The 48,235-nt window shown below is 66.9% G+C and carries 53 protein-coding genes; 26 read left to right on the forward strand and 27 right to left on the reverse strand.

Annotation, left to right across the window (positions count from 1 at the left end; translation table 11 throughout):
• Positions 1 to 177: 177 nt before the first annotated feature.
• The gene (locus ACE3SL_RS03335; protein WP_374524337.1) at positions 178 to 708 is read right to left on the reverse strand and encodes a dihydrofolate reductase family protein; all 531 of its coding nucleotides are present in this window, start codon (positions 706 to 708) and stop codon (positions 178 to 180) included.
• A 21-nt stretch (positions 709 to 729) separates the two neighbouring features.
• Positions 730 to 1,140, reverse strand: a complete 411-nt coding sequence (locus ACE3SL_RS03340) for a YkvA family protein (protein WP_374524338.1) — start codon at positions 1,138 to 1,140, stop codon at positions 730 to 732.
• A gap of 156 nt (positions 1,141 to 1,296) precedes the next feature.
• On the opposite strand from ACE3SL_RS03340, the gene ACE3SL_RS03345 reads away from it, so the two are divergent.
• Positions 1,297 to 2,286, forward strand: coding sequence for a dipeptide epimerase (locus tag ACE3SL_RS03345; protein ID WP_374524339.1), 990 nt, complete (start codon positions 1,297 to 1,299; stop codon positions 2,284 to 2,286).
• Positions 2,287 to 2,400: 114 nt separating this feature from the next.
• The gene (locus tag ACE3SL_RS03350) at positions 2,401 to 2,886 is read left to right on the forward strand and encodes a MarR family winged helix-turn-helix transcriptional regulator (protein WP_374524340.1); all 486 of its coding nucleotides are present in this window, start codon (positions 2,401 to 2,403) and stop codon (positions 2,884 to 2,886) included.
• A gap of 6 nt (positions 2,887 to 2,892) precedes the next feature.
• Here ACE3SL_RS03350 and ACE3SL_RS03355 read toward each other — a convergent pair whose 3' ends face one another.
• A complete protein-coding gene (locus tag ACE3SL_RS03355; RefSeq protein WP_374524341.1) occupies positions 2,893 to 3,288 on the reverse strand; it encodes a VOC family protein in 396 nt (131 codons plus the stop codon).
• A 90-nt stretch (positions 3,289 to 3,378) separates the two neighbouring features.
• Here ACE3SL_RS03355 and soxR point away from each other — a divergent pair, with 90 nt between their 5' ends.
• Together soxR and ACE3SL_RS03365 are read left to right on the forward strand one after the other, a co-directional pair.
• Positions 3,379 to 3,849, forward strand: a complete 471-nt coding sequence (gene soxR / locus ACE3SL_RS03360; RefSeq protein WP_374524342.1) for a redox-sensitive transcriptional activator SoxR — start codon at positions 3,379 to 3,381, stop codon at positions 3,847 to 3,849.
• Positions 3,850 to 3,905: 56 nt separating this feature from the next.
• Complete coding sequence (locus ACE3SL_RS03365) at positions 3,906 to 4,388, forward strand: hypothetical protein (RefSeq protein ID WP_374524343.1); 483 nt, start codon at positions 3,906 to 3,908, stop codon at positions 4,386 to 4,388.
• Positions 4,389 to 4,398: 10 nt separating this feature from the next.
• Here the strand turns inward: ACE3SL_RS03365 and ACE3SL_RS03370 are convergent, their stop codons facing one another.
• The 7 genes from ACE3SL_RS03370 to ACE3SL_RS03400 form a co-directional block, all read right to left on the reverse strand.
• Positions 4,399 to 4,689 carry a putative quinol monooxygenase gene (locus ACE3SL_RS03370; protein ID WP_374524344.1) on the reverse strand — a complete coding sequence of 97 codons (291 nt, stop codon included), beginning with the start codon at positions 4,687 to 4,689 and terminating at the stop codon, positions 4,399 to 4,401.
• Positions 4,690 to 4,747: 58 nt separating this feature from the next.
• Positions 4,748 to 5,929: an acetyl-CoA C-acyltransferase gene (locus tag ACE3SL_RS03375; protein WP_374524345.1), complete on the reverse strand. Its 1,182-nt coding sequence runs from the start codon at positions 5,927 to 5,929 to the stop codon at positions 4,748 to 4,750.
• Positions 5,930 to 5,993: 64 nt separating this feature from the next.
• Positions 5,994 to 6,452, reverse strand: a complete 459-nt coding sequence (locus tag ACE3SL_RS03380) for a MaoC family dehydratase (protein ID WP_374524346.1) — start codon at positions 6,450 to 6,452, stop codon at positions 5,994 to 5,996.
• Between the two features lie 92 nt (positions 6,453 to 6,544).
• Positions 6,545 to 7,672, reverse strand: coding sequence for a mechanosensitive ion channel family protein (locus ACE3SL_RS03385; protein ID WP_374524389.1), 1,128 nt, complete (start codon positions 7,670 to 7,672; stop codon positions 6,545 to 6,547).
• Positions 7,673 to 7,767: 95 nt separating this feature from the next.
• On the reverse strand, positions 7,768 to 8,778 hold the full coding sequence (locus ACE3SL_RS03390; RefSeq protein ID WP_374524347.1) for a DNA topoisomerase IB: 1,011 nt from the start codon (positions 8,776 to 8,778) through the stop codon (positions 7,768 to 7,770).
• Positions 8,779 to 8,813: 35 nt separating this feature from the next.
• Complete coding sequence (locus tag ACE3SL_RS03395) at positions 8,814 to 10,199, reverse strand: putative O-glycosylation ligase, exosortase A system-associated (protein WP_374524348.1); 1,386 nt, start codon at positions 10,197 to 10,199, stop codon at positions 8,814 to 8,816.
• A complete protein-coding gene (locus ACE3SL_RS03400; RefSeq protein WP_374524349.1) occupies positions 10,192 to 10,359 on the reverse strand; it encodes a hypothetical protein in 168 nt (55 codons plus the stop codon). Before ACE3SL_RS03400 ends, ACE3SL_RS03395 begins: the two co-directional genes overlap by 8 nt.
• A 67-nt stretch (positions 10,360 to 10,426) precedes the next feature.
• On the opposite strand from ACE3SL_RS03400, the gene ACE3SL_RS03405 reads away from it, so the two are divergent.
• Both ACE3SL_RS03405 and ACE3SL_RS03410 read left to right on the forward strand, forming a co-directional pair.
• The gene (locus tag ACE3SL_RS03405; protein WP_374524350.1) at positions 10,427 to 11,647 is read left to right on the forward strand and encodes a TIGR04063 family PEP-CTERM/XrtA system glycosyltransferase; all 1,221 of its coding nucleotides are present in this window, start codon (positions 10,427 to 10,429) and stop codon (positions 11,645 to 11,647) included.
• Between the two features lie 15 nt (positions 11,648 to 11,662).
• Positions 11,663 to 12,466, forward strand: a complete 804-nt coding sequence (locus tag ACE3SL_RS03410) for a hypothetical protein (RefSeq protein WP_374524351.1) — start codon at positions 11,663 to 11,665, stop codon at positions 12,464 to 12,466.
• Here ACE3SL_RS03410 and ACE3SL_RS03415 read toward each other — a convergent pair.
• Positions 12,463 to 12,774, reverse strand: a complete 312-nt coding sequence (locus ACE3SL_RS03415) for a hypothetical protein (protein ID WP_374524352.1) — start codon at positions 12,772 to 12,774, stop codon at positions 12,463 to 12,465. The two genes, ACE3SL_RS03410 and ACE3SL_RS03415, sit on opposite strands and share 4 nt — an antisense overlap.
• On the reverse strand, positions 12,771 to 13,016 hold the full coding sequence (locus ACE3SL_RS03420; protein ID WP_374524353.1) for a hypothetical protein: 246 nt from the start codon (positions 13,014 to 13,016) through the stop codon (positions 12,771 to 12,773). Before ACE3SL_RS03420 ends, ACE3SL_RS03415 begins: the two co-directional genes overlap by 4 nt.
• Positions 13,017 to 13,153: 137 nt before the next feature.
• Between ACE3SL_RS03420 and ACE3SL_RS03425 the strand changes: the two genes are divergently transcribed.
• Positions 13,154 to 13,822, forward strand: coding sequence for a S24 family peptidase (locus tag ACE3SL_RS03425; RefSeq protein WP_374524354.1), 669 nt, complete (start codon positions 13,154 to 13,156; stop codon positions 13,820 to 13,822).
• A gap of 102 nt (positions 13,823 to 13,924) precedes the next feature.
• On the opposite strand, the gene ACE3SL_RS03430 is transcribed toward ACE3SL_RS03425, so the two are convergent.
• Positions 13,925 to 14,230 (reverse strand): hypothetical protein, encoded by a 306-nt coding sequence (locus ACE3SL_RS03430; protein WP_374524355.1) that lies wholly within the window; start codon positions 14,228 to 14,230, stop codon positions 13,925 to 13,927.
• A 202-nt stretch (positions 14,231 to 14,432) separates the two neighbouring features.
• Between ACE3SL_RS03430 and aqpZ the strand changes: the two genes are divergently transcribed.
• The gene (gene aqpZ, locus ACE3SL_RS03435) at positions 14,433 to 15,155 is read left to right on the forward strand and encodes an aquaporin Z (protein ID WP_374524356.1); all 723 of its coding nucleotides are present in this window, start codon (positions 14,433 to 14,435) and stop codon (positions 15,153 to 15,155) included.
• 57 nt (positions 15,156 to 15,212) lie between these two features.
• Here aqpZ and ACE3SL_RS03440 read toward each other — a convergent pair whose 3' ends face one another.
• The 5 genes from ACE3SL_RS03440 to ACE3SL_RS03460 form a co-directional block, all read right to left on the reverse strand.
• Positions 15,213 to 15,713, reverse strand: coding sequence for an OmpA family protein (locus ACE3SL_RS03440; protein WP_374524357.1), 501 nt, complete (start codon positions 15,711 to 15,713; stop codon positions 15,213 to 15,215).
• 19 nt (positions 15,714 to 15,732) lie between these two features.
• Positions 15,733 to 16,947 carry a diguanylate cyclase domain-containing protein gene (locus tag ACE3SL_RS03445; RefSeq protein ID WP_374524358.1) on the reverse strand — a complete coding sequence of 405 codons (1,215 nt, stop codon included), beginning with the start codon at positions 16,945 to 16,947 and terminating at the stop codon, positions 15,733 to 15,735.
• Positions 16,944 to 17,477, reverse strand: coding sequence for a YfiR family protein (locus tag ACE3SL_RS03450; RefSeq protein WP_374524359.1), 534 nt, complete (start codon positions 17,475 to 17,477; stop codon positions 16,944 to 16,946). The genes ACE3SL_RS03445 and ACE3SL_RS03450 overlap by 4 nt, the downstream gene beginning before the upstream one ends.
• A gap of 148 nt (positions 17,478 to 17,625) precedes the next feature.
• Positions 17,626 to 18,162, reverse strand: coding sequence for a peptide-methionine (S)-S-oxide reductase MsrA (gene msrA / locus ACE3SL_RS03455; RefSeq protein WP_374524360.1), 537 nt, complete (start codon positions 18,160 to 18,162; stop codon positions 17,626 to 17,628).
• A gap of 57 nt (positions 18,163 to 18,219) precedes the next feature.
• A complete protein-coding gene (locus ACE3SL_RS03460; protein ID WP_374524361.1) occupies positions 18,220 to 19,209 on the reverse strand; it encodes a M48 family metalloprotease in 990 nt (329 codons plus the stop codon).
• A 119-nt stretch (positions 19,210 to 19,328) separates the two neighbouring features.
• Between ACE3SL_RS03460 and ACE3SL_RS03465 the strand changes: the two genes are divergently transcribed.
• The 5 genes from ACE3SL_RS03465 (at position 19,329) to ACE3SL_RS03485 (ending at position 26,020) form a co-directional block, all read left to right on the forward strand.
• Entirely contained in the window at positions 19,329 to 20,351 is a 1,023-nt protein-coding gene (locus tag ACE3SL_RS03465; RefSeq protein WP_374524362.1) for a COX15/CtaA family protein, read from the forward strand.
• A complete protein-coding gene (locus ACE3SL_RS03470; RefSeq protein WP_374524363.1) occupies positions 20,348 to 21,133 on the forward strand; it encodes a hypothetical protein in 786 nt (261 codons plus the stop codon). The genes ACE3SL_RS03465 and ACE3SL_RS03470 overlap by 4 nt, the downstream gene beginning before the upstream one ends.
• Positions 21,134 to 21,306: 173 nt before the next feature.
• Positions 21,307 to 21,786, forward strand: a complete 480-nt coding sequence (gene rplM / locus ACE3SL_RS03475; protein ID WP_374524364.1) for a 50S ribosomal protein L13 — start codon at positions 21,307 to 21,309, stop codon at positions 21,784 to 21,786.
• Positions 21,786 to 22,283 carry a 30S ribosomal protein S9 gene (gene rpsI / locus ACE3SL_RS03480; protein WP_374524365.1) on the forward strand — a complete coding sequence of 166 codons (498 nt, stop codon included), beginning with the start codon at positions 21,786 to 21,788 and terminating at the stop codon, positions 22,281 to 22,283. The genes rplM and rpsI overlap by 1 nt, the downstream gene beginning before the upstream one ends.
• 290 nt (positions 22,284 to 22,573) lie before the next feature.
• A complete protein-coding gene (locus ACE3SL_RS03485; protein WP_374524366.1) occupies positions 22,574 to 26,020 on the forward strand; it encodes an autotransporter domain-containing protein in 3,447 nt (1,148 codons plus the stop codon).
• A 55-nt stretch (positions 26,021 to 26,075) separates the two neighbouring features.
• Here the strand turns inward: ACE3SL_RS03485 and ACE3SL_RS03490 are convergent, their stop codons facing one another.
• From ACE3SL_RS03490 to ACE3SL_RS03505, 4 genes are read right to left on the reverse strand one after another with little or no spacing between them, the layout of a single operon-like run.
• Positions 26,076 to 27,092 (reverse strand): phosphotransferase family protein, encoded by a 1,017-nt coding sequence (locus ACE3SL_RS03490; RefSeq protein ID WP_374524367.1) that lies wholly within the window; start codon positions 27,090 to 27,092, stop codon positions 26,076 to 26,078.
• Between the two features lie 23 nt (positions 27,093 to 27,115).
• Entirely contained in the window at positions 27,116 to 28,210 is a 1,095-nt protein-coding gene (locus tag ACE3SL_RS03495; protein WP_374524368.1) for a hypothetical protein, read from the reverse strand.
• A gap of 46 nt (positions 28,211 to 28,256) precedes the next feature.
• Entirely contained in the window at positions 28,257 to 29,105 is an 849-nt protein-coding gene (locus tag ACE3SL_RS03500) for a metallophosphoesterase (RefSeq protein ID WP_374524369.1), read from the reverse strand.
• Positions 29,102 to 29,932: a diacylglycerol kinase family protein gene (locus ACE3SL_RS03505; protein ID WP_374524370.1), complete on the reverse strand. Its 831-nt coding sequence runs from the start codon at positions 29,930 to 29,932 to the stop codon at positions 29,102 to 29,104. The genes ACE3SL_RS03500 and ACE3SL_RS03505 overlap by 4 nt, the downstream gene beginning before the upstream one ends.
• 245 nt (positions 29,933 to 30,177) lie before the next feature.
• Here ACE3SL_RS03505 and ACE3SL_RS03510 point away from each other — a divergent pair, with 245 nt between their 5' ends.
• Positions 30,178 to 31,104 (forward strand): alpha/beta hydrolase, encoded by a 927-nt coding sequence (locus tag ACE3SL_RS03510; RefSeq protein ID WP_374524371.1) that lies wholly within the window; start codon positions 30,178 to 30,180, stop codon positions 31,102 to 31,104.
• Positions 31,101 to 31,904: an NTP transferase domain-containing protein gene (locus tag ACE3SL_RS03515; RefSeq protein ID WP_374524372.1), complete on the forward strand. Its 804-nt coding sequence runs from the start codon at positions 31,101 to 31,103 to the stop codon at positions 31,902 to 31,904. The genes ACE3SL_RS03510 and ACE3SL_RS03515 overlap by 4 nt, the downstream gene beginning before the upstream one ends.
• Here ACE3SL_RS03515 and ACE3SL_RS03520 read toward each other — a convergent pair.
• The 3 genes from ACE3SL_RS03520 to ACE3SL_RS03530 form a co-directional block, all read right to left on the reverse strand.
• Positions 31,883 to 32,602 (reverse strand): nucleoside triphosphate hydrolase, encoded by a 720-nt coding sequence (locus ACE3SL_RS03520; protein ID WP_374524373.1) that lies wholly within the window; start codon positions 32,600 to 32,602, stop codon positions 31,883 to 31,885. The genes ACE3SL_RS03515 and ACE3SL_RS03520 overlap by 22 nt on opposite strands.
• A gap of 4 nt (positions 32,603 to 32,606) precedes the next feature.
• On the reverse strand, positions 32,607 to 33,347 hold the full coding sequence (locus ACE3SL_RS03525; RefSeq protein ID WP_374524374.1) for an isoprenylcysteine carboxylmethyltransferase family protein: 741 nt from the start codon (positions 33,345 to 33,347) through the stop codon (positions 32,607 to 32,609).
• 209 nt (positions 33,348 to 33,556) lie between these two features.
• Positions 33,557 to 35,086 (reverse strand): lipopolysaccharide biosynthesis protein, encoded by a 1,530-nt coding sequence (locus ACE3SL_RS03530; RefSeq protein WP_374524375.1) that lies wholly within the window; start codon positions 35,084 to 35,086, stop codon positions 33,557 to 33,559.
• A gap of 257 nt (positions 35,087 to 35,343) precedes the next feature.
• On the opposite strand from ACE3SL_RS03530, the gene ACE3SL_RS03535 reads away from it, so the two are divergent.
• From ACE3SL_RS03535 to zapE, 4 genes are read left to right on the forward strand one after another with little or no spacing between them, the layout of a single operon-like run.
• The gene (locus ACE3SL_RS03535; RefSeq protein ID WP_374524376.1) at positions 35,344 to 36,126 is read left to right on the forward strand and encodes a succinate dehydrogenase iron-sulfur subunit; all 783 of its coding nucleotides are present in this window, start codon (positions 35,344 to 35,346) and stop codon (positions 36,124 to 36,126) included.
• Positions 36,126 to 37,106 (forward strand): MBL fold metallo-hydrolase, encoded by a 981-nt coding sequence (locus ACE3SL_RS03540; protein WP_374524377.1) that lies wholly within the window; start codon positions 36,126 to 36,128, stop codon positions 37,104 to 37,106. The genes ACE3SL_RS03535 and ACE3SL_RS03540 overlap by 1 nt, the downstream gene beginning before the upstream one ends.
• The gene (locus ACE3SL_RS03545; RefSeq protein WP_374524378.1) at positions 37,103 to 37,594 is read left to right on the forward strand and encodes a PaaI family thioesterase; all 492 of its coding nucleotides are present in this window, start codon (positions 37,103 to 37,105) and stop codon (positions 37,592 to 37,594) included. The genes ACE3SL_RS03540 and ACE3SL_RS03545 overlap by 4 nt, the downstream gene beginning before the upstream one ends.
• Positions 37,591 to 38,712, forward strand: a complete 1,122-nt coding sequence (gene zapE / locus ACE3SL_RS03550; RefSeq protein ID WP_374524379.1) for a cell division protein ZapE — start codon at positions 37,591 to 37,593, stop codon at positions 38,710 to 38,712. The genes ACE3SL_RS03545 and zapE overlap by 4 nt, the downstream gene beginning before the upstream one ends.
• Here zapE and ACE3SL_RS03555 read toward each other — a convergent pair.
• Both ACE3SL_RS03555 and ACE3SL_RS03560 read right to left on the reverse strand, forming a co-directional pair.
• Positions 38,683 to 39,726 carry a hypothetical protein gene (locus ACE3SL_RS03555; RefSeq protein WP_374524380.1) on the reverse strand — a complete coding sequence of 348 codons (1,044 nt, stop codon included), beginning with the start codon at positions 39,724 to 39,726 and terminating at the stop codon, positions 38,683 to 38,685. The genes zapE and ACE3SL_RS03555 overlap by 30 nt on opposite strands.
• A 59-nt stretch (positions 39,727 to 39,785) precedes the next feature.
• Complete coding sequence (locus ACE3SL_RS03560; RefSeq protein WP_374524381.1) at positions 39,786 to 40,328, reverse strand: phosphatase PAP2 family protein; 543 nt, start codon at positions 40,326 to 40,328, stop codon at positions 39,786 to 39,788.
• Between the two features lie 317 nt (positions 40,329 to 40,645).
• Here ACE3SL_RS03560 and mdh point away from each other — a divergent pair, with 317 nt between their 5' ends.
• The 7 genes from mdh to ACE3SL_RS03595 form a co-directional block, all read left to right on the forward strand.
• Positions 40,646 to 41,608 (forward strand): malate dehydrogenase, encoded by a 963-nt coding sequence (mdh, locus tag ACE3SL_RS03565; protein WP_374524382.1) that lies wholly within the window; start codon positions 40,646 to 40,648, stop codon positions 41,606 to 41,608.
• Between the two features lie 60 nt (positions 41,609 to 41,668).
• A complete protein-coding gene (sucD, locus tag ACE3SL_RS03570; RefSeq protein WP_374524383.1) occupies positions 41,669 to 42,559 on the forward strand; it encodes a succinate--CoA ligase subunit alpha in 891 nt (296 codons plus the stop codon).
• A gap of 105 nt (positions 42,560 to 42,664) precedes the next feature.
• Positions 42,665 to 42,955 carry a GIY-YIG nuclease family protein gene (locus ACE3SL_RS03575; RefSeq protein ID WP_374524384.1) on the forward strand — a complete coding sequence of 97 codons (291 nt, stop codon included), beginning with the start codon at positions 42,665 to 42,667 and terminating at the stop codon, positions 42,953 to 42,955.
• 122 nt (positions 42,956 to 43,077) lie between these two features.
• A complete protein-coding gene (locus ACE3SL_RS03580) occupies positions 43,078 to 45,900 on the forward strand; it encodes a 2-oxoglutarate dehydrogenase E1 component (RefSeq protein ID WP_374524385.1) in 2,823 nt (940 codons plus the stop codon).
• Between the two features lie 95 nt (positions 45,901 to 45,995).
• On the forward strand, positions 45,996 to 47,222 hold the full coding sequence (gene odhB / locus ACE3SL_RS03585) for a 2-oxoglutarate dehydrogenase complex dihydrolipoyllysine-residue succinyltransferase (RefSeq protein WP_374524386.1): 1,227 nt from the start codon (positions 45,996 to 45,998) through the stop codon (positions 47,220 to 47,222).
• A gap of 42 nt (positions 47,223 to 47,264) precedes the next feature.
• A complete protein-coding gene (locus ACE3SL_RS03590; protein ID WP_374524387.1) occupies positions 47,265 to 47,579 on the forward strand; it encodes a hypothetical protein in 315 nt (104 codons plus the stop codon).
• A gap of 43 nt (positions 47,580 to 47,622) precedes the next feature.
• The coding region (locus ACE3SL_RS03595) for an FAD-dependent oxidoreductase (RefSeq protein WP_374524388.1) at positions 47,623 to 48,235 on the forward strand (613 nt) is incomplete at its 3' end.

The raw sequence follows: 48,235 nt of genomic DNA on the forward strand, positions 1-48,235 counted from the left end.
GCCGCACACTCTCCCTTCGTCATTCCCGCGAAAGCGGGAACCCAGGGATGGGTAAGCGGACGGACGCTCTGGGTCCCCGCTTTCGCGGGGATGACGAAGTAAAGAAAGGGCAGCGTCCGCTCCCCACCCCAATGCCGACACAGGGCCTTGGGGAGGTCTTCGCTGCGGGGACGGCTGTCAGGCAGGAACGTAGGTCAGACGGATCACCGCTTCGCTCACCATATCGGTCGCGACCAGCCGGAGCGGCGGGCGCGGGCCGGCGAAGAAGGGGGTGCCGCGGCCGAGTACGGCGGGATGCAGATAGAGGCGATATTCGTCGATGAGGTCGGCGTCGGTCAGGCTTTGCGCCAGATCGGGTCCCGACACCGCGATCTCCCCGTCGAGCCGTGCCTTCAGATCCCGTACCAGCGCCACGACGTCGCCCTCGACGAGGGTGGCGTTGGGGCCGACCGTGGCCAGCGTGCGTGAGGCGACCCATTTGGGTTGGCGCCGCCACGCCGCCGCGAAGGCTTGGTGATCCGCGCCCCATTCGGGATGATCCTCGTCCCAGTAGCGCATGATCTGGTACATGCGGCGGCCGTAGACGCTGCCGGCGAGTCCCTCGACATGCCCGGTCCAGTGACGAAAAAGCAGGGGCTCGGTCGCCATTTTGTCATGGTCGACATAGCCGTCGAGCGACTGGTTCATTCCGAAGACAAGCTTTGCCATGTTCGCTCCTCCTTGCGCGTGTCAATGCCAGGGCGACGTCCGCACCGACCAGTAGACGATATAAAGCAAAGCCGCCCAGATCAGCAGGATGAAGACCATGCCGGCGCGGCTCGACGGGCGCTCGCTCGCGGCTTCGGCGGCGGCGTGGAGTTCGGCCCAGAGCGGAACGGGGATCAGGCGGCGCACGAGAAGCAGGCCGAGCGGGACGATGACGAGGTCGTCGAGCCAGCCGAAGACCGGGATGAAATCGGGGATCAGATCGATCGGCGAGAGCGCATAGGCCGCAACGGCAATGGCAAGCAGGCGCGCGGGCCATGGTACGCGGGGATCGCGCGCGGCGAGCCAGGCGGCGTGCGCCTCGACCGCGAGGCGGTGGCCGAGATCGCCGATGCGTTCGGAAAGGGATTTGGCGGAAAGGGGTTTGTCGCTCATCGCAGCACCATAGAAAATTTCTCCGTCATTGCGAGCGAAGCGAAGCAATCTCCAGCGGCCGTCCTTGCCATATCGGTAATTGGAGATTGCTTCGTCGCCTTCGGCTCCTCGCAATGACGATATTGTGTGGCTGCGGTCTTGGCCTATGGTCGGACGATGGCTATCCAACTGAAAAGCGCGCGCGTCGAGCGCTGGCCGGTCGCGGGCGAGTTCGTGATCAGCCGCGGCGCGAAGACCCATGTCGATGTCGTCGTCGCCGAGGTCGAAGGGGACGGCGCCTCGGGGCGCGGCGAGGGGACGCCGGTCTATTATCTCGGCGAGGATGCTGCTGGATGCCGCGACCAGATATTGCACGCGGCGCCGCATGTCGCCGACCTCGACGCTGCGGCGGCGCGCGCGGCGATCCAGGAGATCATGGGGCCGGGCGCGGCGCGCAATGCGCTCGACTGCGCGCTCTGGGATCTGGAGGCACGGCAGCGCGGGCTCAGGCTCTGGCAGCTCGCGGGCTGCGACGGCGCGCCGACCGCGCGCACGACCGCCTTCACCATCTCGCTCGGCACGCCGGGCGCGATGGCCGAGGCGGCGGCGACCGCCGAGGCCGACGGCTATCATCTGCTCAAGCTGAAACTGACCGGCGAGGGCGACCGGCTGCGCGTCGCGGGGGTTCGCAAGGGCGCGCCGAACGCGCGGCTGATCGTCGATGCCAACGAAAGCTGGGGCCAGATCGATATCTTGAGCGAGGCCGAGGCGCTATCCGACATGGGCGTCGAGATGATCGAGCAGCCGGTGCCGGTCGGCGCCGACGCGCTGCTCGACCCGATCTATGCGCCGGTGCCTTTCGTCGCCGATGAAAGCTGTCACACCGCCGCCGATGTCGCGCGCATCGGCCCCTTCTATGACGGGGTGAACATCAAGCTCGACAAGGCGGGCGGGCTGACCGAGGCGCTGCGGCTCGCCGACGCCGCCGATGCCGCGGGGCTGTCGATCATGGTCGGCTGCATGCTCTGCACCAGCCTTGCGATCGCTCCCGCCTTCGTTCTCGCGCAGCGCGCGCGCTGGGTCGATCTCGACGGGCCGGCGCTGCTCGCGCGCGACCGCGAGGGCGGGTTCGAGTTTCGCGAAGGGCGGATCGCGCCGTCCTTATAGTCATATATTCTTACGTCACCCCGGACCGAGTCCGGGGTGACGGGGAAATGATAGTCTGCAATTCGTATAGTAAAATATATTGACTATCATAGTTATAGACTATAAGGGTGAATCATGGCCGATACCGACACCCCCCGTCACCACGACATCGTCATGCCCGCGCTGCTGCGCCATGCCCGCACCACCTATGGCGGGGCGATGCGGCGCGCGCTCGATCGCGCGGGGTTCGACGATATTCCGGCGAATGGCCTCTACGTCATTGGCGGTCTCGCGCTCGGGGCCGGCGATGTGCCGCTGAGCGCGCTGATCCAGGATCTCCGCATTTCCAAGCAGGCGGCCGGCCAGCTCGTCGATACGCTGGTGATGCGCGGCTATCTGGAGCGACAGGTCGATCCCGAAGACCGGCGCCGGCTGGTGCTCCGCCTGACCGAGCGCGGCGCGCACGCCGCGGCGGTGCAGGGCAAGGCGCGCGAGGCGGTCGATGCGAAGCTCGCGGCGCGCGCCAGCGCCGACGATATCGCCGCGGCGCGGCGCGTGCTGTCGGCACTGATCGACATCGCGGTCGAGGCGCGCGAACGGGCGGCGGCGGAGGCGTCCTGAGGTGCTTCAGCGCCGGCGCGGTTCGGAATAGCTGACGACCTCATATTCGATGCCGTCGGGATCGAAGAAGTAGAAGCGCCGGCCGGGTTCGTAATCGCCGTGGTTGAAGGGCGTGAGGCCGACCGCCTTGACCCGCATCTCGATGGTGTCGAGGTCGCCGACCTGCACCCCGACATGGTTGAGCGGCTCGCCCTTCGGGTAGCGGGCGCCGGCATGTTCGCCGTCGGGGCCGGCATAAAGCGCGATATAGGCGGCGTCGCTGCCGAGATGGATCGTGCGCCCGCCATCGCGCGCCGGGCCGCGCCAGCGCTCGTGCCAGCCGAAAATCGCCGACAGGATGCCCGCGGTGCGATCGGGGTCGCTGACGGTGAGGTTTACATGTTCGATGAAGGGATGCGTCACGAAAGAACTCCTGATTCGGATTGACGCGAGATCTATAAAAGCTCAAGTCAGGTTTAGATCAAGAGGAAGCTCAAAGGCAGGAGCAGGGCCATGCACCGCACCGACCTGATCGCTATCGGCGAACTCGCGGCGCGCACGGGCGTCGCGGTGTCGGCGATCCGATTCTATGAAGCGAAGGGGCTGATCGAGGCGCTGCGCACCGGGGGCGGGCAGCGGCGCTTTTTACGCGCCGACATCCGCCGCGTGTCGTTCGTCCTCATCGCGCAGCAGATGGGGCTCAGTCTTGAGGAGATCGCGGGCGAACTTGCGCGGCTTCCGGCGGGGCGCACGCCCAACGCCGCCGACTGGGCGCGGATCAGCACCGGGCTGCGCGCGCGGATCGATGCGCGGATCGCCGCGCTCGAACGCACGCGCGAACTGCTGGGCAATTGCATCGGCTGCGGCTGCCTCAGCCTCAAGAAATGCGCGCTCTACAACCGCGAGGACAAGGCGGCGCAGCGCGGCGCGGGGCCGCGCTATCTGCTCGGCGACCGCGCGGTGGAGATCGCCGAGGTCGATTGACGCGCGCGCCGCGCCGGATAAAAATGCTGCGATATGAAATGCTTTGGAGAGGTTCGATGAAAACGCTCTTTCCGGTCCTGTTGCTCGCCGGCGCGATGTCGGCAAGCCCCGCGCTGGCCGGGGAGGCGGCCGTTTCGCCGCTGATCGGCACCTGGGCGGTCGATGTCGAAAAGCTGCCGATCCCGCCCGAGGCGCGGCCGAAGAGCGTCACGATCACCTATAGCGACGCGGGCTCCGGGCAATGGCGGACGCTGGTCGACGTGACGCTGCCCGACGGGAAGATGGTCCGCGCGAAGTCGCTCTGGGCCCCCGACGGCAAGCCCGTCCATGTCGAGGGCAATCTGGAGGCCGACACCGTCGCGACGCGGATGCCCGAGCCGAATGTGATGATCACCGCCCTCGCGCTCGGTGGCGTGCCGGGATCGATGCGCACCTATACGGTGTCGCCCGACGGCAAGACGATGACCGAAACGGTCGTCTTTTTCACCAGGGACGGCACGCCCGGGATGCGGACGAACCTGTTCAACCGGGTGAAATAGGCGCGAGCGGTCAGACCGCGGCGAGGCGTTCGATGTCGGGGGCGCCGGCGAGCCAGGGGCCGAAGCGGGTGCCGATCTCGCGGAAATGGCTCGATGCGCGATGCGCCTCGACCGCCGCCGCGTCGTCATAGCATTCGAGCACCTTGTAGGTGCCGGCCTCGTCGGTGCGGAACAGGCGATAATAGCTGTTGCCCGGCTCGTCGGCATTCACCGCCGCGGCGAGGTCCGCGAAGGCCGCTTCGAAATCACCTTCCTTGCCCGGCTGCACGCGGATCGTTGCGATCACTCCGATGGCGCTCATGGTCTTCCCTCTCGTTCAAAAAAGAACGGGCCGGCGATGAGGCCGGCCCGATCGATCATCAGAAGACCTCGAACAGGCCCGCCGCGCCCTGGCCGCCGCCGATGCACATGGTGACGACGGCATATTTGACGCCGCGGCGCTTGCCTTCGAGCAGCGCGTGGCCGACGCAGCGCGCGCCGGTCATGCCGAAGGGGTGGCCGATCGAGATCGAGCCGCCGTTGACGTTGAGCAGTTCGTTCGGAATGCCGAGCTTGTCGCGGCAATAGAGGACCTGCACCGCGAACGCCTCGTTGAGTTCCCAGAGGCCGATGTCGTCCATCTTGAGCTCGAAGCGTTCGAGCAGCTTCGGAATCGCGAAGACCGGGCCGATGCCCATCTCGTCGGGCTCGGTGCCCGCGACCGCCATGCCGACATAGCGGCCGAGCGGGGTCAGGCCGCGCTTCTCGGCAAGCTTGGCCTCCATCACGACGCACGCCGACGAACCGTCCGAAAGCTGGCTGGCGTTGCCCGCGGTGATCGTGTGGCCTTCGCCCATCACCGGCTTGAGGCTCGCGAGTCCTTCGAGCGTCGTGTCGGGGCGGTTGCACTCGTCCTTGTCGGCGACGACCTCCTTGTAGGAGACTTCCTTCGTTTCCTTGTCGACGATCGCCATCGTCGCCTTGCACGGGACGATCTCGTCGGCGAACTTGCCCGCGGCCTGCGCGGCGGCGGTGCGCTGCTGCGACTGGAGCGAATATTCGTCCTGCGCTTCGCGGCTGATGTTGTAGCGCTTCGCGACGACCTCTGCCGTGCCGATCATCGGCATGTAGATGTCCTTGTGCATCGCCAGCAATTCCTGGTCGGCCTCGAAGAAGGTCTTGCCGCTGCCGCTTACCTTCGAGATGCTCTCGACGCCGCCCGCGACGACGATGTCCTGGCGGTCGACGATGATCTGCTTCGCGGCGGTCGCGATCGTCATCAGGCCCGACGAACATTGACGGTCGATCGACATGCCGGGGACGGTGACGGGCAGGCCGGCGCGCAGGCCGATCAGCCGCGCGACGTTCATCGTCTGCGACCCCTGCTGCATCGCGGCGCCGAAGATGACGTCGTCGATCTCGCCGCCCGAAACCCCGGCGCGTTCGACCGCGGCGGCGACCGACCAGGCGCCGAGCGTCGGCGAGGTGGTGTTGTTGAACGAGCCGCGCGCCGCCTTGGTCAGCGGGGTGCGGGCGGTGGAAACGATGACGGCGTCACGCATGAGTAAGGGTCCTTCTGCTTGGTTCCGGTTATCTTTTCGGGGGAGGTCGGCCGGATATTTCCGTTCAGACGAAGAATTGCGTGATCCACTCGGCGATCAGCGCGGGCTTTTCCTCGCCCTCGATCTCGATGCTGATCTCGTTGGTCTGTTGCCACTGGCCGGGGCGTTTCTCGTCGAGTTCGAGCAGCTTCACATGGCTGCGCACGCGCTTGCCCGAGCGGACGGGGGACAGGAAGCGGACCTTGTTGCCGCCATAGTTGACGCCCATCTTGATCCCGCCGATTTTCGGCCCGTCGAGGCTCGCGCCGAGCATAGGGATCAGCGACAGCGTCAGGAAGCCGTGCGCGATCGTGCCGCCGAACGGCGTCAGCTTCGCCTTTACCTCGTCGATGTGGATGAACTGGTGATCGCCCGTCGCATCGGCGAACTTGTTGATCATCTCCTGATCGACGAGCACCCAGTCGGACGTGCCGAGATGTTCACCGACCTTGCCCTGCAATTCCTGCGGCGTGATCGTGGTCATATTGATCCCCTCAATCTTTGGTTCGGGGGCGTTCTAGGCCTCTCTTGCCGCGTTGCACAAGAGCCAAGGGCTTTGACTATGGCGCCGTAACGTCAGTCGGGCTTGGCGGGCTTCGCGGCACTCGTCCGCGGCTTCGGGGACTCGGGATAGGGCATGATCATCGTGCCGTCGGGCGCGGCGGTAAAGGTGGTTTGCGTCGGGTAGGCGAAATCGTAACCGGCGGCCGACAAGGCCTCGAAGAGGCGGATCGCGACGTCGGTGCGCGCGGCGGCGACCACGTCATACTGGTCGCTGAAGACATCGAAGAGCAGTTCGAAGTCGAGGCTGGACGGACCGAAGCCGGTAAAGCTCGACCGGATGAACTCATGGCCAGCCGCCTTCACCTGCTCCTCGAGCAGTTCGGGAAGCGCGCGGAGCATGGCGGGCGTCGTCTGATAAATGACGCCGATCGCGAAGGTCACGCGCCGGCGATGGAGGTGCGCGAAATTGGTGATCTCCTTGCTCAGCAAATTGGTGTTCGAGATGACCAGCAATTCGCCATTCACCGAACGCAGCCGCGTGCTCTTGAGTCCGATGCGCTCGACCGTCGCGGTGCTGGTGTCGTATTTGATCGTCTCGCCGACGCGGAAGGGGCGGTCGAAGATGATCGAGAGCGAGGCAAAGAGGTCGGAGAAGATGCCCTGCGCGGCGAGGCCGATCGCGATGCCGCCGATGCCGAGACCGGCGATCAGCCCGGTGACATTGACCCCCATATTGTCGAGGATGACGATGCCCGCGATCGCGAACAGCGCGACGCTGATCAGCAGCCGGATGATTCCCATCGCGTTGCTCAGCGTCTCGTTGTTCCCTTCGGCGGCACGGCGCTGAATCAGCCCGAGCACGATTTCGCGCGCCCAGATCGCCACCTGCAGGACGACCGATATGGTGAAGACGAACTGGACGAGCTGCAGGATCACCGCGGGCGGTTGTGCATAGCCCGCGACGAGGCGGATCGCGACGATCGCGAGGACGAAGGATTTGGTCTTGTGGAGGACGCGCCCGGCGATGTGGGTGAAGGTCATCTCGCCTTCGGCCGACATCGCATGCTTGAGCGCGAAGCGGCGCGCCATCGAGAGCAGGAAATAGATGATCAGGCCCGCGCCGATCGCGATGCCGATCTGCAGCCAATGGCTGTTCACCCAGGCGACACTCGCGTCCCAATAATGCTGTAGGTCGGCCATCGGGTCGGCTGCGGCCGCCTTTGCGGGCGCGGGCTTGGCGGCGGCGGTCGGGGTCGCGGCGAGAAGCGAAAGGGTCATGCAATCCTCTTGGCGGATCAGGCGGAACGAAGCAACGCCGCGGCATCGGGCGCGCGCTCGATCCAGGCCAGAAAACCGCGCTCGGTGCGCGAAAGATAGCGCGTCGCGCGCGGCAGGGGACCCGCTTCGGCCGCGAAATCATTGCGCCGCTGAGCCGCGGCGATCATTGCGGGGTGAATATAGGCCTTGCGCGCGACCGCGGGCGTGTTGCCGAGCCGGTCCGCGACATGCGCGAGCATCGCCTTCAGCGTCGGCGGTTCGGGCGCAGCGTGGAGGAAGGCGAAGGCTTCGACGCTCGCCGACCAGGTGCGGAAGTGCTTCGCGCTGAAGTCGCCGCCCATCGCTTCGCGGATATAGGCGTTGACGTCGCTCGAACCGACCGCGCAGAGGCCGTCCTCATCCTCATATTGAAAAAGATGCTGCCCCGGCAGATCCTGCAGGCGGCGGACGAGCGTTGCGAGATTGCGGTCGCTGATCGTCACCTCGCGCTTCGTGCCGCCCTTGGCGCGATAGGCGAGGCGCAGCGTCTTGCCCGAAGGCGTGGCGTGGCGCTGGCGCAGCGTCGTCGCGCCGAAGCTCTTGTTCGCCGCGGTATATTCCTCGTTTCCGACGCGGAGCGCGGCGAGATCGAGCAGGCGCACGACCGCGGCGACGATGCGGTCCCGACACAGGGTTCGCCGCGCGAGATCGCCTTGAAGACGAGCGCGGAGCAGCGGCAGGGTGCGACCGAACGCGGCGCAGCGGTCATATTTGTCAGCCTCGCGCGCCAGGCGAAATTCGGGGTGATAGCGATATTGCTTGCGTCCGCGCGCATCATAGCCGGTGGCGAGGATATGGCCGTTGGGGGCCGGGCAGAACCACGCATCCTCATAGGCGGGCGGCAGCGCGATCGCGTTCAGGCGATCGATTTCCTCGCGGTCGCGAATGATCTTTCCCTTGGCATCGCGATATCGCCAACCCACGCCGGCGCGCTCGCGGCCGATGCCCGGCAGGCTGTCGTCGACATGGATGAGGCGCGCGGCGGGCATGCCGCAATAGCGCGCCGGGGCGCAGGATGGTTCCCCTATCCCTGTCCGGCGGGAAGGGCGTGGCGCGCCGGCACCTGCGCCGGGCGCGCGATGAGCGGGCGCCATCCCGCCTCCTGCTCGCGCCGCCGGACATAGGTCGACAGGCCCATTTCGAGCGCAAGCATCATGTAGATGAAAGGCTGGAAGGCGATGCCGACGAACAGCGACCCGATCATATAGGTGACATGACCGTGCTGGAGTGCGGTCGCGAGCGGCGCAATCCATTGCTCCTCGGCGCGGCGGGTCTTCAGATAGCGGCGGCGCAGCCGTTCGAGCTGGACGATGCTGACCGCGTTGAGCAGCAGCCAGAGCGCGAGCCCCGGATAGCCCTGTTCGCCGAGCATTTCGAAATAGCTCGAATGATAGGCGCGCGACTGTTCTTCATAGACCGTCGGCGCCGATTCCTGCGGCTGGTTGGGGTCATAGGCGCTCGCCGCCCGTTCGACGCGGACATGGTTCTGGATATAGGCCTCGAATCCGCCGCCGAACGGGTGTTCCTTGGCATAGTCCCAGGTCCACGCCCACACCGCAACGCGCGTCGAGGCCGACTGGTCGGCCTTGTGGTCGCGGATCGTTTCCATGCGCGCGGTGAAGCTTTGCGGCAGGAACGGAACGACCGCGACCGTCAGCAGGACCGCGCCGGCGATATAGAGGAAGCGGTGCCTGACCGCGCGCAGCGACAGGATGGCGAGGATGACGAGGCAGACGAGCCCGGTGCGCGCCTGCGTTCCGACCGGGAGCAGCGCGCAGGCGAAGACGAGCGCGAAGCAGAAGAGCGAGACGCGCCAGTCGGGCGGGAAGATCGTCCCGTGTTTCCGATACCAGAGGATCAGCGGGATGATCGAAATGCCGACCGCCGACATGATCGACCCTTCGTAGAGCCCGTAATTTTCGTTGAGGAGCAGTTGGAGCTGGCCATAGCCGCCGCCGCCGCCCGCGGTCTTGATCCCGCCCGCGATCGCGATCGCGCCCGCCGAAAGCAGCATGATCAGGATCAGCGCCTCGATCCGGAGCTTGGTGCGGAGCGTCAGCGGCAGGAAGATCGCCCAGACGAGCGCCTTCCACACCCAGCTCCATTTCTCCTGCGCCTCGATCGGGAAATCGGCGTTGATCGTCGTCGCCCAGCAATAGAAGAGCAGCGCGATCAGCAGGAACTGCCGCCCCGACCAGCGCGTATCGCGCTTGTCGTCGGCGAGCAGCCAGCCGCCGATTGCGAGCCCGAAGACGATCAGCGAGATCGGGATCGAGTTGATGAGGAAATAGCTGAGCCGCTGCGGCGCGACGATGTCGATGTAGCAAAAGCACAGCACGAACAGGAACGGCTTGCGGAAGCCGAGCCCGATGAACGCGAACAGAAAGGCGACGAAGGCGATGTCACGCATCGGCCGGGGCGTCCTTTGCGGCCGCGGCTTCGGCATCGCGGCGCTGCTGCCAGAGCTGGCGCGGGCTCACCTCATGATCGAGATCGTCGCGATGAAGCAGGCGCCAGAGCGCGATCGCCATCAAGACATGCGTCAGGGCAATGGAAAAATTGTCGATCATATAGGGCCTTGTCTAGGCTATCTGGGTTGACGCCGCGTTAAGCCTTGTCTGTCAGAGACCATAGACGATGACCCGTATTCTGCACGTCCTCGATCACAGCCTGCCCGCCCACAGCGGCTACACCTTTCGCACCCGCGCGCTGATGAAGGCGCAGATTGCGAAGGGGTGGGAGGTTGCGGGAGTCACCGGGGTGCGGCATCCGGTTCCCGGGCCCGAGGTCGAAACGGTCGACGGGCTGACCTTCTATCGCACGCCCGCCATTACCCCCGTGCGCTCGCCGATCCGCGAATGGCGCGAGATCGCGGCGCTCGCGGCGCGGACCGAGGCGTTGGCGAAGGAGTGGAAACCCGACCTGCTCCATGCGCATTCGCCGGTGCTCGACGGGCTTGCGGCGCTCCGCGCGGGCAAACGGCTCGGCGTGCCGGTGATATACGAAATCCGGGCTTTTTGGGAGGATGCGGCGGTCGGCAACGGCACCGGGCGCGAAGGGAGTGCGCGCTATTGGCTGACCAAAAAGCTCGAAACCCATGCAGTCAAAGCGGCCGATGCGGTCGCGGTGATCTGCGAGGGGCTGCGCGGCGACCTGGTGGCGCGCGGGATCGACCCCGCCAAGATCGTGGTGTCGCCGAACGGCGTCGATCTTGAGCTGTTCGGTCATCCGCCGCCGCGCGAGGATGCGCTTGCCGCCGACCTCGGCATCGGTGCGGGCGATGCGGTGATAGGCTTCATCGGCAGCTTCTACGATTATGAAGGCATCGACGACCTGATCGCCGCGATGCCGGTGCTTGCCGCGGCCGAACCCGGCGCGCGGCTGCTGCTCGTCGGCGGCGGGCCGATGGAGGCGGCGCTGCGCGCGCAGGCCGCCGCATCGCCGGTCGCGGAGCGTATCCATTTCGTCGGCCGGGTGCCGCACGAGCAGGTCGAGCGTTATTATTCGCTGATCGACATCCTCGCCTATCCGCGCAAGAAGATGCGGCTCACCGATCTCGTCACGCCGCTGAAGCCGCTGGAGGCGATGGCGCAGGGCAAGCTGGTCGCGGCGTCGGACGTCGGCGGGCACCGCGAGCTGATCGAGGATGGCGTGACCGGAACCTTGTTCGCGCCCGATGATCCGGCGGCGATCGCCGCGGCGCTGGCGGGGTTGCTCGGGCAGCGCGGCCTGTGGGACGAACGGCGGCGGATCGCGCGTATCTTTGTCGAGACGCATCGTAACTGGTCGTCAAACATTTTGCGTTACGAACCCGTTTACCAACGCCTGCTGCGCGCCCATGCGGCGCAGGCGGCCTGACGAGATCTGGACGATATGGACGATTATAGCGAAGCGCCGAAGACCAGCCGAACGGGCGCCGTGCTGCGCGCGCTGAGCCCTGCGCTGCCGGCGGTGATCGGCGCCGCGGCGCTGACCTTCCTGTTCGCCGCGGTGATGCCGATGGCGTGGGTCGCGGGGATCAGCTGGAACCTCTATCTCGACCGGCTTGCCGACTTTTTCATGCCGCCGGTGGGCAATGCCGCGCGGCTGTCGCTGGCGCTCGGCATGGCGGCGATCGCCGCGCTGATCGCGGGCTTCGTCGCGCTACTGATCGCCGAGCCCGAGCAATCGGGGCTTGCCTCGCTCGGGCGCCGTCTGAAGCCGCGGAGGGCGGTCGAGCCGGATGATGATGCGCCGGTGCGCCGCCGCCGCGCCGATGTACATCCCGACGATCCGCCGCGTCCGCCGATCCGCGCCGGGCGCGACCTGCCCGCGCAGGGTCTGGGGCCGGTGAAGGCTCCCGTCGAACCCGCCGTTCCCGATCCGGCCGACTGGCCCGCGGATGACGAGTTGATCCTCGCCGACCTCGCGCCGGTCGAAACCGAAGAGCCCGGTGCCGAGCCCTGGCTGCAGCCGGTCGACCGTGCCGGTCCCGCGATGCCCGACCCCGCCGACAATTCGCTCGGCGCGATGGTCGCGCGCCTCGAGGCGGGGCTCGCGCGCCGCCGCCCCGTGGCGACCTCGGCGATTCCGGTGCCCGACGCGGCGCCCGAAGCCGAAGGCGAGGAAGCGATCGACTTCGCGCTCGAGGCCGCGCTCAGCACGCTCCAGCGGATGAACCGCTCGACCGCCGGCTAATCCTCGACGGTCAAAATTTCGATCGTGAACGCCGGGCCTTCGCCCGGTTCCACCGCGACGTCGGCGACGATATGGCCGGGCAGCCGCCACTCGGCGGTCGCCAGCCGTTCGCGCAGCGAATCCAGCGGTGCGCTTCTGCCCACGCAGGCGAACAGGTGCCGCGCCCCGACGAAATTGGCGCTGGCCCACGGACGCAATGTCGATTGTCCGAGCGCGGCATCCTCGCCGAGTTCGGCGGCCAGCAGCCGGGTCAGGCGGCGATGCGGACAGCCGGGGTGTGCCGGGGCCGCCGGAGACCAGCGCATCATGCCCGGCCTCCTGCGCTGACGCGGCGATCGCCGCGTGGCACGACGATCCCCGCATATCGGTCGGCACGCCATTTGTTCATGAAATGTTCTACGCGGCAGGTCATCCGGCGCCCCGGCTCGCGCCCGCCGCGCAAGTCGCTTACCAGCCGCGGATCGCGCGCCGCAGCGCGGCCGAAGACGCTCGGCGGCATCTGCGATTCCTTCAGGAAAGCCTCGATCCGTTGCAGCAGGCTGCGCTCCATATTGTCCTCCCAGTCTTGCAGTTGCCGGGCGACTCGCCCGATAGGATTTTTCCTATTTGAGAGGCAATTTCCTACTTGTCTAGGAAAAATCCTATCGCTATGGATGAAAGTGGAAGGACCAGCCACCCGGTGACCCGATGACCGAATTCGACCTAGACCCGCGCGCCGCGCTCGACCGCCTGCTCACCGAGCGGGGGATCGACTATGCGCAGCTTTCGGCGCGCATCGGGCGCAATCCCGCTTACATCCAGCAATATATCAAGCGCGGGACGCCGCGGCGGCTGGCCGAGGAGGACCGCGCGCGCATCGCCGCCTATCTCGGCGTGTCCGAAGCGCTGCTCGGCGGACCCGAACGCCGCGTTGCGGTGCCAGCACGCCTGCGCGGCGGGGATATGGTGCTGGTGCCGAAGCTCGCGATCGGCGCCTCGGCGGGCGCGGGGGCCAGCGTCGATGGCGAGCCGGTCGAGGGGCAGGTGGCCTTCGATCCCAAATGGCTGCGCGACCTCGGCGCCGATCCGCGCGCGCTCAGCATCATTCGGGTCGAGGGCGATTCGATGGCGCCGACGCTGAACGACGGCGACGATATATTGGTCGATGGCGGCGATGCCGCGGCGCGGCTGCGCGACGGCATCTATGTGCTCAGGATGGATGATGTGCTGATGGTGAAGCGCATCGCGCGCTCGCCGGGGCCGGGCCGGGTTTCGGTGATCAGCGACAATCCGCATTACCGAAGCTGGGACGATCTGCCGGTGACGGCGGTGCGGCTGGTCGGCCGCGTCGTGTGGACGGGACGGCGGGTGCGCTGATCGGCTTCGCCTAACGGTGAAAGCGGCACCGGCCCGCTTCCCCACCCGGCCTCCCATTTCAGAATAGGCTGTTGGGAGGCCGGGTTGGGGGAGCGGGCCGATTTACATCGGCTGCGCCATCACCGCTTCGATTTCGTGCTCGAGCACTTCGGCGCGCTGGCATTGGGCCTGGTCGCCGCCGTTGCATTTCTCGGTCGCCTTGTCGCGCTGGCGCGAGAGCTTGCCGAGCTTTTCCTCGCGTGCGCGCATCGCGCGGCCGCGGTTACGGTCGGCCTCGTCCTGGCTCGTCGTCGACCAGTCGGCGACCTGCCCGACCGCTTTCACGGGAGCCGTGACGACCGACTTCACCGTGCTCACGCAGCCGGAGAGCAAGGGAATGGCCAGCGCCGCAACGATCAGGACCCGCATATCTATCTCCTCGCCGGATGTCTCTTCGCATAGGCCCGCTTGCGTGAACAGGATATTGCGACGGAAAGAGGCGGCGGCCGCCTGAAGCCATGCGAATCCCGTCACGGGACATATGGTTTACAAGGACTTGCCGGTCGATTCGACTGTGCTAGGTTCCGCCTCGCGCCGGCGGCGCCATGGCCGCCTGCGGGAGGAGGGTCCCATGACGAATATCCAAAAGGGTCTGGCCGAATTCATCGGCACGTTCTGGCTTGTCTTCGGCGGCTGCGGCAGCGCCGTCATCGCCGCCGCTTTTCCCGACGTCGGCATCGGCCTGCTCGGGGTCGCGCTTGCGTTCGGCCTTACCGTCGTCACGATGGCCTATGCCATCGGCCATATTTCGGGCTGCCATCTCAATCCGGCGGTGACCGTCGGCCTGTGGGCCGGCGGCCGTTTCGAGGCGCGTGATATCCCGCTCTATGTCGTCGCCCAGGTCATCGGCGCGATCGTCGCGGCCTTTCTGCTCTATTATATCGCGCAGGGCAGTCCGACCTACGACATCGCCAAGGGGCTGGCCGCCAACGGCTTCGATGCGGGGTCGCCCGGCCATTACGACATCTGGTCCGCGCTGATCATCGAGGTTGTGCTGACGGCTGTTTTCCTCTGGATCATCATGGGCTCGACCGACGGACGCGCGCCCGCGGGTTTCGCGCCGATTGCGATCGGCCTCGGGCTGACGCTGATCCACCTGATCTCGATCCCCGTGACCAACACCTCGGTCAATCCGGCGCGCAGCACCGGCCCGGCACTCGTGGTCGGCGGGCTTGCGCTGCAGCAGCTCTGGCTCTTCTGGGTCGCGCCGATCGCCGGCGGGCTCGTCGGCGGCTGGCTCTACAAGACGATCGGGGCGGACAATTTCCCCAAGCCCAATATCGAGGGCGAATAGGCAAGGGGACCGGCGGAGCGCGGCTCCGCCGGTCCTCTCCCCGGCGATCGGCCGCGATCAGGCCGGCGGCGATACGATCAATACGACGCGGCGATTGTCCTGCCGTCCTTCGGGGGTATCGTTAGGCGAGAGCGGGATCGTTTCGCCGCGGCCGACGATCTGGTCGGCGGCAAAGCGCATGCCGTTCGCCTGCAGCGACGCCGCGACGGCTTGCGCGCGCGCTTCCGACAAGGTCTGGTTATAAGCGCTCGATCCCGTCGAATCGGTATGGCCTTCGACCCGCGCCGTCATGATATCGACCGCGACCAGATGGCGCGCGAGCGTCCCCAGCCGTTCGACCTGTTCGGGTTTCAGACTGCTTTCGTTCGTGTCGAAGAGCAATCGATCATGGATGGTGAGCGCCCAGTCGTCGCCCGTTTCGACGAAGCCCTCGGCCTGGAGGACGGCGACCTGTTCGGGGCTAAAGCCTTTCGGCGGCGGCACGGTCTGGCAGGCCGCGAGGAGTGCGGTCATCAGCATGAGCGCCAGGTGGCGGATCGTCAGGAGGGACTGGGGCACTATTCTTCTCCGCTTGATTCTATTTCGAACGATTGTTCAGCTTGTCGGCGTACATGGCGGCATCGGCGGCGGTCAGCAGCGCGCGCGCGTCGACACCGTCGTCGGGATAGACGGCGGTGCCGACGCTGAGGCCCAGCCGATATTCCGCGCCGCCAGGCAGCGCGATCGGCTGCGCCGCGCTCGCCCGGATGCGATCGGCAAGGCCGTCGGGGCGAATGCTCTCGTCGAGCGGATCGATAAGGACGATGAATTCGTCGCCGCCGATCCGCGCCGCGAAATCGCCTTTGCGCAGCGTGTCCTTGATGCGCTCCGACAACTCGACGAGCACGGCGTCGCCCGCGGCATGGCCGTGATTGTCGTTCGCCGCCTTGAAATTGTCGGCGTCGATGAACAGCAGCGCGAAGCGCTGGCCCTTCGTCTCCGCTATCAGGATGCGCTGCCGCAATTGCTCGTCGAAGGCGGCGCGGTTGGGCAGCGCGGTCAGCATGTCGTGCGACGCGCGGTGCGCGAGCGCCGCCTTTTCGCTTTCCATCGTTCCCTGCCAGCCCTGCAGTTCGTCGAGCAGCGCGTTGATGTCGCCGCCCAGCCGGTCGAGTTCGGCGATCCCGAGCGGCTGCACCCGCTTGTCGAACCGGCGGTGCAGGCGGACGTCGTGCGCGACGGTCGCGATCTCGCCGAGCGGCTTGACCAGCTCATATTCGAAGCGGCGGGCGAGCAGGATCGTTCCGAACGCGGTGATCAGCAGGCAGCCGAGGCCCGCGAGCGCGCCGATGCGGACATAGTCGATCAGCGTCGAGCTGTCGCCCCACACCTCGATCCGCCCGATCACCGATCCGTTGCGTTCGACGGTCGCAGCGGACGGACGCGGAAAGAACAGATGGGTCAGAAGCGGCGCCGGATCGCCCAACGGCGACGCCCATTGATAAAGCGGCCGGCCGCGATCGTCGAGCAGCCGCAGCCGCGCGATGCCCGGAATGTGCATCAGCGGCTCAAGCCCCTCCTGCGCCGCCTGCGGGTCGTTGAACACCAGCGCGGGTTCGGCGCCATAGGCGCCGAGCTTGGCCGCCAGCTCGATATTGCGGTCGGCATAGCTGCGCAGCGTGGTGATTCCGGCGAGCAGAATGGTTATCCCCGACAGCGCGACGGCGAAAAGCGTGATGCCGAAGTGAAAGCGCGACAAGAGCTTCTGCAGCGTCGTGCGGGCACCGGGGCGCTCGGGCGGGCGGCCGCTCATCGCGCCTCTCCGTCGTCGCTGCCGATCTTGAGCACGCGCGGATCGGTGCGCAGCGTGCTGCGGCCGATCGCGTCGAGATTGACCGAAAAGCTGACCTTGGTCGCCCGCCCGCTCAGGCAGAACATCGCCCCCAGGCCGCAGCTCGGATCGTCGTCGGTCACCGTCAGTACCGGGCGGCCGCGCACCCATCCGATCAGGCGCTGGCGATCGGCGACCGGCATATGACCGAGGAAGATGATGTCGCAGTCGCCGCCCATGGCGCCTGCGACCGAGGTGCGGCGCACCGCTATCATGCGCCCGCCCGGCGCCGCCGGTGCGATGCGGTCGGTCAATCGCGGCGCCCCGACGAGGCAGGTCGTGCGCGGCGCGGGGGACGGCCAGCGGGTGTAACTGATGATTCCGCCGAGGATGCGGTTGACGCCCTGGGCGATTCCGCCGGGACTGTCTTCGACGATCGTCTGGCTCGCGGCCTGGATCGCCATCTGGGGCGTCGTGAGCGACGATCCGATCAGGAAAAGCGAAACGAGCACCGTGCAGCGACCCCCAACTGCGCCGGCGGTCATCTTGCCCCTACGCGGCGGCGTCCGCTAGTCTAAAGCGCCGCAAAGTCAAGGAAAAGTGACGTCATGCGGCCATATTGCAACAGTCGGCCGACGCCTTGGGCGCTTCTTCGGAGGGTCAACCGGTGCGCAGCCGGTCGGCGAACCCCTTTCGCAATTTCGCGAGCTTGGGCGGAATTACCGCCATGCAATAGGGATTGCGCTGGCCCTCACCGTCCCAATAGGCCTGATGATAATCCTCGGCGGGATACCAGGTCGAGGCGGGTTCGATCGTCGTCACGATCGGCGCCGGCCAATCGGCACCGGCGCGCCCGATCCCGGCGCGCGCGGCCGCCGTCTGCGCCTCGCCTTCGGGGAAGATCGCGCTGCGATATTGGGTGCCGATGTCGTTCCCCTGGCGGTTGAGCTGCGTCGGATCGTGCGTCGCGAAGAAGACGTCGAGCAGATCGTCATAGGAAAGGACTGCGGGGTCATAGGTGATGCGGATCGCCTCGGCATGGCCGGTATCGCCGCCGCATACCTGCTTGTAAGTCGGATTGACGGTGGTGCCGCCGATATAGCCGCTTTCGACGCCGTCGACTCCCTCGAGCGACTGGAACACGGCTTCGGTGCACCAGAAGCAGCCTCCGGCCAGGATTGCGGTCTCACGGGTCATGGCATCGTCCTCGTTCGGCAAGGGAAAGGATGCCGGGTAAATAGGGTCGCGCGGGACCTATTCCAAGGGCGGCGGATCGGTGATCAACGGCGGCTGGAGGGGTTCGCCGGCGGCTCGCGCAGCATCGATCGCGCGTACTTCGGCCTCGATCGAGGCGACCCGCGCGCGCCAGCGCGGATGGGTGCCCGCCTGGAACAATATCGGTCCTTCACGTTCGCCGAACCTGGTCCAGAAGCGGATCGCGGCATGCGGGTCGTACCCCGCGCCCGCGAGCAGCCAGGGAGAAAGCCGGTCGGCCTCGACCTCGGTCTGGCGGAACAGCCGGGCGCTACGGCCGAACTGCTTGCCCAGCCCGCGATCGACTCCCGCGGCATCGAGGCGGACGCGGTGGCGCAGGATATTGTGCGCCAGCTCGTGCGCGACTGCGGCGGCGAGTTCGTCGTCGCTGGTGGCGAACTGGACGAGGCCGCCGCTCACCACGACGAGCCGGCCATCGGCGGCGCCCTCGGGCCGGTCGCGCGCATCGACACGGAAGTCGGTCGCGCAGCCCGGAACCGGGGTGACGGCGGTGACGTGACCCGCCGCGCCCGAAATTTGCGCGACGGCGCCGGGCGGCAGGGCGGCGAACAGCGTCTCGGCGGCGGCGATGCGCGCGAAGGGGTCGCTGCCTTCGCCGGGGGGAAGAGGCGTGCCGCCCAGCGCCAGCACCGGCTCGCCGACCTTGAGCCCGGCCAGGTCCGCTGGCGAATGCGGCGCGATGGCGGCGATATAGGGGGCGTCGGTGTCGCCGGCATGATAGGCCGCGAGCGCTTCGGCCCGCCGCCCGGCAGCGTAGAGCCGGGGGTCGCCCCAGATCCAGCCGAACTGCGGCTGCAGCGCCGGGCACCAGGCCGCGTTGGCGGTGGTGAGGCGAAAGCCGATCGCGGCAATCCGGCTCTCGAGCGCCGCGAGTTCGGGGTAGGGCGAGGCGGCCGGCGCCGCGGCCGTTGCGGGCGCCGCTGACAGAAGGCCAAGCAGGGCGGAGGCGAGAAGGAGGAGAGGCCGCATCGCCGCCGCATAACAATCGCCGCCTGTCGCGGCGATGAATTTTCGGTTGGTGAATTTTCGGGCGGCCCGGCTTTGCGCCCCTCTTGCCTATCGCCGGGCAAGCGCCGATAGGGCGGCCCATGTCGCACCCCAACCCCCGACCCGCCTTGCTGTCCCGCTGGCTGTGGATCGTCGCGCTGCTCGTGATCGCGGTCGTCGCGGTCGGCGGCATCACCCGCCTCACCGAATCGGGACTGTCGATCACCGAATGGAAGCCGGTCTCGGGCGTGCTGCCGCCGCTCAGCGACGCGGCGTGGCAGGCCGAGTTCGCGAAATATCAGCAGATCCCCGAATATAAGGAGATCAATGCCGGCATGTCGCTCGCCGCGTTCAAGGGCATTTTCTTCTGGGAATGGCTGCACCGCATTCTCGGGCGGCTCGTCGGCATGGCGCTGCTTGTCCCGCTCGCCTTCTTCGCGTGGCGGCGCAGGATTCCCGCGGGCTATGGCTGGCGCCTGCTCGGCCTCGCGGCGCTGGTCGGGCTGCAGGGCGCGATCGGATGGTGGATGGTCGCCTCGGGGCTCGTCGATCGCACCGACGTCAGCCATTTCCGGCTCGCGACGCATCTGCTGACCGCGCTGTTCCTGCTCGCCGCGCTCGTCTGGACGGCGCGCGATTTTGCACTGATGGCGCGCGATCCTGCCGCGCCTAAAGCGCGGCTCACTGCGGCGGCGATCGCGGCGATCGCGGTTCTGTTCGTCCAGCTGCTGCTCGGCGCGTGGGTCGCGGGGCTCAACGCGGGCTATGTCGCCAGCACCTGGCCGTCGATGAACGACCATTTCGTGCCCGAGGGAATCGACTGGTCGCGCGGCGCCTGGTTCGCCTTCACCAACGATCCCTTTCTCATCCATTTCATGCACCGCTGGTGGTCGTGGGCCGCGGCGCTGACGATGCTGCTGATCGCGCGCGCGCTGGCGCGGCGCGGCGCGCGGACCGAAGCGGGACTGCTCGTCGCCGTCGTCGCGGCGCAGATGACGCTCGGCATCCTGACGGTGGTCACGGATGTGTCGATGTGGATCGCGGTGCTGCATCAGGTGACGGGAGCGATCCTCGTCGCGACCGCGGCCGCCGCGCTCCACCGGCTGGGCCGGCCCGCTGCATGATCGGCGCAGCGCTGCTGCTGCTCGCGCTCGAGCCGCCTCCCGCACCACCGCCGCCCGCCTCGCTCGCCGTCGCGCCCTTGCGCTTCGCGCCGCCGGTCGGCGAGCCGATGACCTATCGCGTCACCAGCCGCCGGCGGGCGCGCGATGGCTCGATGGCGAGCTATACGCTCGTCTACGCCCTGCAATGGGAGCGCGCCGGGCGCGGCGTCCAGCTCGCGGCGACGCTGCGCCGGATCGAATCCGATGCCCGGCCCGAACTGGTGCAGGCGCTTACGGGGCTCCTGCGCCCGCTGATCGGCCAGACGATCAGCTATCTGGTCGCGGCCGATGGCGGTCGCGTCGACATGATCGATCCCGATGCGCAGTGGGCGCGCGTCCTCGGCAAGGTCCAGTCCATGGGAGCCGGCGCCGGGCAGGGCGAAGCCAAACAGGTGGCAGGACTGCTCGCCAGCCTGCCGCCCGCCGAGCGCGACAAGCTGGCGACCGCCGATATCCGGGCGCTGGTGGCGCCTGCGAATCCCGCGCTTGCCGATGGCGCATCGGACCTGAAAGTCGAGCAGGCCGGCAACCGGCGCACAATCACCAGGATCGAACGCCCGGCCGCCGCGGGCGGACCGGACGCACGCCCGCCGATCGAGATCGCGACCTCATGGACGATCGATACCGCGACGGGTCTCATCCTCGGCGAGCGTCGCGCGACATGGGTGGCGGGCGAAAACGGGAGCGAACGGCGGCTGGTGGAGGAACGGATACGCGACCTCGCTGCCGGCGATCCGAGGTGATGGTATCATGATACCCGTCAGCAAAGCCGCTTCCTGATTGACTTTCGCGGCGATTGTCGCCATTGGCCCGCTCCGAAGCGCCGCTTCGTCTGTTCGGGACAGGCGGCGCGCCTGTTTCGGGGCGCTCGCGCTCCGATCCATATCTGAAGTCCCTGTCTGTCAAGGAGCGTGCCATGAAGGCGCTGACCAAGACGACCGCCTCGGCGAACGCCGGCACGGTCGAAAAGAAATGGGTGCTGATCGACGCCGAGGGTCTCGTTGTGGGCCGCGTCGCGTCGATCATCGCCAACATCCTGCGCGGCAAGCACAAGCCGAGCTTCACTCCGCACGTCGATTGCGGCGACAATGTCATCGTCATCAACGCGGAAAAGGTGGCGTTCACCGGCAAGAAGCTGGCTGACAAGGTTTACTACAAGCACACCGGCTATGCCGGCGGCATCAAGGAAGTGACCGCGCAGAAGGTGCTCGAAGGCCGCTTCCCCGAGCGCGTGCTCGAAAAGGCCGTCGAACGCATGATTCCGCGTGGCCCCCTCGGCCGCCAGCAGATGCGCAACCTGCGCATCTTCGCCGGCAGCGAACATCCGCATGAAGGGCAGAGCCCCGAAGTGATCGACGTCGCGTCGATGAACCGCAAGAACAAGGTGGGTGCATAATGGCTGACGAACAGACCATGACCGATCTCAAGGATCTCGCCGGCGCCGTCGACGCCACCGTCGCGCCCGCCGCTCCGGCGGCGCCGCTGCGCGAAAAGATCGTCGATAAGCAGGGCCGCGCTTATGCGACCGGCCGCCGCAAGGATGCCGTCGCCCGCGTGTGGGTCAAGCCCGGCACGGGCAAGATCACCGTCAACGGCCGCGACCAGGAAGTCTATTTCGCGCGTCCGACCCTGCGCCTCGTCATCAACCAGCCCTTCGGCCTGACCGACCGCGTCGGCCAATATGACGTGATCGCCACCGTCAAGGGCGGCGGCCTGTCGGGCCAGGCGGGTGCCGTGCTGCACGGCATCGCGCAGGCGCTGACCCGCTTCGAGCCCGCGCTGCGCAGCCCGGTCAAGGCGGCCGGCTTCCTGACCCGCGACAGCCGCGCGGTCGAGCGTAAGAAGTACGGCAAGGCGAAAGCCCGCCGCAGCTTCCAGTTCTCGAAGCGCTAACAGTTTTTCCGCCGACGGGTGGAGAAGAGAAGGGCGGTCCGGAAACGGGCCGCCCTTTTTCGTGTGTTTCGGGCCAACGACTCGGCTCGTCGCAAAAACCCGATCCGGACGGGCCGAATATTGTGTAAATTTTTCGTGCGGTTAAGCTGACCTCCTGTCGCCGAGTCCACGACCCGGACGAGGCGCCGTCAAAACTACGGGGGTAGTATATGAATCCTTTTGCTTTTTCGCGGCGCGTGCGCCGCGGAGGCCTGCTGGCGTCGGTATGCGCCGCGGGTCTGGTGCAGACCATGCCGGCTCTGGCCCAGGATGTGCAGCCATTGTGGCTCACGCGCGGCGACGTCATCGCCAGCCTTGAGCCGGAAGCGCAGAGCGGCGGCAGCGTCGCGACCGTAACCGATCCGGCGGCTCAGCGCCCCCCGTCCGGAACAGGTCCGATAAGCGTCAAGGTCGGTCCCGATCCCGAGATCGTCATCGCCAATCCGGGGACCACTATGTCGGCGCGTGACCCGGCCAATATCACTGGCATCGGGCAGATGATCGTCGACAATGTCGATGTCAACGGAACGGTCGGTCTTTGCACCGCGACGCTCATCAACCCGCGCACCGTGATTTTTGCCGCACATTGCGTGAACGAACATGCAGCCACCGATTACGGCGCCGCCCAAGGCGGCAAGGCGATCGGTTTCGGTTTCGAGACGAACACCCGTGCCAACGCACCGGGCGAAACCGACGAACTGATAGACTGGTTGTTTGGTGGCGCCGACGGTAGCGGTCCGCACCAGACCAATATCGCCCAGGCCTTCTACAACTCGAACTGGGTCAATTATAATCCGCTCTCGCTCGAACCCGAAGCGCAGGGTTTCCTCTATGGCGACGTCGCGATGGCTTCGCTCGATACACCCGCTGCGGACATTCCGACCTGGGCCCTGCTTTTCTCGCCGCTGCCGGACCCTGGCACGATCGGAGCGGCCGGCACCGGATATAACGTCGGCATCTACGGTTACGGTGGTATCGGCACCGGTGAGGATGGCCAGATCGACGGGTCGGACTTCCGCCGCCGCGCGGCGGAGAATGTCATCGGGGCACTGACTGATCTCGAGACGTTCGAAAGCTTCGTTTACGGTGGGGCGCCGAACGGCCTGACCCAGAATCTCTATTTCATGGATTTCGACGATCCGCGCCGCGGCCTGTCGGGGGCGAGCATCTTCGACGTCAACTGGTTCCGCGACAACGCGCGGGAAAAGGACGGGACGCCGACCGAAGGCATTACGGCGCCCGGCGATTCGGGCGGCCCGCTGGTCCTTCAGAATTTCTCGCGGCAGGTCGTCGTCGGCGTGCTCTCCGGCGGTTACTCGCGCTTCTTCAATGGCCAGCTTCCATACGGCTATGGCGCGGTCAGCTTCTATCAGCCGCTTTATCTCTATTGGAACTGGATCGCCGCGAACAATCCCTATCATTATGTCTCGGCCAAGGCGGGCAATGGCTCGTGGACGGACCCCAATCATTGGGTAACGACTCTCGATCCGTCGTATATGGTCCTGTCGGGCGGACAGCCCGTGAACGGCATTCCCACCCAGACGGGTGAACAGAGCACGGGCACCGATGGCGACTTCGGCCAGATCTGTTTCCAGAGCGGAGGGATCAGCGATTGCTATGACACCGCGACGGGGGACGAGACGGTCGAAGCGAAACCGATCGGTACTGCCGGTGCCGACAAGGCCGCGGCCGACGGAACCGCCGCTACGGCCGTCACCCGCGGTGACGTGGTTCGCGGGGTAGGGGCGGAGGCGCAGGCCGATGCCACGCCGCTGCCGACCGCGACGCTCGCCAACGGGCTGCCCGGCGCGAGCGACTTCGTGCCCGACAATGTCGAGCCGGACGGAACGGGTGCGCCGCCGCGCTATTTCGACGTGACGCTCGCCGCGAACGGTCTCACGACCCTGTCGGGCGCGGATGTTACGATCGACCGCCTGACTGTCGCCACGGCGGGGGCCGGACTTCAGGTCGCTTCGGGCGCATCGTTGAGTTCGCTGATCAACGTCAACCAGCTCGCGGGCATGGTCATGGTCAACGGCACGCTATCGTCGGTCGGTGACTATAGCCTGATGGGCGGCGCACTGATGGGCAGCGGCCGGGTCAATGCACCCTTCCTGACCAGCGTCCTCGGCCAGATCGCGCCGGGAACCTCGACGACGATCGGCACGCTGACGATTGGCGGCAATCTCGTCCTTTCGTCCGGCACCGGGCTGTTCATCAACCTCGGGCCGAACGGTACGTCGGACAAGCTGGCGGTGGTCGCCAACGGGACATCGACCGGCACCGCCAACCTCGGCGGGGCCGTCAATTTCTCGCCGGCGGCGGGGTATGTGATCAAGGCGGGTGACAGCTACACCTTCCTGACCGCGGCAGGCGGCATCACCGGCACCTTCGCGAACCCGGCCTCGGTGTCGGCGATCCTGACGCCGAAGCTGACCTACACCACCAACGCCGTGTCGGTGCAGATTCAGGCGGGCCTCTATCGCAATGTCGTCAACACGGGCTCGCCGGTGCAAAACGCCTATGCACAGCTGCTCGATCAGTCGCGCGGCAATGCGGGGCTGGCGGGCATCTATGGCGCGCTCGATCTGCAGGACGCAGCGTCGATCCAGTCGACGCTCGACAGCTGGGCGCCGCGCACCGAAACGCTGCGCGGCTCGCTCGCGACGGTGGCGGCCGACAATATGTCGCGCTTCTACCGCGACCGTCTCGCCAGCCTCGATGCCGGGGACATGGGCGGCAAGCTCGCGATGATCGGGCGGCCGGTTCAGCTCGCCGCGCTCACCATGAACGCGATGGGCATGGACCAGACGCGCACCGATGCCGGTGGCGAGGTGACGGTGCAGGAAGGCCGTCTGCCCGAGAATGTCAGCGGTTTCCTCGCGGGTGGCTATATCGACGGCGACAGCCGGCCGATGGCGTCGGCGGTGCCCTTTGGCGGCCGCGACCAGTTCGACGGCTTCTACATCGCGGGCGGTCTCGAAACCGCGCTCGACGACAATGCGGTGATCGGCCTGTCGCTGAGCTACACCGACATCGACGGCGATACCGCGGCGGGTGGACAGACCGTCGATGGCAAGCTGATCCAGGGTACGCTCTATGGCAAGGCCGAGCTTGGCGGCGGCGTCAAGCTGTCGACGCAGGTCAGCGCGGGCGCCTTCGATTCGAAGTCGACGCGCGTCGCCGGCCTGGTCGGAACGCCGTATACGCTGACCGGCAAGGACAGCTCGCTCGTGGTCACGGGCGAGGTGACGCTCGGCAAGGACTTCGACCTCGGTGCGGTCGAGTTCGGTCCGCGTGCCGGTTTGCGCGCCAGCCACATCGGCTTCTCCGACATCAAGGAGAATGGCGGCGGCCCCGCGCTGCGGCTCGACCGCGATGCGTTCAACAGCGCGCAGGGCCGGCTCGGGCTCGAACTGTCGGGCAAGCCTGGTGCGCGCTTCAAGCCGCATTTGCGTGCCGATTATGTCCATGAATTCATGGACGCGCCCGCCTCGTTCGGTGCGACCTTCGTGGGCGGCCCCGGACCGAATGCGATCTTCGGCTTGACCGGCACCGACAAGGACTGGTTCGAGGTCGGCGGCGGGCTGACCGTCTCGACCGGCAATGTCGATCTGTCGGTCGGCGCCGAGACGACAATCGCGCGCAAGGACGTGTCGTATCAGAGCTATCGCGGCACGGTGACCTTCCACTTCTGATCGGAAGCGCGCGAATAGAAAGGGCGGTCCGGCGACGGGCCGCCCTTTTTTCTGCCTAAAGCAGATCGAGGCTCCCGAGTGCGAGCGCTTGCCGAGCGGGGCGTTCGGCCATCACCGCGAACATCTCGTCGCCGCGTTCGGTTCGCTCGACGCTCATCGAGGCGAAGACCGCCATGAAATAACCGCTGAGCGCGCCGACGCGATAATCGGTCCAGAGTGCCGCGGCGTCGGGATCGATGCCGCGCGCGCGGAGTGCGGCGAGCCAATGATCGAAGGCCGGACGGTCGGCGGCGGCGCGCTCGCCGGGGTCGGCGATGCTGGTGCCGACCAGATAGGCAAGGTCGCTTGCGCCGCTGCCGCGGCCCAGCGTTTGCCAGTCGACGAGCCAGCAGCGCGTGCCGTCGGGCGTGAAAAGGATATTGTCGATGCGCAGGTCGCCGTGGACGATCGTCCGCGCCGCGGCCTGACGGGCGAGATAGGCATCGAGCCGTTCGACGATTCCCGCGCCGAGATCGAGCACCTCGGGTTCGAGCCGCTTTGCATAGCGCTCGCGAAACCCGGCGTAGAGCTGCGGAAACAGCGCGCGGATGACCTCGCCATTGTCGCGCGCGAGCCAGGGGAGCGTGTCGGGCCGGGGATCTTCCCAGAGCAGCGCATGCAGCGCCGCCGCAGCGTCGATGCATGGCGCAAGGCCTTCGAGACCGAGGCCCGCGAGCTGATCGCCCTGCCGCGCCGGTGCGAGGTCGGAGAGGAGCAGGATGAAATCGACGTCGTCGTCGGCGATCTCGGCATGGTAACAGACGGGCGCGGCGACGCCGCTCCCCGCCGCCAGCTCGCGATACCAGCTGACTTCCTTGACATAGGTGCCCACGACCTTCGCGATATGGCGGCTCGCTTCGTCGTGGCTCGGGCATTTGGCGATGACGGTGGCGGGCGCGTCAACGCCGTCGGCCCAGTCGAGCGTCAGGCGGAAGCTGTCGCACATCTGTCCCGTGCCGACCGCGCTTGCGGTGAAGCCGCGTAACGCCGCCGCATCCTGTCCCAGTCTTTCGGCCAGCCACGCGGGCGACATGGCGTGAGGCGAGGTCGGAAAGCTCAAGATACGGGGTCCATCAGGCCGGTGAGGCCGGTGGGCGCGTGCGGCCCGACGAACAATTGTTCGAGCACGCCGGTGCCGCGATGGATGCTGCCCCCGTCGGCCAGTTCGGCGGTGACGAGCGCCTGGATGTGCATGGCGAGCGGATTGCCCCAGCCGCGCTCGGCCTCGGCCAGGCTGTCGTGCGCGACCGCGACCTCCGCGCCATGGTCGAGCCCGTGGCCCCAGAGGGGATGCGTATAGCCGAGCCCGCTCATCGCGAAGACCGGGCCGGCCGGGGTCAGCGTCAGCGAGCGGCCGCTGCCGAGGTCGGCGGTCATTCTCGCGACCCGTCGCGATCCCGGCTGCCAGTCGGTGCCGAAGGTCGCGGCGTCGAAATGCTGCTCGCCGCCGCCATCGCCGACGATCACCGCGCGGCGGTTCCACGGGTGTCCCGCACCGTCGTCGTTGCTGTGGAAGAAGAGCGAGCGGTCACCGAAATTGCACGGCGTCCAGAGCCAGAAGAATTGGGTGAAATTGCCCTCCGGCGGCGGTTGCGATTCGCTCGCCCCGACCGGGCGGACGCCCCAGCTGCGGTCGCGGGTGCCGGTCCAGTCGCTCGCGACGTCGATCCGCTGCCCATCGACCGCCAGCCAGCCCGACCAGCGGCCGTTCTGGGTCATCCGCGTATAGTCCATGAACAGGCGCGTGCCGTTGCGGCGGATGAAGCGCGGCTCCTCGATCGGGAAATGGCGGCCGGTGAAGGTGAGTTCGGCGGTGAGCGGGCCGTCGTTCGGCGCGATGCGCAGCGTCACGACCTCCAGCGGCGCGTCGATACCGATCGCGATCGGGCCGACCGAGAGGTCGAGCCGCTCGCCGCCCGAGCGGCGGCTGGCGCGGAGATTATGCTGCACGCCGTCGACGATGACGCAGAAGCTCGCATCGACGATGCCGAGCTGCGGATAGAAGCCCATCGCCGCGGCGAAGAAGACCGCGCCGTCCGGGCTGTAGCCGTTGAAGAAATAGCGGTCGTAGAAATTGCGGTCGGTGCCCGCGAACGCGACCGGCTCGCTGGTCTGGTGCAGCGGAAAATCATCGCCTTTTGTCAGCATCATCTCTCATCCCGTTTTTTCTTGCAACCTAACGAGAAGAAGGGCTGCGTCAATGCACCGGCGGATCGACCGGCGGCACCGCGCCGACGGGGGCGACCGGCTCGCCGGGTTCGCGTGGCGGCAGCGCGTCGGGCGGCACGGCGTCGATCTGCATGTCCGCCGTCGGCACATGCGCGAGATTGCGGACGCGCACCGCGATCCGCTGGCCGTCGAGGATCAGTTCGTTGAAGCTCGGCGGGGTCGAGCGAATGCGCTTCGACAGCGTGCCCGCGCCGATCATCCGGATCGGGCCACCGGCGGTCTCCTTCACCAGGTCGAAGGCGTCGTGGACGTGGCCGGTCAGCACCGCGGCAACCCCGCGCGCGGCGAGCGCCGCCAGCGCCGCTTCGCCGCCGCGGGTCAGCGCGCGGCCTTTCGTTCCCGCCTCGACGAGCGGGTGGTGCGCGGTGACGAGCGCCGCCGTGCCCACCGGCAGCGCATCGATCGCCGCGAGCGTCTTGTCGAGCGCGGCCTTCGTCACCCAGCCCTTCGACCAGTCGAGCCGCCACTGGGCGCGCGCGGTCGTCTTGAGCGGGACGACCGCGACCCCCGCCAGATCGAGCTCGCGTTCGACCAGCCGCTCGATCCCGCGGATGCGTTCGTAGGGCCAGAAGAAACGCGCGAGCGGGTTGAAATAGGGCAGGTCGTGATTGCCGACTTCGACCGTCACCGGTACGTCGAGCGCGCCGATCCAGTCGCACGCGGCGGCGAATTCATGGCTCCGCGCGCGCATCGTCAGGTCGCCGGTGATCAGCACCGCCGCCGGACATTCGCGCTGCACGCAATCGGTGAACCAGGTGAGCGCGGCGGGGTCTTCGAGGCCGAAATGCAGGTCGCTGATATGGAAAAGCCGGATCATGCGGTCGCGACGAAATCGACCCCGCTCATCCCCAGCGCGAAGCGCGCGGGCGACGGCGTCTCGGCCAGTTCGCCGTCATATTCGAGGCTGATCGGTGCGTCGCTTTTGAGGACAATCGTCTCGCTGGTTGCGATCGCCTCGCTCGGCCCGTCGCGAAAATCGCCGCCGAGCCAGGCAAGGCCGTGGCGCAGCACGTCGATGCTGCCCTCGGTCAAAATGCCGTCGGCGCGGACGCCCGCTGCGGTCGGGGTCAGAATGACGGCGGGATAGGCCGTGTCATGGCCTGCGACGCGAACCCCCGGCGCGTTCAGCATCTGCTCGAGCGCCTCGGGCGCGGCGCGGCTCGCCTCGATGATACCGTCCTGCCGCATCGTTTCGCGCACCTCGGCCCAGCGCGTCGCGGGGCCTGCAACGACGGTGATGAAGGCCTCGCCGCCGTCCGACCGCACGGTCGGGATCGGGCGCCGCCGTGCCTTGCCGCCGAGCGCGTCGATCAGGATGTCGGGCGCCGGGCGGTCGCCGTGGAGCGCTTTCGACAGCAGGTTCAGCGTGCCGCCGGGCAGGGGCAGGATCGCGCCGTCCCAGCCCGCCGCCTTGATCGCGGCGGCGTTGATCGTCCCGTCGCCGGTCCAGACGAGGAGCAGGTCGATCTCCTTCGCACGGAGCGCAGCGGCGTCCGGAATATCGTCGTCGGGCAAGGCGAAGGTCGCGGCAAGCGGTGCGCCGGCGGTCCGGCAGGCCTCGGCGATCGCGGCTTCGATGGCGGGATCGTGGCTCCCGCTCTGGCTGTTGTAGACGAGGGCGGGGCGGGAGAAGGCGCTGGTCATGGCGTTCCTACGCGTCAGATGGACAAAGGTGCCCCATTAAATCCGAAAATCACCGTTCCCCCGCGAAGGAGTATCGGGTTGACCATGCCCCGCATGGTCAAGGATCGTCCGGGGGACGATCCGACCCGATGCTCCTTCGCGGGGACACGCTGGCTTTATTGCGGATTATGTCACTGCCGCTTGTTCGTCGCCTTCCGCCCCTGTAGGGCGCGGAGCCGGCGGGGCGCGAAGTCAAAGGACGGCGTTTGATCAAATTCATCATCGTGGTGGTGCTCCTGCTGCTCGTTTTCGGCGGCGGCACGAAGATGGTCGTCGCGGGCGGCGCCAAATCGCTTGACCTGGCCGACCGGTGGCTAGGGTCGGGCGGCGGCGCGCGGCTGCTCCTCGCCGATCAGCCCTATGGCAACGGGCCGCGCCAGTCGCTCGACATCTGGGTTCCCGAACGCGCGCAACAGGGCGACGCGCTGCCGGTGGTCGTCTTCTTCTATGGCGGCGGCTGGGACAGCGGCGAGCGCGCGAGCTATGGTTTCGCGGGCCGCGCGCTGGCGCAACAGGGCTTCGTCGTCGTCATCCCCGACTACCGGCTGACCCCCAAGGCGCATTGGCCCGATTTCCTGGAGGACAGCGCCGCCGCGGTCGCCTGGACGCATCGCTATATCGGCGGGCTTGCGGGCGATCCCGAGCGCATCGCGCTGATGGGCCATTCGGCGGGCGCCTATAATGCGGTGATGCTCGCGCTCGACCCGAGCTGGCTGCGCGCCGCGAAGAGCGATCCGTCGGTGATCCGCGGCGTCGCGGGGCTCGCGGGTCCCTATGATTTTCTGCCGATGGAGAAGGGCGGTCTCGCCGACAAGGCGATGGGCAAGGTGAAGCCCGCCGAAAAGACGCAGCCGATCGCCTATGCGCGCGGCGACGCGCCGCCGCTGTGGCTGGCGAGCGGCGACGAGGATGCGACCGTGCGCCCGCGCAACAGCCGGAATCTCGCCGCCGCGATCGAGAAGGCGGGCGGGTCGGCGCAGCTCCGCCTCTATCCCGGCATGGGGCATACAGGGATCGTGATGGCGCTCGCGGCGCCTTTCCGGTCGAAGGGGCCGGTGCTGGACGAAGCGGCCGACTTTCTGCGCGGCGTGACGGGCCGGCGGATCGCACCCGTTGAGGCGGCCGCGCAATGAGCATCCCCGCCCCCATTCCCGCCCCCATTCCCGCCATCGTCATGGCCGGCAGCCGTCCCGGCCCCGATCCGCTGCTGACCGGCAGCGGGGCTTCGACCAAGGCGCTGCTCCCCATCAGCGGCACGCCGATGCTCGTCCGTGTCGTCCGCGCGCTCCGCGCCTCGCCGCTCGTCGGGCCGATCACCGTCCTGGCGCAGAACAGCGCCGAGCTGGCCGCCGAGCCGAGGCTGGCGGGCCTCGCCGATCTGCATTTTTCGGACTCGGGGCAGGGGATCAGCAGTTCGCTCGCCGCCGCGCTGCCTGATAATGACGCGCCGGTGCTGGTGACGACCGCCGACAATGTGCTGCTCACGCCGACGATGATCGCCGAGTTTCTCGCGGGCGCCGAGGACAGCGACGTCGCGGTCGCGATGGTCGAACGGCGGGTGCTCCTCGCGCGCTATCCCGAATCGAAGCGCACCTGGCTCAAGTTTCGCGGCGGCTGGTGGTCGGGGGCGAACATGTTCCGCCTTCGCGGGCGGCGGGTGCTGCCGCTGCTCGACTTCTGGGGGCGGATCGAGCGCGACCGCAAGAAGGGGCTGAAGATCATCGCCGCCTTCGGACCGTGGCTGCTGATGGGTGCGCTGTTGCGCCTGTTCACGATCCAGCAGGGGATCGCGCGCGCCGGACTGCGCTTCGGGCTCAAGGCGAAGGTCGTGCCGATGTCCGAGGGCGAAGCCTGCATCGATGCGGACAAGCCTGCCGACATCGTGCTGATCGAGAAGATTTTGGCGAGCCGTCAGGCAGACGCCAGCGCCTGATCCACCGCTGCGATCGCCAGCGCCAGCTCTTCCTCATAAGGAATCGTCGCGTCGATATCGACGATCGGCGCGCCATTAAACGCCAGCAGCGGCACCGTCTCGACCTTGCGCGCTATCAGCGCGCGGTCGTGGTCGGGCTTCCTCGCCATCACCGTGTCGACATCGACGTGCAGCCGGATCACCAGCGTCGGGACAAAGGCCGCCATCTCGGCATAGAGCGCGCGCTCCTCGGCCTGCATCGCGGCGAGGCGCGCGCTCGTGGCGCGGCCGGCGAGGATCGGGCCGTCGTGAAGGCCGGGCACCTCGAGCTGCGGATAGCGGTCGGTGACGATCGTGATGCCGGCGCGGCGGCGCTCGATAAGCTGCTCGAACTTTGCACGGCGCTTGTTCGACTTGTTCAGCGCATAGCGCGCCGCGAGCGTGCCGGGGATCGGCTCGCCCGGCTCCCGCAGCTTGTCGGCGATGCCGTCGAGAAAGCGGTGCAGCGGCGGGCCGATGACCGGCCAGCGCCCGATGCGCCGACCCTGCTCGCCCGAGCCGAGGCCGAGATAGCCGCTCTCGGCTTTGCGCGTCTTTTGCACATGCGCGAGCAGGTCCGCCGACAGGGTCGACTTGCCCGACCCGTCGCTGCCGACCACTGCGATTAGAGGAGCTAATCGCTCCTCGGGCGCGATCAGGGGAGCAAGCTGCTCCCCCATCGGATCAGCTCAGTTCCTTGAAGAAGCCGATCATCTTCAGCCCGCCGATGAAGAAGCGGACGACGACGAGCGCGGCATAGGCATAGACCCAGTTCCACTGCGCCGGGGTCAGCGCGCCGAAATCGAAGTCGAGCCGCGCGAACCAGGTCAGGAAGACGGTCGTCGCGAGCAGGAACAGCTTGTTCTGCTCGCGCCAGATCATCCGCTTCCACCAGAAGGGATATTTGGGCTTCACCCAGCCGGTGAGGCGCGGAAGCAGCGCGGGGACGTGCTTTGCCCATTCGGCGTGCGCCGCGCCGAATTTCTCGCGCAGGAATTCTTCCTCATAGATCGAGATGCGCTCGTAGATCAGGATGGCGAGCAGGAAGACGATCGCGCCGAACACCCAGCTTCCCGACAGCATCGCGAGGCCGGTGAAGTTGAGGATGCGCCCGACATAGAGCGGGTTGCGCACCAGGCTGTAGGGGCCGGTCGTGTTGAGCTCGCTTGCCTCGGCGGCGGCCTTGGCGCGGCCCGACGTGCCGAGCGCGGCCCATCCGCTGGTGAACACGCGGACGATCGCGCCCGCGCTCGCGACGCCGAGCGACAGCCAGAACCAGGCGCAGTCGCCGGTGGCGGTCTGGAACGGACCCCAGTCCTTGCTGCACCAGGCGATCAGAACCGAGATCGCGATCGTGATGTAGATGTAGGTGCCGCGAATGAAGAAGAGGCGTTTGCCGCTGCGGGCGAGTTCTTGCTGATACATAGGATTCCGCCTGTTGGCCGCACGGGATCAACCCTTCGCGGCGAAAAATCAGTCGCCCCCTCTAGCAAATTTTGCGGCCAAAATAAGACCAGTTCCTTCTTCGTCACCCCGGACCCTTCGACAAGCTCAGGACAGGCTTGATCCGGGGTCCATGCAACGATCGTGGTTATGGATGCCGGATCAAGTCCGGCATGATGAAAGGAGGGAGGCTAAACCAGCCGCAGCTTCCGCGCCGTCTTGCCCAGCGAGGCGCGGTCCGCATGGGGCAGCGCGAAGCGCAGCGACGACCAGATCGCTCCCGCCGCAATGACGACGATCAGCGGCAGCGCGGCCGCGTCGGGCAGGCGGCTGACGAGCAGTGCGAGTCCGCCTGCGGCTAGCGTGATCGCGAGCCCGCGCAGCGCGACCTTCGGGAATTGCCGGTCGAACGGATGGAGATGCTCGGCCGTCGCGAGCTGGAGCATCGGAATGCCCGCCATCACGACGAGCCCGATCGACATTGCCAGCGTCACCCCGGTCAGTGCGTTCATCTGGCCGACGATCAGCCAGCCTGCGCCGACCGCGACAACGACCCCGACGATGCTCGCGGTCAACTGGTGGCGGAACGCCGCGACGACCTGAAGCACCGGCTGCGAGATGCCGAGCACCGCCTCCAGCGCGCGCGCGAAGAGCAGGATGATCACCGCCCCCTGCGCGACATGCGCCTGATGCCCGAACAGCCCGAGCAGCGATGAACTCCCCGCCGCGAGCACCGCTGCGAGCGGCAACGCGATCGCCGAAATCAGCCGCGTCGCATAGGCGTATATCTCGGCGACCTGCGCGCGGTCCTCGCGCTCGGCGCTCGCCGCGAGCGGCGCCATCACATAGACGAAGGCGATGCGGACGAGCTGGACGACGCTCGACAGCTTGCGCGCGATGGTGAAGAGCGCCGACGCGCTCGCGCCCGCCGCGCCGGGAAGCAGCAGGTTGAGGATCAGCGCCGGCGCGTCGCCGAACAGCCGCGCGATGATGTTCGACGGCAGGATCGACAGGCCTGCCCAGAAGGTGTCGCGCTCGACCGCGCTGCCGCGCCCGCCGCGCCGCAGGTCGGCGAAATTATAATAGCGCGTGAGCAGCCGGACGCAGAGGATCGCGGTGATGCCGAGCGAGCAGAGGTGCGCGATGAACAGCCCCTTGAGCCCGAGCCCGCCCGCGAAGAAGAGTCCGGCGAACACCAGCCGCATGATCTGTTCCCAGACGATGCGGAGGCGAATCTCGGCGCCAAACACCATGCGCGCGCGCATCGCCGAGGTCGAAATCTCGACGAAGGCCCATAAGGGGAGCGCCCAGACGAAAAGCTGGATCGCGGGCACGACGAGAGGCCGGTCGTGCTCCGCCACGTTGAGGAAAGGCGCAAGCTCGGCGGCGAAAATCGCGATCAGCGCCGCGACGATCAGGCACGGCCCGACCCCGAAGATCATCGCGGTGCGCAGCGCTGCGGCAGCCTCGGCATCGCTCGCCGACTGCGGCACGGTGCGCTGCATCGCGCTCGTCATCCCCATGTCGAAGATATTCTCGAGCAGGTTCACCGTCGCCCAGAGCACCGCATAGAGGCCATAGCCCGCGAGCCCAAACATCAGCACATAGAGCGGCTGCGCGACGATCTCGACCACCGCGCCGAGGCGCGCGAGCACGGTTGTGCCGAGTCCCTTCGCGACGCTGCGGCTGGTAACGGCGGGCTGGGCGGTCTCTTCGCTCATCGCTCGCGCCCCTAGCGGTTGTTGAAGCTTGAGGAAAGCAGCCAAAGTTCGTGCCCCTGCGAAGGCAGGGGGCCATCTCCTGACCTCGGCTTATCGAGCGATGGTCCCGGCAGAATGCCGATGACCGGAGATGGGCCCCTGCCTTCGCAGGGGCGCGACAGTGCTAATTTTCAGGCGCCAGCAATCCGATCACCCCCTTGCCGACTCCGTCGTTCAGGTCTAGGCCGACCGCGATTGCACATAGGGGAAATTGCGACATGGCCGAATTCCGCCTGCCCAAGAACAGCCGCATCGAAAAGGGCGGCACGGTCCACACGGCCGGGGGCGCGACGAACGTCAAGAAGTTCAAGGTCTATCGCTACGACCCCGACAAGGGCCAGAATCCCCATTTCGACACGTTCGAGATCGACCTCGACACATGCGGCCCGATGGTGCTCGATGCGCTCATCAAGATGAAGAGCGAGCAGGATTCGACGCTGACCTTCCGCCGCTCGTGCCGCGAGGGCATCTGCGGCAGCTGCTCGATGAACATGAACGGCAAGAACGGCCTCGCCTGCACCACCGCGATCGAGGATTTGAAGGGCGACATCCAGATCACCCCGCTGCCGCATATGGAGGTGATCAAGGACCTCGTCCCCGACTTCACCCATTTCTATGCCCAATATGCCTCGATCGAGCCGTGGCTGAAGACCAAGACGACGACGCCGAGCGGCAAGGAACGGCTGCAGTCGCCCGAGGAGCGCGAAAAGCTCGACGGGCTTTACGAGTGCATCCTCTGCGCCTGCTGCTCGACGAGTTGCCCCAGCTATTGGTGGAACAGCGACAAGTTCCTCGGCCCCGCGATCCTGCTCCAGGCCTATCGCTGGCTCGCCGACAGCCGCGACGAATATACCGGCGAGCGGCTCGACGAACTGGAAGACCCCTTCCGCCTCTATCGCTGCCACACGATCATGAACTGCGCCAACGCCTGCCCGAAGGGCCTCAGCCCCGCGCGCGCGATCGCCGAGATCAAGAAGCTCGAGGCCGAGCGGCAGGTCTGATGCGCGGCTGGCTGCCAGCGCTGCTCGCGCTGGGGCTGGCGGGCTGCGCGGCAAAGCCCGCGGTCGAAACCGTTCCGCCGCCGCGCACCTATGCGCATGGCATCGGCGGCGCGACCTTCCTGATCGGCGGGACCTTTGCGCCCGGCCGGTCGCCCGACGGCAACAGCCTGATCCTCTATGGGCCCGAGGGCGCCATCGTGATCGACACGGGGCGGCACGCCGAGCATCTGATCGCGATCCGGCAGGGGCTGAGCGGGATCGGCATGTCGCCTGTCGCGATCGTCAACACGCACTGGCATCTCGACCATGTCAGCGGCAATCCGGCGCTGAAGGCCGCGTTTCCGGGTCTCAAAGTCTATGGCACGTCGGCGATCGACGGCGCGCTCACCGGCTTTCTGGCGAAAAGCGCCGAATCGTCGCACAAGGCGCTGGCCGAAGGCGCCATCCCCGCCAGCGCGGTCCCCGATGTCGAAGGCGACCTCGCCACGATCGGGCACGGCACCGAGCTCAGGCCCGACATCGTTGTCGACGAGTCGCGCGATACGACGATCGCCGGCCGGCCGCTGTCGCTGCGCGTCGCGCGCAACGCGGTGACGGCACGCGACCTCTGGATCTATGACGCCGCCGAAAAGCGTGCGATCGTCGGCGACCTCGTGACCGTGCCGGTTCCGTTTCTCGACACCGCCTGCCCCGAAGGCTGGCTGAAGGCGCTCGATGCGGTCGCGGCTTCGGGTGCCGAAGAGGTTGTTCCGGGGCATGGCCCGATCATGCCGATCGCCGATTTCACGATCTGGCATCGCGCCTTTGGCGACTTTATCGCTTGCGCGCGGGGCGCTGGCGCGCTTGAGGGCTGTTCGGCCGGCTGGCTGGCGGGCGCCGCGAAATGGATCGGGGACGACACGGCGCGCGCCAGGGCGATGGCCGATTATTATGACGAGCTGGTGCGCTCGGGGAAACTGGACGGATATTGCAAGGCATGAATGACGGGATCGAGGAGCCGAAGCGGCGCGAGAATTTCAGCGCCGAGGAATTGACGGGCGGCTGGATCAGCTGGAACCTCAAGGACAAGGACCGCTTCAACGCCTTCATCGAGCCGCTGTCGGTGCGCAGCGAAAGCCCGACCGAGGACGGGCGCCCGCGCGCCCGCGTGCGGATGCATCCGGAGCGCAGGCACAGCAATCTCGGCGATAATGTCCATGGCGCGGTCACGCTCGCGCTCGTCGATGTCGCGCTGTTCGCCGCATCGCACCAGTTCGGCTCGCTCGACGCAGGGCATTCGGTGACGCTCGACCTTTCGACCCAGTTCGTCGGCGCGGGGCGCGTCGGCGAGCCGATGGATGCGCTTGTCGAACTGGTGCGCGAGACCGGGCGCCTGATCTTCCTGCGCGGGCTCGTCGTGCAGGGCGAAAGCGACGGGCACATCGTGCTGACCTTCGCCGGAACGATCCGCAAGGCCAGCCGCAAGTGACCGGGGTCCTCGCTGCCTATGACGCGCTCGTCGCGGCGGGCGAGCTCCGCCCCGATACCGAACAGCGGGCTGCCGCCGAACGGCTGAACGCGCTGCAGCAGGAGTTGGAGGCCGCGCCGCCGCGCGGCAGCCTGCTCTGGCGCATCGCGGGGCGCAAGCCCGCCTCGCCGCGCGGCGTCTATCTGTGGGGCGCGGTCGGGCGCGGCAAGTCGATGCTGATGGACCTCTTCTACGACCAGCTTCACATCCAGCGGAAGCGGCGCGTCCACTTCCACGCCTTCATGCAGGAAGTGCACGCGCGGATGCGCGAGGTCAGGAAGACCGAGAGCGGCGACCCGATCCCGCAGGTCGCGGCAGCGCTCGTCGAGAATATCCGCTGCCTCGCCTTCGACGAGATGGTCGTCAACAACAGCGCCGACGCGATGATCCTGTCGCGCCTGTTCACCGCGCTGATCGACCATGGCGTCACGGTGGTCGCGACCTCGAACCGCCCGCCGCACGATCTCTACAAGGACGGGCTCAACCGCGAGCATTTCCTGCCCTTCATTGCGCTGATCGAGGCGCGGCTCGACGTGATGGGGCTCAACGGACCGACCGATTACCGCCGCCACCGCCTCGGCGACGGCAAGCGCTGGTTCGTGCCCGCCGACGATGCGGCAAGCGCGGCGCTCTCCGCCGCCTTCTTCCGCCTGACCGACTATCCGCCCGAGGACCGCGCGCATGTCCCTTCGCTCGATCTCGACATCGGCGGCGGACGCATCCTGCATGTCCCGAAGGCCTTGAAGGGCGTCGGGGTCTTCTCGTTCAAGCGCCTCTGCGGCGAGGCGCGCGGGGCGTCCGACTATCTCGCCGTCGCGCGCCATTTCCATGCCGTCATCATCGTCGGCATCCCGCGCATGGGACCCGAGAACCGCAACGAGGCGGCGCGCTTCGTCACGCTGATCGACGCGCTCTACGAATATAAGGTCAAGCTGCTCGCGAGCGCGGCGGCCGAGCCCGACGACCTCTATGTCGCGGGCGACGGCGCGTTCGAGTTCGAGCGGACGGCGAGCCGCCTGTCCGAAATGCAGTCCGATGATTATCTGGCGTTAGGCCACGGCCAGGAAGACGCCGCCTAATATCTTGCCCCAGCGCGAGGTGTTGATCGTGATCGCGACCAGGTCCCGGACATAGCGTATCTCGTGCGCCAGATGGCCGGCCGCCTGCTCGGCGATGCGGCGCGCCGTGCGAAGCGGCTTGGGCGCGGCGGCTGCGATGCGGCCCGGTCGCGCGGGCGGCGCGGGCAGGGTGGCAAAACCGCCGCTCGACACACGCGGATCATCGGCGACGGCGCGGCAGAGCGCCTCCATCCGTTCGATCGCCAGCCGGTTCGGAACCGCGCGGTCGCGGCTCAACAGCTCGAAACTGTGGCTGAACGCCGAAAACTGGATCGCGCCGCTGGCAGCCGAATGGTCGAGCGCATCGCGCATTTCCTCTTCCGACATCGCGCAAAGCTGTGCGGGACGAAAGCGGTTGGCGCGATCGAGCAGGCCGCTCACCGGCACTTCGACAATTCCGCAATGCTCGCGCATTCCGAGGTTGCCCGCGTCGAGCGAAATCTCGCAGCCGCGTCCGGCCCAGGCGCCGTTGAAGCTGCTGTCGAACCGGAAGCCGAGGCTGGCGAGCGCGCGCAGCGTGTCGTCGTTCGCGCCGAAATTGCCGGCGCGGAACGCGGTGGGCCTAGGCGCGCCGGCGGCCATCAATGTGTCGCGCGCGAAGGCGATCAGCCTCTTCTGTGCGGCCAGCGGAAAGTCGCCGATATTGCGCCCGGTCAGTCGCCCGGCCGGATTGAAGCGCGCGAAGGCCAGCCATTCGGTATGCAGATGAAGCTGCACCTCATGCCCACGCGCGACGATCGGCTGGACGATGGCGTCAATGACGCTGCGGCCATGGACGAGCGCAGGCATCGGATCGACGAACCAGACGCCGGTCAGGCCGTGGCGTTCGAGCATGTCCATCTGGAAGTGGATGCCGAAATCACCCTCGCGGCAGCGGCCGAGGATCGAGCTTTCATAATTGGCGCGCGCGTCGGTGCCCCGCTGGTAGAGTCCGGCGGAAAGCTCGGTATCGAAACTGATGATCGCGCGGGTCACCGGGCCGTCCTAGCGGCCGGCGGAATAAGGGAGGGTTAAGGCCATCCTCCGGGGTTTCTCTAAAAGCGCATCGTCACCGCGACGCCGCCGCCCTTGGTATCGCCCCAGGGGAAGACCTGCACCCGGTCGCCCGCCTTGCGTGTGATCAGGAATCCGGACGCCTCGCCGATTGCGGCGCCGACGAGCACGTCATGGACATGGTGTTTCTTCGCTTCGACCCGGCTCAGGCCGACGAAGGCGGCAACGATCTGCGCGGGCACGCCGATTTCCCAGCCATAGCGATTCTGCAGCGTCGCGGCGGCGGCGAACGACATCGACGTGTGGCCCGACGGAAAGCTCTTGTCGTCGCTGCCGTCGGGGCGGCGTTCGGGGAAGGCTTCCTTGAGGCCATAGGTGACCCCGGCGGAGGCGGCGATGCTGCCCCCCGCCTGCAACACGCCGTCCCAGTCGCCCTGCACCGCGGGTACGCCGAAGGCCGCGACGACGAGCGCATCGCGCGCGATCGACCCCGCGTCGTTCCAGCCCTTCTCGCTCGCGGCGGCGGGTGCGGCGGTAGTGATCGACAGCGCGATGGCGAGGGTCGTCACACTATATCTGACCATGATCGTCTCCCCGAAAAGGTTCCCCGCTTCCCCGAGCGTCGTAAGTTTAGGACTTCGGCTCGCACGCGCCACTATAATGTGATGTTCTCGGCATAAGGAATCCGCATCATCGCAGCGCGATCGGTGCGATTCGGCCTTTATTGTTATTGCGAACTATTAGCAAAGAAAGCCGGATTTTCGGCTTTTTGGCGGTTGTTTCCTTAAGGGAATCGGCGTAGGGGCGTCGCCAGTCTTGGGACCGCAGCGGGGCGTCAGGCCCGTGCCCCCGCGGTCCGTGAACCTTTGCCGGGCTTGCCAGGAAGGGAGTGCCGCGCGCCATGGGACGCAAGAAGATCGCATTGATCGGAGCCGGGAATATCGGCGGAACGCTGGCGCTGCTCGCCGCGCAGAAGGAACTCGGCGACGTTGTCCTGTTCGACGTCGTCGAAGGCGTGCCGCAGGGCAAGGCGCTCGATCTGTCGCAGGTCGGTCCGATCGCGGGCTTCGACGCGAAGATCACCGGCACCAACGATTACAAGGACATTGCGGGCGCCGACGTCATCATCGTCACCGCCGGCGTCGCCCGCAAGCCGGGCATGAGCCGCGACGATCTGCTCGGCATCAACCTCAAGGTCATGAAGGCCGTCGGCGAAGGCATCAAGGCGAACGCCCCCGACGCCTTCGTCATCTGCATCACCAACCCGCTCGACGCGATGGTGTGGGCGCTGCGCGAATTCTCAGGGCTCCCGCACAACAAGGTCGTCGGCATGGCTGGCGTCCTCGATTCGGCGCGCTTCAGCCACTTCATCGCCGACGAATTCGACGTGTCGGTCAAGGATGTGAACACCTTCGTGCTCGGGGGGCACGGCGACACGATGGTCCCCGTCGTCCGCTATTCGACGATCAACGGCATTCCCGTTCCTGATCTGGTCAAGATGGGTCTCTCGACGCAGGAAAAGATCGACGCGATCGTCAAGCGCACCCGCGGCGGCGGCGGCGAGATCGTCGCGCTGCTCGGCACCGGCTCGGCCTTCTATGCCCCGGCCGCGAGCGGCATCGCGATGGCCGAGGCCTATCTCGGCGACCAGAAGCGCATCCTGCCCTGTGCCGCCTATGTCGACGGCGAATATGGCGTCGACGGCCTCTATGTCGGCGTTCCCGTGCAAATCGGCGCGGGCGGCGTCGAGAAGATCGTCGAGATCGAACTCGACGGTGCCGACAAGGCGGGGCTTCAGGTCTCGGTCGATGCGGTCAAGGAGCTGCTCGACGCGTGCAAGGCGCTGGACCCCAGCCTCGCCTGATTTTTTTGCCGCGCCCGGCGTTATGCGCCGGGCGCAGGCTCTCCCCGGGAGATTTAGAATATGTCCATTCTCATCGACAAGAATACCAAGGTCATCACGCAAGGGATGACCGGTGCCACCGGCACTTTCCACACCGAACAGGCGCTCGCCTATGGCACGCAGATGGTCGGCGGCGTGACGCCGGGCAAGGGCGGCACGACGCACATCGGCCTGCCGATGTTCAACACCGTCGAGGAAGCGAAGCACGCGACCGGCGCGACCGCATCGGTCATCTATGTTCCGCCGCCGTTCGCCGCCGACTCGATCCTCGAGGCGATCGATGCCGAGATCGAGCTGATCGTCGCGATCACCGAGGGCATTCCGGTGCTCGACATGGTCAAGGTGAAGCGCGCGCTTTCGGGCTCGAAGTCGCGCCTGATCGGCCCGAACTGCCCCGGCGTGCTGACCCCCGACGAATGCAAGATCGGCATCATGCCGGGCAATATCTTCAAGAAGGGCAGCGTCGGCGTCGTCTCGCGCTCGGGCACGCTGACCTATGAAGCGGTGTTCCAGACCTCGAACGTCGGCCTGGGTCAGACCACCGCGGTCGGCATCGGCGGCGATCCGGTCAACGGCACCAACTTCATCGACGTGCTCGAACTCTTCCTGGCGGACGACGCGACCAAGTCGATCATCATGATCGGCGAAATCGGCGGCGACGCCGAGGAGCAGGCGGCGCAGTTCCTGATCGACGAGGCGAAGCGTGGCCGCAAGAAGCCGATGGCCGGCTTCATCGCGGGCCGCACCGCACCTCCGGGGCGCCGCATGGGCCACGCCGGCGCGATCGTGTCGGGCGGCAAGGGCGACGCCGAAAGCAAGATCGCGGCGATGGAAGCCGCCGGCATCAAGGTGTCGGCGAGCCCGTCGGAACTCGGCACGACGCTCGCCGAAGTGCTCAAGGAACGCGTCTGATTTATTCGCCATCCTCTTTTTCGTGTGTCCCCGCGAAGGCGGGGACCCATTGCGACGGTGGCTGGACCCCCGCCTTCGCGGGGGAACACGGAGGGGAGGTTTAGGATGGTCCGACCCGGCTATGTGTACATCATGGCAAGCGGGAAGAACGGGACGATCTATATCGGCGTGACCAGCGATCTGCCGCAAAGGATTTGGCAACATCGCGAAGGCGTGGTCGAAGGGTTTACAAAGCAATATGGCTGCAAGCTGCTGGTGTGGTTCGAGAGCTTTGAAAGCATATACGACGCCCGGCAGTTTGAAGCGCGAATGAAGAAATGGAACCGGGCGTGGAAGATCAACCGCATCGAGGAACGTAACCCGGAATGGGCTGATCTGTTCGAGACGCTGGTTTAGTTTGTTCGTGTTCCCCCGCAAAGGCGGGGGCCCACGATAGGGTGCAATGGGCCCCCGCCTTCGCGGGGGAACACGGATAGGTCAGGCCCCTGCCTTCGCAGGGGCACGGATAGGTTAGAGATATGAACCTCGAACGACAAAGCTTCGACATCGACGAGCCGCAGGCCGGCCCGAGCTGGGCGCCGAAGAACTGGCCGCCGATCGACGGCGACGACCTGACCGCCGCGCTCGATCCGCAGCAGATGCAGGTCGCGGTGAAGGCCGCCGCCGCGAAGGCGGGCGCGCCGCTGTCGAACGCCGAGGTCGAGCGCGCGGCCGACGATTCGATTCGCGCGATGATGCTGATCCGTACCTATCGCGTGCGCGGGCATCTTGCCGCCAAGCTCGACCCGCTCGGGCTCAGCAAGATGGAAATTCCGGCCGACCTGACGCCCGAATATCATGGCTTTTCCGGCGCTGCGCTCGATCGCCCGGTGTGGCTCGGCGGCACGCTCGGCCTCGAAAAGGCGACGGTGCGCGAGATCGTGGCGATCCTGCAGGCGAATTACTGCGGCGCCGTCGGCCTTGAATATATGCACATCGCCGACATCGAGGAGCGCCAGTTCCTTCAGGAGCGGATGGAAGGCGCCGACAAGATCATCGAATTTTCGGTCGAGGGCAAACGCGCCATCCTGAACAAGGTGATCGAGGCCGAGGAATGGGAGAAATTCCTCGCGCGCAAATATGTCGGCACCAAGCGCTTCGGCCTCGACGGCGGCGAATCGATGATTCCCGCGATGGAATCGATCATCAAATACGGCGGCCAGTATGGCGTGAAGGAAATCGTCTACGGCATGGCGCACCGCGGGCGCCTCAACATGCTCGCGAACGTCATGGCGAAGCCGTACAAGGTGATTTTCCACGAATTCTCGGGCGGCAGCGCGAACCCTGATGATGTCGGCGGTTCGGGCGACGTCAAATATCACCTCGGCACCTCGACCGACCGGGAGTTCGACGGCATCTCGGTCCATATGTCGCTCGTCCCCAACCCCTCGCACCTCGAGGCGGTCGATCCGGTCGTACTCGGCAAGGTACGCGCGCAGCAGGTCGTGCGCGACGACCTCGCCAAGCATGAGCAGGTGCTGCCCGTGCTGATCCACGGCGACGCGGCCTTCGCGGGGCAGGGGATCGTGTGGGAATGCCTCGGCTTCTCGGGCATCCGCGGCTATAACACCGGCGGCTGTATCCACTTCATCGTCAACAACCAGATCGGCTTCACGACCAGCCCGCAGTTCGCGCGCTCGTCTCCCTACCCGTCGGACGTCGCCAAGGGCGTCCAGGCGCCGATCCTGCACGTCAACGGCGACGATCCCGAGGCGGTGACCTTCGCCTGCAAGCTCGCGATCGACTTCCGCCAGCGCTTCAAGCGCGACGTCGTGATCGACATGTGGTGCTATCGCCGCTTCGGCCACAATGAGGGCGACGAACCTTCGTTCACCCAGCCTTTGATGTATGCGCGTATCCGCCAGCATCCGCCGGTGTCGCAGCTTTGCGCGGCGAAGCTCGAGGCCGAGGGCGTGATCGACGCCGGCTGGGCCGACGCGCGGCGCGGCGAGTTCGTCGCGCATCTCGAAGAGGAATTCGAGGGCGCGAAAAGCTACAAGCCGAACAAGGCCGACTGGTTCGCGGGCCGCTGGTCGGGGCTCCATGCCCCAGCCGACCCCGAAAATGCGCGCCGCAACATCGCGACCGGCGTTTCGGACAAATTGTTCGACGCGATCGGCCGCACGCTGACGACGATCCCCGCCGACCTCGAAGTCCACAAGACGCTCCGCCGCGTCATCGACGCGCGTGCCGCGATGTTCGCGAACAAGGACGATGCCGAGGTGTTCGACTGGGCGACGTCGGAGGCGCTCGCCTTCGGCACCTTGCTCAGCGAAGGCTATCAGGTGCGCCTGTCGGGCCAGGATTCGGGCCGCGGCACCTTCTCGCAGCGTCACGCCGTCTGGGTCGACCAGAAGGACGAGCATAAATATATCCCGCTGACGACCGTGCCGCACGGCCGGTTCGAGGTGCTCGACAGTCCCTTGAGCGAATATGGCGTGCTCGGTTTCGAATATGGCTATGCGATGGCCGATCCGAAGAGCCTCGTGCTCTGGGAAGCGCAGTTCGGCGACTTCGCCAACGGCGCGCAGATCATGATCGACCAGTTCATCGCCGCGGGCGAGGCCAAGTGGCTGCGCGCCAACGGGCTCGTGCTGTTGCTGCCGCACGGGTATGAAGGGCAGGGGCCCGAGCATAGCTCGGCGCGCCTCGAACGCTTTTTGCAGCTTTGCGCGGGCGACAATATCCAGGTGTGCAATATTTCGACCCCGTCGAACTATTTCCACGTCCTGCGCCGCCAGATGCTGCGTCCGTTCCGCAAGCCGCTGATCATCATGACGCCGAAGTCGCTGCTCCGCCATAAGCTCGCGGTGTCGCAGCGCTCGGACTTCATCGGCGAGGCGCATTTCCGCCGCATCATGTCGGACCGTACCCCGCCCGAGGACGCGAAGGTCAAGCGCGTCGTCCTCTGTTCGGGCAAGGTCGGCTACGACCTGATGGAGGCGCGCGATGCCGCCGGCCTCGACGACACGACGGTGATCCGCATCGAGCAGATATATCCCTTCCCCGGCGAGGCGCTGGCCGTTCGCCTGAAGCGGATGAAGAATCTCGAAGAGGTCGTCTGGGCGCAGGAAGAGCCGCGCAACAACGGCGCCTGGTTCTTCGTCGAACCGCTGATCGAGGAGTCGCTGAAGGAGGCGGGCCACAAGGGGATGCGCGCGCGCTACGCCGGGCGCAGCGCCGCCGCTTCGCCCGCCACCGGGCTGATGAGCCGCCACCAGACCGAGCAGGCGGCGTTCGTCGCCGATGCGCTCGGCCTTTCGGTCCGGGCGGAAATCCGCCGCGCGAAAAACAAGGCTTAGGATCATAGGGTGCGCCCCTGCGAAGGCAGGGGCCCATCTCCCACCGTTTGATGATGGGCCCCTGCCTTCGCAGGGGCACGGAAAGAGAAGAAGCGATGAGCACCGAAGTCAAAGTCCCCACGTTGGGTGAAAGCGTCACCGAAGCGACGATCGGCGAGTGGCTGAAGCAGCCCGGCGAAGCGGTCGCGCTCGACGAGCCGATTGCCAGCCTCGAAACCGACAAGGTCGCGGTCGAGGTGCCCTCGCCCGTCGCGGGCGTGATGGGACAGCAGCTTGCCGCCGTGGGCGACACGGTCAATGTCGGCGCGGTGATCGCGACGGTCGAGGCGGGCGGGGCCGCTGCTGCACCGGCGCCCGCCGCGGCGCCTGCCCCCGCCGCCAAGGCTGAGGCCGCCGCTCCCGCGCCCGCCACGACGGGCGAGGATGGCGTCACGACGCTGTCGCCCGCGGTCCGCCGCCTTGTCCTCGAACATGGCGTCGATCCGACGAAGATTCAGGGCACCGGCAAGGACGGCCGCCTGACCAAGGAAGATGTCCTCGCCGCCGCGAATGCCGCGCCCGAGGCGGCGCCCGCTCCGGCACCGGCGCCTGCCGCTGCCCCCGCCGCGAGCGGCGCTCCGGGTCGCCGCGAGGAGCGCGTTAAGATGACGCGGATGCGCCAGACGATCGCCAAGCGCCTCAAGTCGGCGCAGGACACCGCGGCGATGCTGACGACGTTCAACGACGTCGACATGTCGGCGGTGATCGCGGCGCGCGACAAATATCGCGAAAGCTTCGAAAAGAAGCACGGCGTCCGCCTCGGCTTCATGAGCTTCTTCACCAAGGCGGTCGCGCTCGCGGCGCACGACATTCCCGCGGTCAACGGCCGCATCGATGGCGACGAGATCGTCTATTACGACTATCTCGACGTCTCGATCGCGGTCAGCGCGCCGAACGGCCTCGTCGTGCCGATCGTCCGCAACGCCGAAAGCCTGTCCTTCGCCGGGATCGAAAAGGCGATCGCCGACCTCGGCAAGCGCGCCAAGGACGGCACGCTGACGATGGACGACATGACCGGCGGCACCTTCACCATCTCGAACGGCGGCGTGTTCGGCGGCCTGATGTCGACCCCGATCATCAACCCGCCGCAGTCGGCGGTGCTTGGCCTTCACCGCATCGAGGATCGCCCGGTCGTGCGGAACGGCGAGATCGTCATCCGCCCGATGATGTATATCGCGCTCAGCTACGACCACCGGCTCGTCGACGGCCGCGAGGCGGTGACCTTCCTGAAGACGATCAAGGAAGCGATCGAGGATCCGACGCGGCTGCTGATCGATTTGTGATGCCTTCCGCACCCGGTTTCACTGGCAGGGGAGTATAGGGCTATGACGGTCAGGACTGGCGTGGCACTCGGCCTCGCGATCATCGCGATGCTGTCGGCGTGCGGCGATGCCGGTAACAGCATGCAGAAAGGCTTCGAGGACGGGTTCAAAACCCAGTTCATCGAGAATTTCAACAAGTCCTGTCAGTCGAGCGCGGGCGGCAGCGGGCTGTCGGCGGACAAGATCGCCGAAGTCTGCAAATGTACCGCCGACGCGCTGATCGAAAAGCATAGCCCGGCGGACCTGATGAAGTTGAAACCCGAAGATGCGATGCCGGTGATGAAGGAATGCGCCGCGAAGTCGGGGCTCCCTGTTTGAGCATCGGGCGACGCCGCGATGGAGCTTAGTTGAGGTAAGAAAAATGGCTGATTACGACTACGACGTCCTTGTCATCGGTGCCGGCCCCGGCGGCTATGTCGCGGCGATCCGCGCCGCGCAGCTGGGTCTCAAGACCGCGTGCGCCGAGGGGCGCGAGACGCTGGGCGGCACCTGCCTCAACGTGGGCTGCATCCCGTCGAAGGCGATGCTCCACGCGTCGGAATATTTCGAGGCCGCCGCGGGCGGCGCGATGGCGGCGATGGGCATCAAGGTGAAGCCCGAACTCGACCTCGGCGCCATGCACGGCCAGCGCAAGGATGCGGTGAAGGGCCTGACCGGCGGCATCGAATTCCTGTTCAAGAAGAACAAGGTCGACTGGCTGAAGGGCTATGCGCAGTTCACGTCGGCCGATACGGTCGAAGTTGCAGGCAAGAGCGTTCGCGCGAAGAATATCATCATCGCGACCGGCTCGTCGGTGACCCCGCTTCCGGGCGTCGCGGTCGATAACGACAAGCAGATCATCGTCGATTCGACCGGCGCGCTCGAACTCGCCAAGGTGCCGGGCCATATGGTCGTGATCGGTGGCGGCGTGATCGGGCTCGAACTCGGCAGCGTGTGGCGCCGCCTTGGTGCCAAGGTCACCGTCGTCGAATTCC

The organism is Sphingopyxis sp. (assembly GCF_041916015.1).
Lineage (GTDB): Bacteria > Pseudomonadota > Alphaproteobacteria > Sphingomonadales > Sphingomonadaceae > Sphingopyxis.

Coding starts and splice junctions, on each gene's coding strand:
- ACE3SL_RS03335 (WP_374524337.1), bottom strand. CDS start 708: ATGGCAAAGCTTGTCTTCGGAATGAACCAGTCGCTCGACGGCTATGTC.
- ACE3SL_RS03340 (WP_374524338.1), bottom strand. CDS start 1,140: ATGAGCGACAAACCCCTTTCCGCCAAATCCCTTTCCGAACGCATCGGC.
- ACE3SL_RS03345 (WP_374524339.1), top strand. CDS start 1,297: ATGGCTATCCAACTGAAAAGCGCGCGCGTCGAGCGCTGGCCGGTCGCG.
- ACE3SL_RS03350 (WP_374524340.1), top strand. CDS start 2,401: ATGGCCGATACCGACACCCCCCGTCACCACGACATCGTCATGCCCGCG.
- soxR (WP_374524342.1), top strand. CDS start 3,379: ATGCACCGCACCGACCTGATCGCTATCGGCGAACTCGCGGCGCGCACG.
- ACE3SL_RS03365 (WP_374524343.1), top strand. CDS start 3,906: ATGAAAACGCTCTTTCCGGTCCTGTTGCTCGCCGGCGCGATGTCGGCA.
- ACE3SL_RS03370 (WP_374524344.1), bottom strand. CDS start 4,689: ATGAGCGCCATCGGAGTGATCGCAACGATCCGCGTGCAGCCGGGCAAG.
- ACE3SL_RS03375 (WP_374524345.1), bottom strand. CDS start 5,929: ATGCGTGACGCCGTCATCGTTTCCACCGCCCGCACCCCGCTGACCAAG.
- ACE3SL_RS03380 (WP_374524346.1), bottom strand. CDS start 6,452: ATGACCACGATCACGCCGCAGGAATTGCAGGGCAAGGTCGGTGAACAT.
- ACE3SL_RS03385 (WP_374524389.1), bottom strand. CDS start 7,672: ATGGCCGACCTACAGCATTATTGGGACGCGAGTGTCGCCTGGGTGAAC.
- ACE3SL_RS03390 (WP_374524347.1), bottom strand. CDS start 8,778: ATGCCCGCCGCGCGCCTCATCCATGTCGACGACAGCCTGCCGGGCATC.
- ACE3SL_RS03395 (WP_374524348.1), bottom strand. CDS start 10,199: ATGCGTGACATCGCCTTCGTCGCCTTTCTGTTCGCGTTCATCGGGCTC.
- ACE3SL_RS03400 (WP_374524349.1), bottom strand. CDS start 10,359: ATGATCGACAATTTTTCCATTGCCCTGACGCATGTCTTGATGGCGATC.
- ACE3SL_RS03405 (WP_374524350.1), top strand. CDS start 10,427: ATGACCCGTATTCTGCACGTCCTCGATCACAGCCTGCCCGCCCACAGC.
- ACE3SL_RS03410 (WP_374524351.1), top strand. CDS start 11,663: ATGGACGATTATAGCGAAGCGCCGAAGACCAGCCGAACGGGCGCCGTG.
- ACE3SL_RS03415 (WP_374524352.1), bottom strand. CDS start 12,774: ATGATGCGCTGGTCTCCGGCGGCCCCGGCACACCCCGGCTGTCCGCAT.
- ACE3SL_RS03420 (WP_374524353.1), bottom strand. CDS start 13,016: ATGGAGCGCAGCCTGCTGCAACGGATCGAGGCTTTCCTGAAGGAATCG.
- ACE3SL_RS03425 (WP_374524354.1), top strand. CDS start 13,154: ATGACCGAATTCGACCTAGACCCGCGCGCCGCGCTCGACCGCCTGCTC.
- ACE3SL_RS03430 (WP_374524355.1), bottom strand. CDS start 14,230: ATGCGGGTCCTGATCGTTGCGGCGCTGGCCATTCCCTTGCTCTCCGGC.
- aqpZ (WP_374524356.1), top strand. CDS start 14,433: ATGACGAATATCCAAAAGGGTCTGGCCGAATTCATCGGCACGTTCTGG.
- ACE3SL_RS03445 (WP_374524358.1), bottom strand. CDS start 16,947: ATGAGCGGCCGCCCGCCCGAGCGCCCCGGTGCCCGCACGACGCTGCAG.
- msrA (WP_374524360.1), bottom strand. CDS start 18,162: ATGACCCGTGAGACCGCAATCCTGGCCGGAGGCTGCTTCTGGTGCACC.
- ACE3SL_RS03460 (WP_374524361.1), bottom strand. CDS start 19,209: ATGCGGCCTCTCCTCCTTCTCGCCTCCGCCCTGCTTGGCCTTCTGTCA.
- ACE3SL_RS03465 (WP_374524362.1), top strand. CDS start 19,329: ATGTCGCACCCCAACCCCCGACCCGCCTTGCTGTCCCGCTGGCTGTGG.
- ACE3SL_RS03470 (WP_374524363.1), top strand. CDS start 20,348: ATGATCGGCGCAGCGCTGCTGCTGCTCGCGCTCGAGCCGCCTCCCGCA.
- rplM (WP_374524364.1), top strand. CDS start 21,307: ATGAAGGCGCTGACCAAGACGACCGCCTCGGCGAACGCCGGCACGGTC.
- rpsI (WP_374524365.1), top strand. CDS start 21,786: ATGGCTGACGAACAGACCATGACCGATCTCAAGGATCTCGCCGGCGCC.
- ACE3SL_RS03485 (WP_374524366.1), top strand. CDS start 22,574: ATGCCGGCTCTGGCCCAGGATGTGCAGCCATTGTGGCTCACGCGCGGC.
- ACE3SL_RS03490 (WP_374524367.1), bottom strand. CDS start 27,092: ATGTCGCCCGCGTGGCTGGCCGAAAGACTGGGACAGGATGCGGCGGCG.
- ACE3SL_RS03495 (WP_374524368.1), bottom strand. CDS start 28,210: ATGATGCTGACAAAAGGCGATGATTTTCCGCTGCACCAGACCAGCGAG.
- ACE3SL_RS03500 (WP_374524369.1), bottom strand. CDS start 29,105: ATGATCCGGCTTTTCCATATCAGCGACCTGCATTTCGGCCTCGAAGAC.
- ACE3SL_RS03505 (WP_374524370.1), bottom strand. CDS start 29,932: ATGACCAGCGCCTTCTCCCGCCCCGCCCTCGTCTACAACAGCCAGAGC.
- ACE3SL_RS03515 (WP_374524372.1), top strand. CDS start 31,101: ATGAGCATCCCCGCCCCCATTCCCGCCCCCATTCCCGCCATCGTCATG.
- ACE3SL_RS03520 (WP_374524373.1), bottom strand. CDS start 32,602: ATGGGGGAGCAGCTTGCTCCCCTGATCGCGCCCGAGGAGCGATTAGCT.
- ACE3SL_RS03525 (WP_374524374.1), bottom strand. CDS start 33,347: ATGTATCAGCAAGAACTCGCCCGCAGCGGCAAACGCCTCTTCTTCATT.
- ACE3SL_RS03530 (WP_374524375.1), bottom strand. CDS start 35,086: ATGAGCGAAGAGACCGCCCAGCCCGCCGTTACCAGCCGCAGCGTCGCG.
- ACE3SL_RS03535 (WP_374524376.1), top strand. CDS start 35,344: ATGGCCGAATTCCGCCTGCCCAAGAACAGCCGCATCGAAAAGGGCGGC.
- ACE3SL_RS03540 (WP_374524377.1), top strand. CDS start 36,126: ATGCGCGGCTGGCTGCCAGCGCTGCTCGCGCTGGGGCTGGCGGGCTGC.
- ACE3SL_RS03545 (WP_374524378.1), top strand. CDS start 37,103: ATGAATGACGGGATCGAGGAGCCGAAGCGGCGCGAGAATTTCAGCGCC.
- ACE3SL_RS03560 (WP_374524381.1), bottom strand. CDS start 40,328: ATGGTCAGATATAGTGTGACGACCCTCGCCATCGCGCTGTCGATCACT.
- mdh (WP_374524382.1), top strand. CDS start 40,646: ATGGGACGCAAGAAGATCGCATTGATCGGAGCCGGGAATATCGGCGGA.
- sucD (WP_374524383.1), top strand. CDS start 41,669: ATGTCCATTCTCATCGACAAGAATACCAAGGTCATCACGCAAGGGATG.
- ACE3SL_RS03575 (WP_374524384.1), top strand. CDS start 42,665: ATGGTCCGACCCGGCTATGTGTACATCATGGCAAGCGGGAAGAACGGG.
- ACE3SL_RS03580 (WP_374524385.1), top strand. CDS start 43,078: ATGAACCTCGAACGACAAAGCTTCGACATCGACGAGCCGCAGGCCGGC.
- odhB (WP_374524386.1), top strand. CDS start 45,996: ATGAGCACCGAAGTCAAAGTCCCCACGTTGGGTGAAAGCGTCACCGAA.
- ACE3SL_RS03590 (WP_374524387.1), top strand. CDS start 47,265: ATGACGGTCAGGACTGGCGTGGCACTCGGCCTCGCGATCATCGCGATG.